The following is a 57,671-nucleotide window of genomic DNA, read 5'->3' on the forward strand; positions in this document are numbered from 1 at the left end:
AGCTCGACCTTGATGCCGGTCTGCTGCTCGAACAGCCGCGCGAGCTTGTTGGCCTGCTCGATCGGCGTCGAAGTGTACCAGACCACCTTGCCCTCGGCTTTCGCCTTGGCCATGTCGACGGCGTCCTGGGCGTGGGAGAGCGCCGGCAGCGCGACGGCGCCGGCGAGCAGGCCGAGCGCGAGAGTGACCCCGCGCCGGCCGATAAGCGTCCTCATGTGTTCCTCCTGACGATTGCTTGTTATTGTTTGGCGTTTCCGGTCGAAGATCCGCGATCTATTCGCCGCGGTAGAGTGGTTCCGGCTGCGTGAAGAACGCATGCAGGATGTGATAGACCAGCATGTAGTTCTTCTGCTGGAACGAGGCGTGCGAGATGCCCGGCATCACCGCGAACTGCTTGTCGGAATTCGGCAGCTTCTTGAAGAACTCGATAAGGTCGTCGAAGCCGGCGATGCCGTCATATTCGCCGCGCATGACGAGGGTCGGCACGGTGATCTTGGCCGGATCGATCAGCGGCAGCCGGGTGCACATGTCGATATAGGTGCCGTTCGGCATGGAATCGTCGAGCGAGGTGATGGCGTCGGCGAAGGCCTCGATCACCTTGTCCTCGGCAGTGCCGGGATGGTCGCGGTTGAAGATCGAGTAGACGAAGGCCTTGTCGATCGGCCGGCGGCCGCCGACGGGGAAGTCCGGCAGCTTCTTGCGGCGGTTGTCCAGCGTATGGCTGCCCTCGCCGGTCCACACGAAGGCGTCAAGCGCCAGGCGCTTCACCCGCTCCGGATGGTTCTGGGCGAAGGTGGCGGCGCGCAGCGCACCCGACGAGATACCGTAGACGAGGAAGTCCGTCGCGCCGGTCTCGTTCATGATGTAGTCGGTGGCGGCAGTGAGGTCCTCGGCTCCCTCGGCGATGGTGGCCTGCGTGCCCGGCCGCTTGTCGGAACGGCCATAGCCGCGCAGGTCGACGGTCCAGGTTTCGAAGCCCTTGTCGACGAAATAGTCCATCGCCGAGGAATAGGGTCGGCCGGGCACCTGCAGGTCGAAAGTCGGCTGCGAGGCCATCGACGAGCCGTGTACGAACAGCACGGTGCCAGGAATTGAAGCCCCTTTGGCCCCCGCTTCCGGTGCCTTGCGCCACAGGAACAGCTCGGCGTCGCCGTTCTTGGTCCAGTGCTCATCGCCGCGCGGGGTGGGCTTCAGGGCCGTATTGGTGGACATGGTCGATCTCCTTGGAGTCTTCTGTCGGATCAGTGGGTGGCGCCGGCACGCGGGAAGACGCTGCAATCGGCGGCGTCGATGGCGAGGCTGACGCGGTCGCCGACCGCGAAGCGCTCCAGCGGATGCGTCTGGGCGCGCAGCGTGGTGCCGCTGTCGAGTTGCAGCCAGTATTCGACGAGATTGCCGAGATAGGTCATGTCGGTGACGGTGGCGGTGAGTGCCCCCGGCGCCTCGCCGAGGCCGAGCCGCACATTCTCCGGCCGCACCGAGAGATCGACCGGCTGGCCGGGCGAGAAGGTGACGTGCACCGGGGCCGGCACCTCGACGCCGTCGACCGCCACCGCGAGGCGGCCCGCGGACTCCCCCGGGACCTTGGCGCCCGTGCCCGCCACGACAACGCCGGGCAGGAAATTCACGATGCCCATGAAGTCGGCGACGATCTTGTTGGCGGGGCGGCGATAGACGTCGTCCGGCGAGCCATATTGCTGGAGCTCGCCGCCATGCATCACCGCGATCTGGTCGGAGAGCGCCAGCGCCTCGGCCTGATCGTGCGTCACATAGACGAAGGTGATGCCGGTGCGGCGCTGCAGCTGCTTGAGTTCGGTGCGCATCTTCTCGCGCAGCTTGGCGTCGAGATTGGACAGGGGCTCGTCGAGCAGGAGGATGCCCGGCTCGACCACCAGCGAGCGGGCCAGCGCGACGCGCTGCTGCTGGCCGCCGGACAGTTCGTTGGGCAGGCGGTTCTCGAGGCCGGCGAGGTTCACCATGGCCAGCGCGTCGAGCACCTTACGCCGCGCCTGATCGGCCGGGATCTTGCGCAGCTTGAGGCCGAAGACGACGTTCTCGAACACCGTCTTGTGCGGCCACACCGCATAGTTCTGGAACACCATGCCCATGCCGCGCTGGTCCGGCGGCGCCACGCCCTCCGCCGAGGACACCACCCGGTCGCCGACGCGGATGGTGCCGCCATCCGGGGTGATGTAGCCGGCGATGAGGCGCAGCGTCGTCGTCTTGCCGCAGCCGGACGGGCCCAGCAGGGTGACGAACTGGTTGTCCTTGATGTCGAGGTTGAGGCCGCTGACCGCGGCACCACCCTCCTTGCTGCCGTAGAACTTCGACAGGCCGTTGATCTGGATTCCAGCCATTTTTCCGTTTCCCTCACGCGCCGGTCTTGAGGCCGATACGGCTGCCGCCGAACCGGCGGGCGATGCCGATCGCTGCGGCGATGATGATCATGTTGACGATGGCGAGGGCGGCCACTGGCTCGGTGTAGCCGGTCTCGTAGAGGTTGTAGACCGCCACCGCGAGGGTGATGGATTCGGATGAGAACAGCAGGATCGAGGCCGAGAGCTCCTGGATCACCGGCACGAAGACCAAGAGCCAGCCGGCGAACAGGCCGGGCTTGATCAGCGGCAGGGTGATCTCCTTCATCCGCGTGCCCCAGGAGGCGCCGAGGATCTGCGCCGCCTCTTCCAGCGAGGGGTCGATCTGGCGCAGCGAGGAATTGGCGGCCCGCACGCCGAGCGGCACGTAGCGCCCGACATAGGCGAGCAGCAGGATGGCGAAGGTGCCGTAGAGCGCGATCGGCATCTTCAGCCAGAACTGCAAGAGTGCCACCGCCATGACGATGCCCGGCAGACCGAGCGGGATCAGCGCGGCGTAGTCGAGCAGCTTGCGGCCCGGCAGCTTGGTGCGCAGGTCGATCCACGAGATCATCGCGCCGAGGAACACGCAGAAGGTGGCGGCGATGGTGGCGAGCAGCAGGCTGTTGAGGATCGCCCGGCGGGTGACGTCGTAGTCGATGAGGATGAAGCGGTAATTCTCCAGCGTCAGGTTCTGCCAGAAGCCGAGACCCCAGCTCTTGGAGAACGACACCGCGATCAGCGTGCCATAGGGCAGCAGGATGGCGATCACGAAGGCGACGACGCTGAGCGCGAAGAGCGGCCAGCGCCAGCCGCCGAGATCCATCAGCTGCGGGCGTGCGCCCTTGCCGGCCAGCGTCACATAGGAGCGGCGGGCGAGAAAGGCGCGCTGCAGATAGAGCGCGATTACCGTGATGGCGATGAACAAGAGCGACAGTGCCGAGGCGACACCATATTGCGGCGGGTAGTCGAACAGCGCGTAGATGCGGGTCGGCAGGGTGACGATGCGCCCGGGCAGGCCGATGATCGCCTGCGAGCCGAACAGCGCGATGGCGTTGACGAAGGCGAGCAGCGTGCCTGACAGCACCGCCGGCGCCACCAGCGGCAGGGTGATGGTGATGGCCGTGCGCAGCTTCGAGGCGCCGAGGATCTGCGCCGCTTCCTCGTAAGACGCATCCACCGATTGCAGCGCCGAGGAGGCGAGCAGATAGACGAAGGGGAAGGTGTGCAGCACGGTGACGAAGACGAGGCCGCTCATGGTGAAGATGTTGAAGGCGACGTCGATGCCCAGCACCTCGCGCAGGAACACGTTCGCCATGCCGGCATTGGGGCTGAACAGGTTCACGAAGGCGATGGCGGTGAGGAAGGGCGGCGACAAATAGGACAGCGTCGCCGTCACCTGGATCAGCCCCTTGGCCGGCACATTGGTGCGGCTCACCGCCCAGGCCAGCGGTACGCCGATGACGATGCTGATCAACCCCGTCCAGGCACCGAGGATCAGCGAATTGCCGAGCGCCCTGAGATTGGCGGTACTGCTCAGCGCGGTGGTGAAGTAGCGGCCGGTGATCCCGCCATCCCATATGCTCGCCGTCGCCAGCGACAGCACGGGCAAGACCACGAGGATGACGAGTGCCGCTATGGCGCCGCCGATGACGAGACCCTCGAGGCCGAGCCAACGCGGCAAGGCGGTCGCGCGCGAGGGCTGCGCGAGAGTAAGCAGAGCCATTTTTCCTCCCGGGGCCGGCGCCTGTTTTCGGCGCTTCGGCTTGATCTGCGCGGGCCTATCCCCGCGCAGTCTGGATGCGGATCCTCATAGGTGTGTCGTCAGGCAAGGCATCGGGCGGCACATCGGCCAGGACATCAGGCGAAGGGGTTGCTCAGCGTGCCGATGCCGCTGATCGACATGGTGACGTTGTCGCCGGCCTTGAGGAATTTCGGCGGGTTGAAGCCGAGCCCGACGCCCGCCGGCGTGCCGGTGGCAATGAGGTCGCCGGCTTCCAGCGTGGTTCCGGCCGAGATGGTCTCGATCAGGCCGGGAATGTCGAAGATCAGGTCGCGGGTGTTGGCGTCCTGCCGCAATTCGCCATTCACCCAGGTCTTCACCTGAAGGTTCTCGGCGTCGAGCTCGTCGGCGGTGCTGATCCACGGCCCCATCGGGCAGAAGGTGTCCAGCGCCTTGCCGAGGAACCACTGCTTGTGATTCTTCTGCCGGTCGCGGGCGGTGACGTCGTTGATGATGGTGTAGCCGAAGATGTGCTTGAAGGCGTCGGCGCGCGAGATGTCGCGCCCGCCCTTGCCGATGACGATGGTGAGCTCGACCTCGTAATCGACCTTACTGGTGACGTTGGGATGGGTGTCGACGGCGTCGCCCGGCCCGATGACGCAGGTGCCGGGCTTGGTGAATACGGCGGGATATTCGTCGATCTCCGCCCCCTTCACCGCGCCGGCCTCGTAGCCGGAATTGGCGAACTCCTTGGCGTGGTCGCGGTAGTTCTTGCCGACGCAGAAGATGTTGCGGCGCGGACGCGGAATCGGCGCCAGCAGCTTCACCTCGGTGAGGTCGGCGCCGTTGCCGTTCATACGGATGGCGGGAGCGATCTCGGCGTAGCGGGCGATGAGGTCCACCATGTCGGCGGCGTCGACGTGATAGATGCGTTGCTCCTCGGCGTCGACGAGCCCGACACTTTCCTTCCCCTGATGGACATAGGTGGCGAATTTCATGCTCGGCCCTTTATTGGTTGACCAATTTGACCATATGAGGCCATATTGGTTCGCCAAATGTCAACCAGAGATCTTTGTTCCTGCCACGGCTTCTCGTAAATCCCTCATCACGTTCTTGTTCCGGCTCCGACCTATTGGTATACCAAATGCAAGAGATGCCACGGAGATCCCATGGATAGCGTTCTGGTCGACCGCAAGCCGACGACATTGGTTCAGGGCTTTCTGGAGCAGGCCATAGGCTCGGGCACCTATGGGCCGGGCGCCAAGCTGCCGACCGAACGGGCGATCGCCGAGAAGCTCGGCGTGCCGCGCTCGGCCGTGCGCGACGTGCTCTCCGTGCTGGAAGCGCAGAAGAAGGTGGTGCGGATCATCGGCTCCGGCACCTATGTCGCCGAGACACAGCCGGTGTCCGAACCTGCCACGCGGGCCAGCGATGCCAGCCCGACCGAGATCATGGCGGCGCGGCAGATCGTCGAGCCGCGCCTCGCCCAATTGGTCGTCATGCACGCCACCGCCGCCGATTTCGAGCGCATGGAGATGTGCAACCGCCGGGCCGAGGCGGCCGACGATTTCGAGGACTTCGAGCGATGGGATACCGAACTGCATCAAGCCATCGCCGAGGCGACGCATAACCGGCTCATGGTGGCGATCTACGCCACCATCACCGCCGCCCGCGACCTCGCCGAATGGGGCGAGCTGAAGCGCCGCTCCATCACCGCCGAGCGCCGCGACCTCTACCGGCAGGAGCACCGCGAGATCGTCGCCGCCTTGCGCGCGCGAGACGGGCGCGAGGCGGAGGCTGCCATCGCCCGCCATCTCGCACGGGTGAAGGCAAACCTGCTCGGGGAATGAGCCGCCGGCGATAGCATGTCGGCTGACCGCCGCTTTCAGGCGACGCCGCCGACCTCGCGCAGCGCCGCGATACGGCCCGCCGCCTAGCCGCCGCCCTGCTCTCAGATTTGCGTCATGCCACCGTCTACGAAGAGCTCGGCGCCGTTGATGAAGCTGGCAGCGCCGGAGGCGAGGAACAGGACGGCGTCGGCGACGTCCTCGGGCCGGCCGACGCGGCCTGCGGGAATGGAGGCTAGCATGCCGTTCTTCACCCCCTCCGCCTGAGCCCCACCACCGAACAGATCATTGAGGCCGGCGGTGTCGATCACGCCGGGGCTGACGACGTTCACCCGGATGCGCCGGTCCTTCAAATCGAGGATCCAGTTGCGGGCGAAGTTGCGCACCGCCGCCTTGGTGGCGCTGTAGACGCTGAAGGCGGGGTTGCCCGTCGAGCCGGTCACCGAGCCGGTGAGCACCACCGAGCCGCCGTCGCGCAGCAGCGGCAGCGCCTTCTGCACGGTGAACAGCACGCCCTTCACATTGGTGGCGAAAGTCTCGTCGAAATGCGCCTCGTCGATGGCGCCGAGCGGCGCGAAGCTGCCGCCGCCGGCATTGGCGAACACCACGTCGATCTGGGCATGGCGCGGCTGGACGGCATCATAGAGACGGTCGATGTCGGCAAGCTTCGACATGTCCGCCCGGACACCTGTCACATCACCGCCGATCGCCTTCACCGCAGCATCGAGCGCCTCCTGTCGCCGGCCGGTCACGAACACCGATGCCCCCTCGGACGCGAACGCCTTCGCGGTGGCGAGCCCGATACCACTGGTGCCGCCGGTGACCACCACGACCTTCTTGCTGAACCTGTCCATCGTCTGTCTCCTTCTCTGCGACCATCATGTGTCGCGCTTCATGTCGAGAGATATCGGACAGGAACGATGATGCGTGTAGACGGTGAATATGGCACCTTCCGTTCCACCACTGGAACGATGATCGACGCGCCATGCCGGATCTCAACGACTACGCCTTCTTCGCCGAGGTGGTGAAACACGGCGGTTTCGCTGCCGCCGGGCGTGCCCTGCGCCTGCCGAAGTCCCGGCTGAGCCGCCGTATCGCCGGGCTTGAGGCGCAGCTCGGCGTCCGGCTGATCGAACGATCGTCGCGACGTTTCCGTGTCACCGAGGTGGGTGAGGCCTTCTATGCCCGCTGTCGCGCCATGCTGGAGGAGGCCGAGCAGGCTGAGGCGCTGGTGGCGCAGGCGCAGAGCGAGCCGCGCGGACGGGTGCGCTTCGCCTGCCCGGCCGGCATGGTGGAGGTGCTGTCGCCGGGCCTGCCGGCGTTTCTTTCGCGTCATCCGAAGGTGCATCTGCAGGTGATCATTGCCGACCAGCCGGTCGACCTCATCGCCGACCACATCGATGTCGCGCTGCGGGTGCGGGTGGACATCACCACCGACGCCGCGCTCACCCTGCGCAGCTTGGGCCGCTCGCGGCGTATCCTGGCCGCCAGCCCGGCATGGGCGACTATGCTGGGGGATGCCGGCATCGCGGGACTTGCCCGCCTGCCGACCCTAGGCTCCAGCGATGAGACCGGCGAGATCACCTGGGATCTGGCCGGGCCGGAGGGCGCGACCTTCAGCCTCCGGCACGAGCCGCGTCTCACCTGCCGCGATTTCGCGGCGCTGCGCACCGCCGCCGCGGCGGGCCTCGGGGTCGCCCTGCTGCCCGACCACATCTGCCGCGACGACCTCGCAGCCGGCCGCCTCGTTCAGATACTACCCGGCTGGGGCGGCCAGATCGGCATCGTCCATGTCGTCTTCACCACGCGCCGGGGCCTGCCGCCCGCAGTGCGGGCGTTCATCGACCATCTCGCCGCAACGTTCCGATCTCTGAAGCTGGAGCTTTGATCATCTCGCCGCGCTGTCGAGGCCTGCCCCACCCCTGCCAAGCCGCCGCGCGGCAAGGCGCGCCAAGCACCCGAGGCCGACCACGCGACGAGTCAGGAGGCCGCCAGGCTGCCCACGCGAACCGCAGCTGTCGCGCCTCCAGACAAGATGCGGTGGATCCAACAATACCCGCCCCACCCTGCCGCCTACTGTTCGGTCGTGCCATCAGCGGAACAAAATTCGAGCGCGGTGGTTCGTCCTCCAACGCCTTGTTCGCACGAGACCCACTGATGTCCTACGCCACGCGCCTTTCGAAGTTCAGGATTTCTGCCGCGCTGCTGATCGCGACGTTCATGTGCGCGCCAGACAGCCAGGCATCGGCCGATGACGGTGTGGTCGATTCGAGGAAGCTCACGGCGATGCGGGAAAAATGGCAGATGCCTCCGGAGGCGCTGGCTGATCGCCTGGGCGTTCCGTTCCAAGTCTATATGGAGATGGAACAGGGCACCCAGGCTCTCGAGAGCCAACACTTGCTGACCCTCGAGGCGATCGGGATCGACCAGTGTCTGTCGAAGCAAGACCCGAGCCTGCTCGTTCCCGAAGTGCGGCTGTCCTTGGGTGAGACGGCCGAAGGGTAGGATTGGGCAACGAAGGGCGACACCTGAAAGCGGGCATCCTGCGGTCGCCCCCGACATCTTGCCGCTTGGTCGGCACGCTGCCCTAAGATCGCGACATCGCCTTCGCCAAAGGCCCCGAACTCCGGCGAATTGAGCCGGACGGCCGTCGCGTCGAGCCACGCTTCAGTGATCTGTCCGGAATCGGCCAGGACACGCCGTATCGGCGCCGACGCTTATGCCTCTGGCACCTCGATTGTGGGGCCAAGCACCAGCTCCGAGGCTGTATATCGTTCGACTCTTCCCGGCAGGTAGAACACGTCGGCGATGAGGTCGTGCTCCGCGACGGTCCATTCTTGCTCGCCCTGCCGCCGAACCCACTGGAAGCGCGTGATCTCCTCGTCCTCGACCTTCGGGCGTCGCTCGACCAGTTCGGTCGGCACGCCACCGGCCAGGACCATCGCCGTGAGCTGCGCCGCCACATTATCGGGGATCGGCTTTCCACCAGTCGCCCAACGACGGGCCGTGCGGACGTCCACACCGAGCAGCTTAGCCAGCGCCGCAGGCGAAAGGTCCAGTCTTGCGAGGGCGGACTGGAGTTCGGTGGGGGTCATGGTAGCTCCAGTCATGGGTGAAATGGATCAAGATACGGATGCCGACCTTGCCCGCATAGGTCGGCCAGGCCGGCGGTCTAAGAGAACGGATGCCTCCGCAAGCAGCAGTGGCCGGACAGCACTCATTTCTCTGATTCTCGCTTCGGCGGCGACACCGTGGCGACAATCGGGGGATCGCGGTAGCGCCATTGTCGGCCGTCGGGACAAGGGACGATCGTAGGTTCCCAACCCGCCCCAGCAAGTTTGGGGAAATGCGAGGAAAAGTGATGGAAAATCAATGGGGAATTGAGAGAGTGGTGAGCCCGTCGGGATTCGAACCCGAGACCCCATGATTAAAAGTCACGTGCTCTACCGGCTGAGCTACGGGCTCCCACGGGAGGGGGCTTAAGGGTTTCGGCGTCGGATGGCAAGAAGCTGCGGCACCTTACCCTTTGTCGTCGACATACTCCTGACAGGAGCCGCCCTTCCGATTGCATTTCTGCAAGGCCACCCTGTCAATCATCGTGCTTCCGGTGCACCGCCCGAGCCGCTAGCTTCCTGCCAACACCTCAGCCGGGCCGCCGGCCACGCCAGGATGCAAGGAGCATACGCAGATGGCAAAGGTTCTCGTTCTCTACTACTCGACCTATGGCCACATCGAGACGATGGCCGAAGCCGTCGCCGAAGGCGCCCGCGAGGCCGGCGCCGATGTCGTGGTGAAGCGCGTGCCCGAGACCGTGCCGGAAGAGATCGCCAGGGCGAACCACTTCAAGCTCGACCAGAAGGCGCCCATCGCCACCGTCGACGAGCTGAAGGACTACGACGCGATCATCTTCGGCTCCGGCACCCGCTTCGGCACCGTCGCATCGCAGCTGCGCGCCTTCATCGACCAGACCGGTGGCCTGTGGTTCACCGGCGGCCTCGTCGGCAAGGTCGGCTCGGTGTTCACCTCTTCGGCGACCCAGCACGGTGGCCAGGAATCCACCATCCTCGGCTTTGTGCCGACCCTGCTGCATCACGGCATGGTCGTCGTCGGCCTGCCCTATGCCTTCCAGGGCCAGATGGGCCTGGACGAGATCAAGGGCGGCTCGCCCTATGGCGCCTCCACCATCACCGACGGCGACGGCTCGCGCCAGCCCTCCAAGGTGGAACTCGACGCAGCCCGTTACCAGGGCAAGCACGTCGCCACCATCGCCGGCAAGCTGCACGGCTGAGCGGGCGACATCTCGAAACAAGGACGGCCGGACCCGCGGGTCCGGCCGTTTTCGTTCCAGCGTCGTCATCCCGACCGGAGGCGAGGCCCGACAGCCGGGATCGCATCGCCGGCGCGTCCGGAATGACGCGCCGAGCGGCGCAAGCCTTCAGCCACGCGCGGGGATGTCGCCTCTTGCCCAGCCTTCCTTCACCTCGGCCTTGAACGCCTCGAAGCGCCCCTCGGCAATGGCGGCGCGGATGCCCTGCATCAGACTCTGGTAATAGGCGAGGTTCACCCAGGTGAGCAGCATCGAGCCCAGCATCTCGTCGCAGCGGATCAGGTGGTGGAGATAGGCGCGCGAATAATCCCGCGCCGCCGGGCAGTTACTCGTCTCGTCCAGCGGGCGCGGGTCGTCGGCGTGGCGGGCGTTCTTCAGGTTGATCTTGCCGAAGCGGGTGAAGGCCTGTGCATGGCGGCCGGCACGGGTCGGCATCACGCAGTCGAACATGTCGACGCCGCGCCCCACCGCCTCGATGATGTCGTCCGGCGTGCCGACCCCCATCAGATAGCGCGGCTTGTCCTGCGGCAGGATGGCGTTCACCACCTCGATCATGCCCAGCATCACATGCTGCGGCTCGCCGACCGCGAGGCCGCCGATCGAATAGCCGGGGAAGCCGATGTCGACGAGGCCGCGCGCTGATTCCTCGCGCAGCGCCGGCACGTCGCCGCCCTGCACGATGCCGAACAGCGCCCGGCCGGGCGGCTGGGCCTCGAAGGCGCGCTTCGAGCGCTCCGCCCAGCGCAGCGACAGCCGCAGCGCCCGCGCCACGTCTTCCGGCGGCGATGGCAGCTTCACGCATTCATCGAGCTGCATCTGGATGTCCGAGCCGAGCAGGCCCTGGATCTCCACCGAGCGCTCCGGCGACATTTCGTGATAGGCGCCGTCGATATGCGAGCGGAAGGTGACGCCCTTCTCGGTCAGCTTGCGCAGGCCCGCCAGCGACATCACCTGGAAGCCGCCGGAATCGGTCAGGATCGGGTGCGGCCAGCGCATGAACTTGTGCAGCCCGCCCAGTTCGGCGATCCGCTCGGCCGAGGGGCGCAGCATCAGATGATAGGTGTTGCCGAGCAGAATGTCGGCACCGAGCTCCCGCACCTGTTCAGGATACATCGCCTTCACCGTGGCGGCGGTGCCGACCGGCATGAAGGCGGGCGTGCGCACCACTCCGCGCGGCGTGATCACCTCGCCGAGACGGGCGCCGCCGTCACGGCCGAGCGGGCGATAGGAGAAGGCTTCGGTCATCGGGATCTTTCGGGAAACAGCAGGCAGGCGTCGCCATAGGAATAGAAGCGGTAGCCGGTGTCGATGGCGTGGGCATAGGCGCGCTTCTGCGCCTCATGGCCGACAAGCGCCGCCACCAGCATCACCAGCGTTGAGCGCGGCAGGTGGAAGTTGGTCATCATCGCGTCGATGAAGCGGAAGCGGTAGCCGGGCGTGATGAAGATGTCGGTCTCGCCCTGCCAGGCCGCCAACCGGCCCGAGGCGGAGGCGCTCTCGATCAGCCGCGTCGCGGTGGAGCCGACGGTGATGACGCGCCCGCCCCGCCGCTTCACCGCGTTGAGCGCTTCGGCGGTCTCCTGCGAAACCTCGCCCCATTCGGCATGCATGCGGTGGCCGGTGGTGTCCTCGGCCTTGACCGGCAGGAAGGTGCCGGCGCCGACATGCAGCGTCACGCGGTGAACCTCGACACCTCGCGCCGTCAGGCGGTCGACCAACGTCGAGGTGAAATGCAGGCCGGCGGTCGGCGCCGCGACCGATCCCTCGGCATTGGCGAACATGGTCTGGTAATCGGCTCGGTCCTGCGCGTCCTCGGCCCGGCGCGCGGCGATGTAGGGCGGCAGCGGCATGTGGCCGACGCGCGCCACCGCCTCGTCGAGCGCCGCTCCGGCGGCCTCGAAGCGCAGCGCGATCTCGCCGCCCTCCCCTTTCGCGGCGATCTCGGCCTCCAGCGTCGCCGCGCCGTCCTCGGAGCGGAACGTCACGACATCGCCGACAGCGAGGCGCTTTCCCGGCCGTGCCAGCGCCAGCCAGCTGTCGGGAGCCAGCCGCTTGTGCAGCATCGCCTCGACCCGCACGTCGGAACCACCCGCCCGGCTGCGAATGCCGTTGAGGCGTGCGGGCAGCACGCGGGTATCGTTGACGACGAGCGCGTCGCCGGGCGCCAGCAGATCGGGGAGATCGCCGACATGCCGGTCCTCGAGTTCCTGGGCTTCACCCGGCCGCACCACCAGCAGCCGCGCCGCCTCGCGCGGTTCCACCGGGCGCAGCGCGATCAGGTCAGGCGGGAGATCAAAATCGAAGAGGTCGACGCGCATAATCTGTTCGATGGCAAGGTCATCGGGCGGCGGGCCCATCCGGGCGAGCCGGGACGACCCGATATAATGGAAGCGGCGTCCCGTCAGCCGGATGTCCTCATCCGAATGCCGGGACGCCGTTCAGCATAAGCGTTGCCGGACGGTTCACCACCGCCCGGCGAAGCTTCGGACGATCACGCCGCGAGCTTAGCGGAGACGATCTTGTCCGGGTTGATCACCGGCTCGCCGCGCTTGATCTTGTCGACATTCTCCATGCCCTCGATCACCTCGCCCCAAATGGTGTACTGGCCATCGAGGAAGGAAGCGTCGGCGAAGCAGATGAAGAACTGGCTGTCGCCGGAGTTCGGGTCCATGGCGCGGGCCATGGAGACGGTGCCGCGCTGGTGGCGGCCCTTGTTGAACTCCGCCTTCAGCTTCTGGCCGGAACCGCCGCGGCCGGTGCCGGTCGGGTCGCCGGTCTGCGCCATGAAGCCGTCGATGACGCGGTGGAACACCACGCCGTCATAGAAGCCCTGCTTGGCCAGCTCGCTGATGCGGGCGACATGGCCGGGAGCGAGGTCCGGGCGCAGGCGGATCTTCACCGGGCCCTGGGTGGTCTCCAACAGCAGGATGGATTCGGGGGTGTCGCTCATAGTCGTTACTCCTTGAGAAAAATCTGACGGATGACGGTGCGTGTCGCGCACATCACTTCACGTCGGCGGCAACCTTCATCGACACGATCTTGTCGGGGTTCTGCACCGGCTCGCCGCGCTTGAGCTTGTCGACGTTCTCCATGCCGGACACCACCTGGCCGATGACCGTGTACTGGCCGTTGAGGAAGGAGGCGTCGCCGAAGGTGATGAAGAACTGCGAATTGGCGCTGTTCGGGCTCTGGGCGCGGGCCATGCCGACCGTGCCGCGCGTAAAGGGCACGTTGGAGAATTCTGCCGGCAGGTCGGGATAGCGCGAGCCGCCGGTGCCATTGCCGTACTGACCGTCGCCGGTCTGGGCCATGAAGCGGTCGATCACCCGGTGGAACGGCACGTTGTCGTAAAAGCCCTCGCGCGCCAGCTGCTTGATGCGCTCGGCATGCTTGGGCGCGATATCCGGGCGCAGCACGAACACCACCGGACCCTTGGTGGTCTGCATGATGATGGCGTTCTGCGGATCGACGTTCGGCGGCAGCTTGGGAGCCTGCGCCGTCTGGGCGACGGCGGGCAGCGCGAACACGGCGGTGACGGCGAAGGCGGCGATCAGACTGCGGATCATCAGAAAACTCCGGTGCGGCTGCGGATTTGGCCGTGCGCGATCAAATAGGGCGGCGCAGCTTGGTGGCCAGACGGCCGACCACGGCGGCCGGCACGAAGGACGACACGTCGCCTCCCATTCCGGCGATCTGCCGGACAAGGGTGGCGGTGATGGGGCGGGACACGGCGGAGGCCGGCAAAAATACCGTCTGCACCTCCGGCCGCAGCACGGCGTTCATGCCCGCCATCTGCATCTCGTAGTCGAGATCGGTACCGTCGCGCAGGCCGCGGATGAGCAGCCGCGCGCCATGGCGATGCGCCGCTTCCACGACGAGGTCGGCGAAGGTGATGCATTCGAACGCCGCGCCCTCGTGGCGGGCGATCGGCTCGAAGATCTCGGTGAGCATCTCCAGCCTTTCCTCCGCCGCGAACAGCGGGGCTTTGCCGGGATGCACGCCGATACCGATCACCAGCCGATCGACCATGCGGGAGGCGGCGCGTGCCACCTCGACATGGCCATTGGTCGGCGGGTCGAAGGAACCGGGGTAGAAGGCGGTGCGCAGGGCGCTCATGCGGAGCCTCTCGTTGCGCGGCAAGGGTTAGCGGGCTCACGCCGCGGACGCAAGGGGCACGGGTGCCTCCGACGCCTCGCCACGGCATCGGTCATCGCTCGCCACGGCCGATCCACTTGGCGACATGCGGCGCCCGATAGCCCTGCAGACGCGCCAGCAGAGCCTTGGGATTGTCGGCGACGAGCAGCATGTCGCGATGCGCCTCGCGCATGAAGCCCTCCCCGACCACATGATCGACGAAGCCAAGCAGCCGGTCGAAATAGCCGGCGACATTGAGCAGGGCGCACGGTTTCTCATGGCTGCCGAGCTGCGCCCACGTCCACACCTCGAACAGCTCCTCCAGCGTGCCGATACCGCCCGGCAGCGCGACGAAGGCGTCGGCGAGTTCGGCCATCAGCGCCTTGCGTTCGTGCATGGAGCCGACGATGCGCAGGTCCGCCAAGCCCTTATGCGCGACCTCGCGCTCCAGGATGCCGCGCGGGATGACGCCCGTCACCTCGCCGCCAGCGGCAAGTGCGGCATCCGCCAGCACGCCCATCAAGCCGACGGACGCACCGCCATAGACGAGGCCGATGCCCTCTCGCGCCAGCGATGTTCCCAGTGCGACGGCGGCCTCGGTGTAGTCCGGCCGGTGCCCGGCATTGGAGCCGAGAAAAACGCAAATGCGACGCATGGTATGCCCTTCGACTGACACGCCCCTCGAAATGGCAACGGCGCCGTCTCCAGCGCCGTCGCGTCATCGGATGATCATACGGCAGGAGTCCGGCGGCTCAGTCGGCCGCCTCCTCCCCGATCTCGTCCTCGCCTTCTTCCTCGCTCACGCGCTCGACCGACACCACCTTCTCGTCGTCGGCGGTGTTGAACACGATCACGCCCTGGCTGCCGCGCCCGACGACGCGGATGCCGTTCACCGGACAGCGGATCAGCTGGCCGCCATCGCTGACCAGCATGATCTGATCGGCATCCTCCACCGGGAAGGAGGCGACCAACGGCCCGTTGCGGTCGTTAACCGCCATCGCGACGATGCCCTTGCCGCCGCGGCGCGTGGCACGGTACTCGAAGGACGAGGTCCGCTTGCCATAGCCGTTCTCCGACAGGGTAAGGAGGAACTGCTCGGCGGCGCCCATCTCGGCATAACGAGTCTGGCCGAGCTCGCTGCCGCCGGCATCGACCTCCTCGGCATCCGCGTCGACGACCTCCGCCTCGATGTCCGCCGCTTCATCCACTTCGTTAAGGCTACGTCGCACGGCGTTGGCACGCTTGATATATTCAGCGCGCTCCTCCGCCGTCGCGTCCACATGCCGGATGATCGCCATCGAGATCAGGCGATCGCTCTCGTCGAGCTGGATGCCGCGCACGCCCATGGAATCACGCCCCTTAAAGACGCGCACCTCGGTGGTGGGGAAGCGGATGCACTGCCCCTTGGCGGTGGTCAGCAGCACGTCGTCGCTCTCGGAGCAGAGCTGGACGCCGGCGATCGCCTCACCTTCCTCCAGCTTCATGGCGATCTTGCCGTTGCGGTTCACATTGGTGAAGTCGGACAGCTCGTTGCGCCGCACCGTACCGCCGGTGGTGGCGAACATGATCTGCAGGCGGCCCCACGCCTCCTCCTCCGGCAGCGCCATGATGGAGGTGATGCGCTCGTCGGAATCCAGCGGCAGGATGTTGACCAGCGCCTTGCCGCGTCCCTGCGGGGTGGCGATCGGCAACCGCCAGACCTTCAGCTTGTAGACCTGCCCCTTGGAGGAGAAGAACAGCACCGGGGCATGGGTTGAGGCGACGAACAGGCGGGTGACGAAATCCTCGTCGCGCGTCTGCATGCCAGAACGGCCTTTGCCGCCGCGCCGCTGCGCCCGATAGGTCGAGAGCGGCACCCGCTTCACATAGCCGGCATGCGAGACGGTGACGACCATGTCCTCGCGGGCGATCAGGTCCTCGTCCTCGAAATCGCCCTCGCCTTCGGTGATCTCGGTCCGGCGCGGGGTGCCGAACTGCGTCCTCACCTCGAGCAGCTCGTCCTTGACGATCTGGCGGATGCGGACGCGGCTCGCCAGGATCTCGAGATATTCGCGGATCTCGACGGCGATCTTGTCGAGCTCGTCGGCGATCTCGTCGCGGCCCAGCGCGGTGAGGCGCTGCAGGCGCAGTTCGAGAATGGCGCGTGCCTGCTCCTCGGACAGCTGATAGGTGCCGTCCTCGTTCAACCGATGGCGCGGGTCATCGATCAGCGCGATCAGCGGCGCCACATCCAGCGCCGGCCAGTGCCGCGTCATCAGCAGCTCGCGCGCGGTGGCCGGATCCGGCGAGGTGCGGATGGTGCGGATGACCTCGTCGATATTGGCCACCGCAATGGCGAGACCGACCAGCACATGCGCGCGGTCACGTGCCTTGCGCAGCAGGAACTTGGTCCGGCGGCTCACCACCTCCTCGCGGAAGGCGACGAAGGCGGTCAGAAGGTCGAGCAGCGTCATCACCGCCGGACGACCGCCATTCAACGCCACCATGTTAGCGCCGAAGGAGGTCTGCAGCGCCGTCATGCGGAACAGGTTGTTCAGCACCACGTCGCCCTGGGCGTCGCGCTTGATCTCGATGACGATGCGCAGACCCTCGCGCGAGGATTCGTCGCGGATCTCGGAGATGCCTTCCAGCCGCTTGTCGCGCACCAGCTCGGCCATGCGCTCGATCATCGTCGCCTTGTTCACCTGATAGGGAATCTCGGTGACGATGATGGCTTCGCGATCCTTGCGGATCGTCTCCACCGTGGCACGGGCCCGCATGACGATCGAGCCGCGCCCGGTCATATAGGCCTGGCGAATGCCGCTGCGCCCGAGGATCAGCGCGCCGGTGGGAAAGTCCGGGCCCGGCAGGATGTCGAGCAGCCGCTCGACATCGATATCCGGCTCGTCAATCAGCGCGATGGTGGCATCGATCACCTCGCCGAGATTGTGCGGCGGGATATTGGTGGCCATGCCGACCGCGATACCGCCCGCACCATTGACCAGCAAATTGGGGAAGCGCGCCGGAAGGACCGTCGGCTCCTGTTCGCGGCCGTCGTAATTGTCCTGGAAGTCGACAGTGTCCTTCTCGAGATCGTCGAGCAGCGACAGTGCCGGCCGCGCGAGACGTACCTCGGTGTAGCGTTCGGCCGCCGGTGGGTCGCCGTCGACCGAGCCGAAATTGCCCTGGCCGTCGATCAGCGGCAGGCGCATGGAGAAGTCCTGCGCCAGGCGCACCAGCGCATCGTAGATCGCCTGGTTGCCGTGCGGATGGTACTTGCCCATCGTGTCGCCGGTGACGCGGGCGGACTTGTTGTAGGGGCGCTCGGGAACGTAGTTGTTCTCGCGCATCGAGAACAGGATGCGGCGATGCACCGGCTTCAGGCCGTCGCGCACGTCGGGCAGCGCGCGGGAGACGATCACGCTCATCGCATAGTCGAGATAGCTGCGCGAGAGCTCCTCGGTGATCGAAACGGGCCGGATATCCGAAGGACCTTCGTCCTCGGGCCTCAGCGTATCGGAATCGGACAAGGAAGCGACTTTCCGTAGATTGCTTATCGAACTGTTTTATCTAGCCGATTCCGCCCGTCAACGCCAGCGCGCCGGCTCCGCAACCTCCGTAAATTCTGTATAAATTACAATAACTTGCAGCGCCATTTTTGAAGCAGGCGGAAAAGGTGGCGGAACCGTGGCCAACTGGCGCGAAAATACCTTCACGCCTGCCCGCGCCTCATAGCAAGATACACTTGCACCGCCGGCATCCCGAGCGGGATGGAAGGGCACGGCACGGATGCTCGACTACGTCATATCGGCTGCGGTCACGATGTTGGTGGTCATCGATCCGATCGGCCTGGCACCGCTGTTTCTCGCGGTCACCACCGGCCTTGCGGCGGAGGAACGACGCCACGTCGCCTGGCGCGCCTCGGCGATCGCCCTCGCCATCCTCGCCCTGTTCGGCCTCGTCGGCGCGCCACTGCTGGCCGCGCTCGGCATCACCCTGCCCGCCTTTCGCATCGCCGGCGGGCTGCTGCTGTTCACCATTTCATTCGAAATGGTGTTTGGCCGGCGCAGCGAACGCAAGTCCGACGCCACCGATGCAGCGATGCGCGAGCATCTGCTGCACAATCTCGCGGTGTTTCCGCTCGCCATTCCGCTGATGGCCGGCCCCGGCGCCATCACCGCCATGATGCTGCTCGCCGGCGAAGCGCGGGGTGACGGCGCCCGCCTCGTCGCCCTGTTCGCTATCACCTTGCTGGTGATCGCCGCCTGCCTCGTCGTTTACCTCGCCGCCGACCGGGTGAACCGTTGGCTCGGCATCACCGGCAACGCCATATTGACGCGCCTGCTCGGCGTCGTTCTGGCCGCCCTCGCCGTACAATTCGTCATCGATGGCGTGAAGACGGCGTTCGGGCTGTAGCCCCCTACGAGATTATTCGGGCCGCACCATCACTCGGAGGTCAACACTCCCACGGCATCGGCCACGCGCGCGACGCCGGAAGAAGGAACCGCCGACCCCGGTCGGCTTTTGGCCGAACCTCACTCGGCTATGACGGACCCGAAAACCAGATACCGCCCTCGCACCACGACTGCGACAGGCCGTGCGCTCCGACGGACACGCCAGTGACCGCCGCCGCTACCGCCAACCGCGTCAGCCGCTCGCCGTGGCCACCTCCTGCACACGAATGATCGTGCCCAAGCGGGGAACTGAGAGCTCCCATCAACCCGACGAGACTGAATTGCCCGCGCGCCCACACGAGGACCGCGGTGAGGCGGAGCCGGAAGCACCGTCACGCGCCGCTGCGGGAGCACGCGCTCGCCGCACCGGAGCCGGCACCCAGATATTCAGAACGGAATTTCGTCGTCGATGTCGCTGTTGCCGCCACCGAACGCGCCGCCGCGCGAAGCCGCCCCGCCGGAGACCGCCGCCGGCTTGCGCTCGCCGCCGAACGAGCCCCGGGCCGAGGAGCCGCCGAAAGAAGAACCGCCGGAGCCGAAATCGCTGCTGCCCGAGCCGTAATCGTCGCCACCACCGGCACCTTCGCCACCGCTGCGGCTGTCGAGAATGGTCAGCTCGCCACGGAATTGCCGCAGCACCACCTCGGTGAAATAGCGCTCCGCCCCGGACTGGTCGGTCGCCTTCCGCGTCTCCAGCTGGCCCTCGATGTAAACCTTCGTGCCCTTGCGCAGATACTGTTCGGCGATGCGCAGCAGGTTTTCGTTGAAGATCACCACGCTGTGCCATTCCGTGCGCTCGCGGCGCTCGCCCGAGGCCTTGTCGCGCCACGTCTCGGACGTGGCGATGCGCAGATTGCACACCCGCCCGCCATTCTGGAACGTCCGCACTTCCGGATCCCGGCCGAGATTGCCGACCAGGATCACCTTGTTGACGCTGCCAGCCATTCCGTCCTCCAAAAAATCCGTCTGTCGCATACCGCAAAGGGCCGGTGACTATAGACCATCGCGCCGGACATCGCCGGACAAACGCCGCCCTCGTCCACATCTTTGGCTAACGATCGCTCGATGCCCACGCGCCCACTCGAATAATGTTCTTGTTATGTTCGTATCATCGTGCATAGTGCGACGCAAGCCCGATGACGTTTTGCCCGAGCGACACTATGTTTGACGCCATGCAGCAAGTGCGAGCGCCCTCCCCGAGGCGGCCATGCCGCCCACCCGGGGGACCGGGCGCTTTCGTGCTGTCCCTCCGGGACCGGGATTGAGAGACAGGAATGAAGGACCTTCCGCCGCCGTCGCGCCGCGACGCCCGTTCGATCACCATTCGCGGCGCGCGCGAGCACAATCTGAAGAACGTCGACCTCGAGATCCCCCGCGACAGTCTCGTTGTGTTCACGGGCCTGTCCGGCTCCGGCAAGTCGTCTCTGGCCTTCGATACCATCTACGCCGAAGGCCAGCGGCGCTATGTCGAAAGCCTTTCAGCCTATGCCCGCCAGTTCCTGGAGATGATGCAGAAGCCGGACGTCGACCAGATCGACGGCCTCTCGCCGGCCATTTCCATCGAACAGAAGACCACCTCGAAAAATCCGCGCTCGACGGTGGGCACCGTTACCGAGATCTACGACTACATGCGCCTGCTCTGGGCGCGCGTCGGCATCCCCTATTCGCCCGCCACCGGCCTGCCGATCGAGAGCCAAACCGTCAGCCAGATGGTCGACCGCGTGCTGGCGCTGCCCGAGAAGACCCGCCTCTATTTGCTCGCTCCCGTAGTGCGCGGGCGCAAGGGCGAATACCGCAAGGAACTGGCGGATTTCCAGAAGAAGGGCTTCCAGCGCGTCAAGATCGACGGTGCCTTCCACGAGATCGCCGAGGCACCGGCGCTCGACAAGAAATTCAAGCACGACATCGACGTGGTGGTGGACCGGCTGGTGGTGCGCCCGGACATGGCGAGCCGCCTCGCCGACAGTTTCGAGACCGCGCTCGGCCTCGCCGACGGCATCGCGGTGGTCGAGTTCGCCGACGAGGCTGAGGCGGACGGCAGCCAGAAGCGCATTATCTTCTCGGAGAAGTTCGCCTGTCCGGTCTCCGGCTTCACCATTCCCGAGATCGAGCCGCGGCTGTTCTCCTTCAACAATCCGTTCGGCGCCTGCCCGACCTGCGACGGGCTCGGGCATGAGAGCAAGATTGACCCCAACCTGATCGTGCCCGACGGTACGCGCACGCTGAAGCAGGGAGCCATTGCTCCCTGGGCAAAGTCGAGCTCGCCCTATTATGGCCAGACGCTGGACGCCCTCGCCCGCCATTACGGCTTCAAGCTGACCACCTCATGGACGGAGCTGCCCGAGAAGGTACGCAAGGTCATCCTGCACGGCTCCGAGGGAGAGGTGATCCGCTTCGTCTATGACGATGGCGTGCGCGCCTACGAGACCTCCAAGACATTCGAGGGCATCGTCACCAATCTCGAGCGCCGCTGGCGCGAGACCGAGAGCGAATGGGCGCGCGAGGAGATCAGCAAGTACTTCTCCGACGTTCCCTGCGCCGCCTGCAACGGCTACCGCCTGAAGCCGGAAGCTCTGGCAGTGAAGATCGCCGGACAGCATATCGGTCAGGCTGCCGTCCTGTCGGTGCGGACCGCGCTCGACTGGTTCTCCACCTTGCCGGGCGCGCTCACCGACAAGCAGAACGAGATCGCGGTGCGCATCCTCAAGGAGATCCGCGAGCGCCTGGCCTTCCTGCTCGATGTCGGCCTCGACTATCTCACCCTTGCCCGCTCGTCCGGCACCTTGTCGGGCGGCGAAAGCCAGCGCATCCGGCTTGCCTCGCAGATCGGCTCCGGCCTCACCGGCGTGCTCTATGTGCTGGACGAACCGTCCATCGGACTGCACCAGCGCGACAATGAGCGCCTGCTCGGCACGCTGAAGCGGCTACGCGACCTCGGCAACACCGTGGTGGTGGTGGAGCATGACGAGGACGCCATCCTCGCCGCCGACTATGTGGTCGATGTCGGCCCCGGCGCCGGTGTGCATGGCGGGCAGATCGTCGCCCAGGGCACCCCGCCGGACATTCTCGCCAACCCGAATTCGCTGACCGGCAAATACCTTACCGGCGAACTCAGCGTGCCCGTGCCCAAGCGGCGCAAGCCGGACCCGAAGCGTATGCTGCGGGTGGTGGGCGCGCGCGGAAACAATCTGAAGGACGTCACCGCCGAGCTACCTCTCGGCCTGTTCACTGCGGTAACCGGCGTCTCCGGCGGCGGCAAGTCGACCCTGCTCATCGACACCGTCTACAAGGCCGTGGCGCGCCGGCTCAACGGCGCCTCCGAGCCTCCGGCGCCACATGACCGCCTTGAAGGGCTGGAGCAGCTCGACAAGGTGATCGACATCGACCAGTCGCCGATCGGCCGCACCCCGCGTTCCAATCCGGCGACCTATACCGGTGCCTTCACGCCGATCCGCGAATGGTTTGCCGGCCTGCCGGAGGCGAAGGCGCGCGGCTACGGCCCCGGGCGCTTCTCCTTCAACGTCAAGGGCGGGCGCTGCGAAGCGTGCCAGGGCGACGGCGTCATCAAGATCGAAATGCATTTCCTGCCAGACGTTTACGTCACCTGCGACGTCTGCAAGGGCAAGCGCTACAACCGCGAGACGCTGGAGGTCACCTTCAAGAACAAGTCGATCGCCGACGTCCTCGACATGACCGTCGAGGAGGGAGCGGAGTTCTTCAAGGCGGTGCCGGCGGTGCGCGAGAAGCTGGAGACTCTCTCGCGCGTCGGGCTCGACTACATCAAGGTCGGCCAGCAGGCCAACACGCTGTCGGGCGGCGAAGCGCAGCGAGTGAAGCTTTCCAAGGAGCTCTCGCGCCGCGCCACCGGGCGCACGCTCTACATCCTCGACGAGCCGACCACGGGCCTGCATTTCCACGACGTCGCCAAGCTCTTGGAAGTGCTGCACGAATTGGTCGAGCAGGGCAATACGGTGGTGGTGATCGAGCACAATCTCGAAGTCATCAAGACCGCCGACTGGGTGATCGATCTCGGCCCTGAAGGCGGTGACGGCGGCGGCGAGATCGTCGCCGAGGGGCCGCCGGAGGCGATCGCCAAGGCGCCGCGCAGCCACACCGGTCGCTTCCTCGCCGAGGTGCTGGCGCGCCGTCCGCTGAAGAAGCGCCCGGACGCCGCCGAATGACCTCGGCCGCGTCGGACCGCAGACCAGTGCGGTGTACGATGCGGCCGGTCGGCAGGGGCGGATGTGCAGTGCGGACAATATCTGTGGCGAGACGCCGGCGCGGCGCCGGCGACGGTTGCGCCGATCTTGCCGATCGAGCCGATAGGCGCGAGCCATGGGCGGATCGGCGGATCCCGAACGATCTCGCATGCAGCAGGCCGGAGCGAGGCATCCCGGACGACGGAATTCTGGATGACAGTGTTCCGGACGATCGCGCCCCAGACGGTAATATGCTGGACGGCAGCATCCCGGACGATGGCGTCCCGGACGGCAGCATGCCGGACAGAAGTATGCCGAACGGCGGCGTTCCGGGTGGCAGCGTCGCGGTCGCAACGCCCGGCCCTCTTCGACGTCCGCGCGTGGCGCTGCGAGGCTGGGGAACGGCACGGACCGCCGGTCTCCATACGGGCAGCTGCCGGGCCGGCCCGATCCCAACCCCTGCGCTTCGATCGACCGATATCGTCGCTAACGTGACGGGACGCCAGCATGGGTTTCCTTAAAACTGGCTTGGAGAAGGTGGCGGCGGTGTGCGTCGGCGCCGCGGCCCTGGCTTTCGGGACCCCTCCCGCCGGCGCGATGGAGGTTGGCATCGGCACGGCCGCGTTGATCGGCTTCGTACTCGACCGCCGGGAAAAGTTCGGACCGGAGTGCCGACGGGTACGCGAGCGGCTGCAACGCGATCTCCTCGCCTCCTATGGCGAATTGATCGCCGGCAGCGACGGCGACGCCACGGTGCGGACCGAGCTGCGTGCCGCCGACGCGGCTCTGGACGAGGCGCTGGAGCACTGCGTGATCGACCGCGCGGCGCTGGCGGCCGCCGCCGTCAGCCGCGAAGGATTTGCCGACCGCGCCGCCATCGTGATCATGGCCCGTCTTGGCGAGGCGCACCCTGAGCTTTTCGGCCCGGAAAGGCGCGACACTCTATCTTACCGGTTCGCCGGCGACGTGGTGCGGGCGGGTATCGCCACCGCCGCCGAGGATGCCGACTATTACCGCCGGCTCGAACCTCTGCTTATGCTCGAGTTCGGCCGGGCGCTCGGGGCTGTGCGCGAGGACGTCGCGGAAACGCGCCGGACGGTCGAGCAGATCCGCGACGACTATCGCCGCGAACTCGCGCTGGCGAAGGACAAGCTGCACGCCACGGAAGCCGATCTCGTCTCGTTGCTGACCTTTATCCTTCAGCGGCGGGTCTCGCGCGAGACCGTTCCGGACGCGCTCGAACAGTCCTATACGCGCCTCACCGAGTTGCGCGAGAGCTTCGGTGACCTCGGTTCGCTCGCCAATGAGACGCCGGAGATCGCTCCGCTGCTGGAGCGTGCCAATGCCGCGCTCACCGCCGGGGAGAGCTTCTCGCTCGACGACGCCGACCGCGCGCTCGCCGAGGTGGACCGGCGCTACCAGGACGTCATCGCCGCGCGCGAGGAGACGCTCAAGCGCCACAAGGCAAACCGGGCACAGATTCTCGGCAAGCGCGCCGAACTGGCGACGATCAAATATGCCCACGCTGAAGCTGTCAGCCTGCTAAGGGAGCGGGCCGCGCTGCTGGCAGAATCCATCGGACCGGACCATCCCGAGACTCTTGCGGGCATCGCCCAACTCGCCCTCGGCCTCGACGCCCAGGGGCGCCATGGAGAGGCCGAGCCGCTCCACCGCCAGGTGACGGATGCCGTCGAACAGCTTCTCGGGAGCGAACACGAAGCAACTCTTGAGTACCGGAGTGATCTCGCGCTCAATCTCGATGCGCGAGGGCTTCACGCGGAGGCCGAGTCGCTTCATCGCAGCTCGCTGGAGATTCGCCGGCGCACGCTTGGAGACATGCATCCCCACACGGGCTGGAGCTGCAACAATCTCGCCCTCAACCTGCATGCCCAAGGCCGCTATCGGGAAGCCGAGCCGCTCCATCGTCAGGCGTTCGACATCGCGCGCAGCGCGCCGGATGCGGAATACTCGTCGAGCATGGCGAGCAGCAACAATCTCGCCACCAACCTGAAGGCACAAGCTAGATATGCCGAGGCCGAGCAGCTTTATTGCCAGGCACTCACCTTGTGCGAGGCGAACCTCGGTGAGGAGCACCCGGACACCGCTACGATTTACGACAATCTCGCCACCAACAAGGTCCATCAGGGTCTTTACGTCGAGGCGGAATCCTTGTTCGCGAAGGCTCTGGACATCCGGCAAAGGTTTCTCGGCGACGACCACCCTTACACAGCCCAGAGCTTCAACAATGTCGGCCACAATCTGTACAGCCAGGGTCGACATGAAGAGGCCGAGCGGTTCCAGCGCAAGGCGCTCAACATCCGGCAGCGGATCCTAGGGGAGGATCACCCCTCTACCGCAGCGAGCTACGACAATCTCGCCTCGCTGCTCGATAGCCTACATCGCTATGCCGAGGCTGAGCCCCTGCATCGCCAGGCGCTCGCCATCCAGCGCCACAGGCTTGGCCCTGACCATCCCGATACCGCCATAAGCGTCGGCAGCCTCGGGACCAATCTGGTGCACCAACGTCACCTCGGCGAAGCCGAGGCGCTGCTGCGCGACGCGCTCGGCCTCTACGAGCAGGCGTTCGGGCCGGACCATCCCGATACCGCGTTCCCCTGCATCAATCTCGCTTATTGCCTGACGGTGCAGGGGCGCCATAGCGAGGCCGAGCCGTTGTATCGGCGGGCGCTAGATATCCGTGATCGACGGCTCGGCACGAACCACCCGGACACCGCGAAAAGCCGCGCCTACGTCGCCGCTAACTTGCGCGCGCAGGGCAAGGGGTCCTAAGGGCGGAGCGGCCCCGCGACCGACGCGCGAGCCGGGGCAAGCCGCCCTATCCTTGCGCCCGCACCCGCCGCAGGTGCAGCGTGACGCCGATCAGCACGATGGTGGCGCCGAACTGGTGCGCCAGCGCGATGTCGATCGGCACCTGATGGATCAGCGTCAATATGCCGAGCAGCGCCTGCGCCGCCACCAGCCCCACCAGCAGCGCCGCGCGGCCGCCGGCCGGGCTCGCGCGCAGCGCCAGCCAGTTCACCACCGCCAGCGCCAGCACCGTATAGGCGGTCATGCGGTGGTTGAACTGCACGGTGAGCACGTTCTCGAACAGGTTGCGCCACGCCGGCTGCTGCACCAGCAGGTTCTCGACCGGCGGAATGAAATGCCCGTCCATCAGCGGCCAGGTGGTGTAGGTGAGCCCGGCATCCAGCCCGGCGACCAGACCGCCGAGGAAGATCTGCAGCAGCACGACGGCGAACAGCGCCCAGGCGAGCGGTACCGCCAGCGGCACGCCCGCGCGCGCGCCCGGCGTGGGCTGGTCCGTGCGGGCCGGCCGCAGGCCGTCGGCCACCGCCATCGTGGCGGCGAGGATGAGGCAGGCGAGCGTCAGATGCGTCGCCAGCCGGTACTGGCTGACATCGACGCGGCCGACGAGGCCGGACGCCACCATCCACCAGCCGACCGCCCCTTGCAGCCCACCGAGCAGGAACAGCCCGCCGAGCTTCCAGCGCAGCGGGCCGGTGACCAGGCCCCGCCACAGGAAATACAGAAAGGGCAGCAGGAAGACGAAACCGATCAGCCGGCCGAGCAGCCGATGCCCCCATTCCCACCAGAAGATGGTGCGGAACTCGGCGAGGCTCATGCCTCGATTGATCTGCTGATATTGCGGGATCTGCTGGTACTTCTCGAACTCGGCCTGCCACGCCGCCTCGGAGAGCGGCGGCAGAGTGCCGGCGACCGGCTTCCACTCGGTGATCGACAGGCCGGATTCGGTGAGCCGCGTGGCGCCGCCCACCACCACCATCAGCACGATCAGCGCCGCCACCGCATAGAGCCACAGCCGCACCGGGCGCAGCCGGTCCGTGGCCGGCGCGGCGGAAAGATCGACGGTGCCGGAGAGGGCCATATGCAGCTCCTGCGGTTCGGCGGCCGGCCCTCCTTGCGGAAGGCTCCGGCCGATCCGATGTTCGACGTCGGGCCTCGACCCGCGGCGGGGATCGATACCGGGTCCCGGCGCCGGGTTTCAACCTAGCGTCGGAGCGGATATAGCTCACCGCGCGCCCGCACAACCGGGCGAATTGTCCCTGAGATCACTTATCGGGCACCCCCGCCGATGGATGACCGCGCCTCCCGACCCGCAGAGCGCCCGAGCGAACCCCCTTCGCTGCCGCCGCGTTTGCGCAAGTTCATCGGCACCTGCCTGATCCTGATGCTGGTGATCGTCTGGTCGCTCGGCGCCATGGCGCTGGCGCAGGGCCGGGTGACGACGCTGCCGGGTTTCTGGCAGTTCATCGCCTATGTCGTGCTCGGCATTGGCTGGGTGGTGCCGGCGGCGGTGCTGATCCGCTGGATGCAGAAGGGCGACCGCAAGCCGGAAACGCTCTGAGCGCCGATCGGCGAGCGACCCGGCACGACCTTATCGCCGCGACCTCATGCCGCGTGCGGCAGCCGCCCCGGCGCCGGCTCGGCGAAGGTGACCATGGCGATGTCGCCGAAGCCGCGCGCGGCCAGCGCGTCGAACGCCTGAACCGCATCGGTGGTGCGGGCGCCGGGATGGGTGACCAGGATCAGCGTCGGCCCGAGCCCGGCGATGCGGCCGGCCTCCTCCAGCTTGCCGAGCGGCGGCGCCGCCACCACCACATGGTCGTAAGTCTGCTCCAGCGCCCGCAGGATCAGCCCGAGGCGCTCGGACGCGACGAGGCCATCCGCCTCGCGGGCGCCCCGCCCCGGCGGAATGACATGGCAGCGCGAGGCGGTCTCGCGATGGATGGCATCGGAAAAGCTGGCGACGCCGAACAGCAGATCGGTGAGCCCCGGCGCGCGCGGATCGGCGGTGAGCTCGGCCAGCGGCTCGGCGGTGATGTCGAGGCAGACGATGACGACACGCTTCTCGCAGGCGGCAAGCGAACGGCCGAGCGCCAGCGCGCATTGCGCCGTGCCCTCATCCGCCGACGGGCCGGTGACGACCACCAGCCGCGCCGCCACGCCGCGCAGCCGCACCAGCCGCGACAGATCGGCGAGTTCGCCGTCGCGGCCGAGCCGCAGCCGGGCCCGCGAGGGGGTCTCCTCGGTCTCGTCCTCGCTGCGCGAGCCGATCCACGGCAGATGCTGCACCGGCGCCTGCGGCACCTCGGCCGTCGCCGGATCGAGCGCGACCCGCGCCAGTTCCGGCCGCTGCCGGCGCCACATCGCCTGCAACAGGAAGGTGAGCGCGAAGCCGAACAGCCCGGCGCCCAGCCCCCATTCCAGCGGCGACAGGCCGAGCGCCTGGCGCGGCGGCAAGGCGCGCGACAGGCTCACCGGCGCGGCGGCATCGCCGAATCCGCGGCGCAGCTCGACATAGGATTCGCCGAAGGCATTGGCGACGTCGGCGGCGAGCCCGCCATCGGCGGCCGTGAAGCCGATGGCGGCGCGGCCGTCGGCCGAGGTGGTGAGCCGGAGCCCCGCCTCGATGGCGCGCAGCGCGTCCTCGTCATCGGCCGGGACGGCGGCGAGCGCCGGCGAGAACGGCATCAGCGCGGCAAGGCCGCGACCGGCGGTGAGCCGTACGCCGAGGCCGCTGCGCTGAAGGACCTGACGGGCGAATTCGCGGGAGGTGATGAGCTGGAACTGGCTGCGGCGCGCTGCACTGGCACGGGCGTCGGGCGTCCAGCCCTCGACCCGCAGCCGCGCCTCGGCGAAATAGCACGGCTCGACGACCTGGTGCACCAGGCCGGCGGCGAGCAGGCCGACGACGAGCGGCGCGGCGAGATGGCGGCGGGCGAAGCGCCGGTAACGGCTGAGGGCACAACGCAGCGCCGACGCCGGCGTCTCCGCCAGTGCCGCCTCTCCGCGCGCGCCGGACGCCGGGGCGTCCAGGGCCTTCTCGCCGTCATCCATCATCCGGCCATTAGACCGGAAGCGTGGTTTCCATGGCGTTAAGGCAGGGAGACCTCAAGGCAAGGGGACCTCAAGGCAGGGGGGATGCGATCAGGCGGCGGGCTCGAACACCAGCATGGCGCCGAGCGCCGCCTTGGGACCGACGACGATGACGCCCTCGATCTCCTCGGCAGTCATGCGGCTGGAGCCGAGCCGCTTGCGGGTGCGGTCGATATCCGTCACCGCGAAACGCACCGCCGCGAGGTGCAGCCCCGGCCCGGCGGGCGCGGCGACGCCGAAGCGGTCGTTGAACAGCTTGGGGTTCAGCACCTCGACGCGGCCACGGGGGGTCTCGGCGATGTACCAGCCCTCCACCGCGCGGCGGAAGGCGGCGCCGGTGAACGTCGCGAGGAAGTCGAGATGCGCCGCGGGATCCTCGGCGGCCAGCACCACGCCAGCGACGCCGGTGGTGCCGTTCATGTGCCGCTGCAGGTCCGGCACCCAGAAATTCTCCGGCTGGCGCTGGGTGCAGGTGAAGAAGCCGGTCTGCGGCGAGGCCGGATCGCGGGCAAAGGCCAGCGAGAACGCCACCTCGACATCGCTGCCATCCGGCCGCTTGGCGGTGCGCTCGAAATCGAAGACGTCGAGCCCACCGAAGCCGGCGGCGTCGAACTCCGCCTTCTCGGCGGCGGGGTCGCGGCCCTCCAGCACCAGCATGGACAGGCCCGGGCCGCGCTCGGCGAGGAAATCACGGTTGAAGGCGCCGAAGGACAGGCTGGTCTCACCATGCGGCGGGATGTGGTCCGGCTCGGCGATCTCCAGCACTTCCAGGAAGAAGCCGGGGGTCTGCACGATGCGGTTCTGCGTGCCCCAGGGATGGCGGTTGCGCGCCCCTACCGTGAAACCCAGCATGTCGTAGAGCTCTCCCGCAGCTTCGAGATCGCGGACGACATGCACGACGTGATCGAGGCCACGGGCCATGGGCTTCTCCTCCGAACCCTTCCCGGCCGATCGGGCGAAACCGCCCGGCCGACAGAAAGCATCCTATCTTCAACAGGATGGAGCCCGTTCTTCCACGAAAGGCTTAAATCCTTCGCGGAAAGGCTCCAGCGGATGAGGCCCCGCCTTCAGACGAGGCGACTTTGCACCATCGCCGCTCCGATGAAGGAGGCGAAGAGCGGGTGCGGCTGGAACGGGCGCGACTTCAGTTCCGGATGGTACTGCACGCCGATGAACCAGGGATGGTCCGGGTATTCGATGATTTCCGGCAGCAGCCCGTCCGGCGAGGTGCCGGAGAACAGCATGCCGCAGGCTTCCAGCCGTTCGCGATAGCGCAGGTTCACTTCGTAGCGATGACGGTGGCGTTCGGAAATCTCGGTGGCGCCGTAGACCTGCGCCACCCGGCTGCCCTCCGCCAGCGCGGCGGGATAGGCGCCGAGCCGCATGGTGCCGCCGAGATCGGTGTCGAGGCCGCGCTTCTCCAGCTCGTTGCCGCGCAGCCACTCGGTGAGCAGGCCGACCACCGGCTCCGGCGTCGGACCGAACTCGGTGGAGTTGGCCTCGGTGATGCCGGCGAGATTGCGGGTCGCCTCGATCACCGCCATCTGCATGCCGAAGCAGATGCCGAGATAGGGCACCTTGCGCTCGCGAGCGAACTGCGCCGCGCGGATCTTGCCCTCGGCGCCGCGCTGGCCGAAGCCGCCGGGCACCAGGATGCCGTGGACATGCTCCAGGAACGGCGCCGGATCCTCGCGCTCGAAGATCTCGCTCTCGATCCAGTCGAGATTCACCCGCACATTATTGGCGATGCCGCCATGCGCCAGCGCCTCGATGAGCGACTTATAGGCGTCCTTCAGCCCGGTATACTTGCCGACGATCGCGATGGTGACCGCGCCTTCCGGGTTGCGGATGCCGCTCTCGATCTTGTGCCAGCGGGTGAGCTCCGGCTCGGGCGCCGGCTCGATGCCGAAGGCGGCCAGCACCTCGGTGTCCAGCCCGGCCTCGTGATAGGTCGAGGGCACCGCATAGATGTTGTCGGCGTCGCGCGCCTCGATCACCGCGCTCTCGCGGACATTGCAGAACAGGCCGAGCTTGCGGCGCTCCTCGCGCGGGATCTCGCGGTCGGTGCGGCAGAGCAGGATGTCCGGAGCGATGCCGAGCGCGCGCAGCTCCTTCACCGAGTGCTGGGTCGGCTTGGTCTTCAGCTCGCCGGCCGAGGGGATGTAGGGCAGCAGCGTCAGGTGCACATAGATGCAGTGCTTGCGCGGCAGCTCCTGCCCGACCTGGCGGATGCTCTCCAGGAACGGCATCGCCTCGATGTCGCCGACCGTGCCACCGATCTCCACCAGCACGAAGTCGTAGCCCTCGTTGCCGGAAAGGATGAATTCCTTGATCGCGTTGGTGACGTGCGGGATCACCTGCACCGTGGCGCCGAGATAGTCGCCACGCCGCTCCTTGGTCAGGATCTCCTGATAGATCCGACCGGTGGTGATGTTGTCCTGCTTGTTCGCCGAGCGGCCGGTGAAGCGCTCGTAATGGCCGAGATCGAGATCGGTCTCGGCGCCGTCGTCGGTGACGAAGACTTCGCCATGCTGATACGGACTCATCGTGCCCGGATCGACGTTGAGATAGGGATCGAGCTTGCGAAGCCGGGTCTTGTAGCCGCGGGCTTGCAGCAACGCGCCGAGGGCGGCGGAAGCCAGACCCTTGCCGAGCGAGGACACAACGCCGCCTGTGATGAAGATATAGCGCGCCATGGAGTTCGGTTTCTAACTGCGAAAACGCGATTCGGCGAGGGCCGTCTTAGCCGGACGACCCCCGCTGTGGAGAAAAGAGCGAAACGGGACGGCGGAAGAGGCCCGCCGCCGGGCGATCACTGCGACTGCGGAACCTGCGGCGCGGCCGGGGCCGCGGGAGCCGCCGGAGCGGCGCCCGGCGCCGGCTGGGCGCCCTGGAGCTGCTCCAGCACGTTGCCGCCCGGCGCCGCCGGTGCGCCCGAAGGCAGCGTCGTCGGCGTGGTGAAGATCGAGGACGGACCGCGACCCCAGCCGGCCAGGACGGTCAGGCTGAGGCTGGTGATGAAGAACAACGCCGCCAGGATCGCCGTCGCCCGGGTCAGCACGTTGGCGGTGCCGCGGGCGCTGAAGAAGCCGCCCCCGCCGCCGCCGCCGCCGCCAATTCCGAGCCCGCCGCCCTCGGAGCGCTGGATCAGCACCACGCCGATAAGAGCCAGCACCACCATGAGGTGGATGATGATGAGTACGGTCTGCATCTGACGCCTTCAAAATCGAATACGGCGGCGGACGAAACATCGCCGCCGGCTTGTGTCGGTCGGGTTCCTACACGATCACGCCCGGCATTTCCAGCGCGCCACGGAAGGCGGCGGAAACCGGGAGGCGCCCTACATATAGGCGCCGGCGATCGCCATGAAATCCCCCGCCTTCAGACTAGCGCCGCCGACCAGCGCGCCGTCGACATCGGCGACCGCCAGGATCTCGGTGGCATTGGCCGGCTTCACCGAACCGCCATAGAGGATGCGGATGCCGTTGCCCACCACCTCGCCGAAGCGCGCGACCAGCGCCGCCCGGATGGCGCCGTGCATCTCCGCGATGTCGGCGATGCTCGGGGTGAGGCCGGTGCCGATCGCCCAGACCGGCTCATAGGCGACGACGAGACTAGCCGCGCTCGCCCCGTCGGGAATCGAGCCGGCGAGCTGCACGCGCACCAGATCGAGCGCGACGCCCTCCTCCCGCTGCTGGCGGTGCTCGCCGACACAGACCACGGCGGTGAGCCCGGCGCGCCAGGCGGCGAGCGTCTTGGCGCGCACCGCGGCATCGGTCTCGCCATGATCGGTGCGGCGCTCGGAATGACCGAGAATCACCGCGCTGCCGCCGGCGTCGAGGATCATCTCGGCGGCGATGTCGCCGGTGTGGGCGCCGTGGGTGTTGGCGTGGCAGTCCTGGCCGCCGACCGCGACCCCGGACGTGCCGGCGGCGGCGGCGAGCGCGGCGATCAGCGTCGCCGGCGGGCAGATCATCAGCTCGGTACGGGCGCGCAGATTCGCGTCATAGGCAGCGACCATCCGGTCGAACTCCTGCACGGAGGCCTTCAGCCCGTGCATTTTCCAGTTGCCGGCGATCAGCGGACGGCGCGTCGTCATGAAAAGTCTCGCTCCCTCAAATACCCGCATTTCCAAGCTTGATGACCCGGCGTAACAGACCGGGCCGGGCGGCGCAAATGGCCGCATGTGCGGCGTTGCGACACCATCGCGGCATCCCTATGATGCGCGCCTTTCGCGACCCGGGCCGAAACGCCCGGGTTTTTGCCGGCCTACGCCCGACGAGAACAACGATGCTGCAGACCCTGCGTAAGAGCGCCTCCGGAATCATCGCCAAGGTCCTGATGGGACTCCTCATCGTCAGCTTCGGCATCTGGGGCATCGCGGACGTGTTCCGCGGCTTCGGCGGCCAGACGCTGGCCTCCATCGGCTCGACCGAGATCAGCGTGCCGGAGTTCCAGCAGCTCTACCAGCAGCGCCTGCAGCAGATCTCCCAGCAGCTCAAGCAGGGCCTCACCCCCGACCAGGCGCGTGCCTTCGGCATTCCCGACCAGGTGCTGAACGAGCGCCTCGGCGAGGCGGCGCTCGACGAGGCGACCCGTCGGATGGGCCTCGCGATCTCCAACCAGCAGGTGGTCGACCGGGTGCAGAGCAACCCGGCCTTCTTCGGCCCCTCCGGCGCGTTCGACCACAACTACTTCCTGCAACTGCTGCGCTCCAACGGCTTCACCGAGCCGCGCTTCGTCGAAGCGGAGCGCCGGCTCGCCCAGCGCCAGCAGCTCATCCAGTCGCTGGCCGGCGGCATGGAAGTGCCGCAGGTGCTGAAGGACGCGGTGAAGCGCTATGAGAGCGAAACCCGCTCGGTGAGCTACGCCATCGTCGGCCCCACCAATGTCGGCCCCTTCGCCGCGCCGACCGACGAGCAGCTGAAGGGCTTCTTCGACGCCCGCAAGGTGGCGTTCCGCGCGCCGGAATTCCGCAAGATCAACCTGCTCGCCCTCACCCCCGAGGCGCTGGCCGGCAAGGAAGAGGTCTCCGACGCCGAGGTGAAGGCGTTCTACGACGCCAACCAGGCCCGCTTCGGCACGCCGGAGAGCCGGGTGGTCGACCAGATCGTGTTCCCCAACGCCGACGAGGCCAAGGCCGCCGCCGACAGGATCGCCGCCGGCACTTCCTTCGCCGACATCGCCGCCGAGCGGAAGCTGGAGGCCAAGGACACCACGCTCGGCACGGTGACCCGCGCCGACATCTTCGACGCCGCCATCGCGGACGCCGCCTTCGTGCTCGCCGCCGAGGGCACCAGCGGCGTGGTGAACGGGCGCTTCGGTCCGGTGATCGTGCATGTCGGCGCCATCACCCCGGCGGCGGTGAAGCCGCTCGACGAGGTGGTCGCCGAAATCCGCAAGGAGCTCCAGCTCGACACCGCCCGCCGGGCGATCCTCGCCGCCTATGACAAGATCGAGGACGACCGCAACGCCGGCGCCACCCTCGCCGAGGCCGCCTCCAAGGCCGGGCTGACGCTGCAGAGCCTCGACACCGACGCCCAGGGCACCGGGCCGGACGGCACCGCGATCCCCACCATCCCCGCGCGTACCGACGTGCTGCGCCTCGCCTTCGCCACCGAAGCAGGGGCGCAGAACGACCCGATCACCCTGCCGCAGAACGGCGGCTACGTCTGGTACGAGGTCACCGACGTCACCGCCCCGCGCGAGCGGACCTTCGAGGAGGCGCGCGCCCAGGTGCTCGCCCGCTGGAAGGAGGACGAGACGGCGCAGGCGCTCGACGCCAAGCTCGCCGAGCTGAAGAAGAAGATCGCCGACGGCGCCGCCTTCGACCTTACCGTCTCCGATGCCGGGCTGGAGCTGCGCACCGCCAACGGCCTGCGCCGCGGCCGTGCCAATGAGGGCGTGCCGCAGGAGGCGATCATCGCCATCTTCGACACCCGCGACGGCGCGGTCGGCAGCTCGGTGCTCCCCGGCGACGACCGCCTGCTGTTCAAGGTGACCGGCGTCGCCATCCCCGCCGAGGCGCCGCAGAACGACAAGATCATCGCCGATATCGGCCAGAGCCTGCAGAACGACCTGATGACCGAATATCTGGTGCAGTTGCAGAGCGACCTCGGCGCCAAGATCAACCGCGCCGCCCTCGACCAGATCGTCGGCGTGCCCGCCGATGCGGTGAACTGAGGACGCGTGATGAACCTCCATCCCGATGCGGATGCCTTCGCCGACGCCTATGCGCGCGGCGAGGCGCAGGTGATCGGCGAGACGCTGGTCGCCGATCTCGAAACCCCGGTCTCCGCCTATCTGAAGATCGCCGCCGAGCGGGCGAATTCCTTCCTGCTCGAATCCGTCGAGGGCGGCGCCACCCGTGGCCGCTACTCGATGATCGGCATGGAGCCCGACCTGATCTGGCGCTGCCGCGACGGCCGCGCCGAGATCAACCGCCGCGCCGCGCTCGAACCCGACACGTTCGAGCCGTGCGCGCAGCCGCCGCTGGCCTCGCTGCGGGCGCTGGTCGAGGAATCGCGCATCGCCCTGCCCGATGGCGCGCCGCCGATGGCGGCCGGCATCTTCGGCTATCTCGGCTACGACATGGTGCGGCAGATGGAGCGCCTGCCGGCGGCCAAGCCCGACCTGCTCGGCGTGCCGGATTCGATCTTCATCCGCCCGACGGTGATGGTGGTGTTCGACGCGGTGCGCGACGAGGTGACGGTGGTCACCCCGGTGCGCCCCGCCGCCGGCGTCCCGGCCACCGCCGCGCTGGAAGCGGCGCGGGCGCGCATCGAACGGGTGGTGGCGGCGCTGGAAGGCACCCTGCCCGCCCAACCCACGGAAGACGCGCTGCACCAGCTGGTGGTGCCCACCTCCAACACCCAGCCGGACGCCTATCTGGCGATGGTCGAGCGGGCCAAGGAATATATCCGCGCCGGCGACATCTTCCAGGTGGTGCTCTCGCAGCGCTTCGACGCGCCGTTCACTCTGCCGCCCTTCGCGCTCTACCGGGCGCTGCGGCGGATCAACCCGGCGCCGTTCCTGGTCTATTTCAACTTCGGCGGCTTCTCGCTGGTGTGCTCCTCGCCGGAAATCCTCGTCCGGCTGCGCGACAACACCGTCACCATCCGCCCGATCGCCGGCACCCGCCGACGCGGCGCCACCCCGCAGGAAGACAAGGCGCTGGAGGTCGAGCTGCTCGCCGACCCGAAGGAGCGCGCCGAGCATCTCATGCTGCTCGACCTCGGCCGCAACGACGTCGGCCGCGTCGCCGCCATCGGCACGGTGGAGGTGACGGAGAGCTTCCTCATCGAGCGCTACAGCCAGGTGATGCACATCGTCTCCAATGTCGAGGGCGACCTCGACCCCAGGCACGACGCGCTGGACGCGCTGGCCGCCGGCTTCCCGGCGGGCACCGTCTCGGGAGCGCCGAAGGTGCGGGCGATGGAGATCATCGACGAGCTGGAGCGCGACAAGCGCGGCATCTATGCCGGCGCCATCGGCTATTTCGGCGCCGATGGCGAGATGGACACCTGCATCGTGCTGCGCACCGCGGTGGTGAAGGACGGCAAGATGCATGTGCAGGCCGGTGCCGGCATCGTCTACGACTCGGACCCGGAGAGCGAGCAGCAGGAATGCGCCAACAAGGCGCGCGCGCTGTTCCGGGCCGGCGAGGAAGCGGTGCGTTTCGCCGCCCGGGCCGGCAGGGGCCAGTGAGCCGGGCGACCATTTGACCGGAGGGCCGCATAGCGGCCGGAGAGAGCCGGGCAGCCGGCGGCGGTGGAAGGCCGCCGGCGTTCAAGATTGCCCGAGGACATCGGCCTCGGGCTCCCCGGCACCGCCCGGCTTGCCCCGGGCGACGCGCGGCCGAAAGAACAGCCGCAAGGGAAAATGGCGAGCCGGCTCTCGAAAGCGGCGCTCGCGGTTACGATTTTGAGGACGTACAGACCAGCTTGCCGTCATGGGCATAGACCTTCAGCTGCGCGCTCCAGCCGGCTGCGCCGACATAGGCCGTCGCCAGCCGGCCGTTCTCCAGATCCCCGACCTCGAACTCGCCGCCCTGCCTTGAGGTCGACACGTTGTCGGAGGTTCCCGAGCGGACAACCAGCACATACTGGCCCTTCGCCACATCATGGGAATCCAGCACGGCCTCGAGCCTGACCATCCCGTTGCGCTCGACGACCTCGATGTGACACGGCGGCATGGCCGCGGCGGACACGATCATTTCAACATCCTCCCGAGAAATGGAGCGGCCGACGGACACTCATCGATGACCGCCGGCCGCCCGATGGTTCTGAACGTGTCGTTCAATACTGCACGATCACCGACGAATTGCCCTTGCCCACCTGGGTGGTGGTGGCATCGTTGTACTTGCCGAACTGCAGGGTGCCGGACACATTGTTCTTGCCGACCTGCACCGTCAGGGCCTCATTCTTCTTGCCGAACTGGCCGATGCCCGAGACGTTGCCCTTGCCGGCCTGCAGCGAGACCGCCTCGTTCTTCTTGCCGACCTGGCCGATGCCGGAATAGTTGCCCTTGCCGACCTGACCGATGCCGGCCTCGTTGCCCTTGCCGGTCTGCGAGACATCAGCCTCGTTGCCCGCCGCATTGGCCAGCGGGATCGTGACCAGGATCATGGCGGAAGCGAGCAGTACAGATGCGAGTTTCATGGCTAATCTCCTTGGGTTTTGATTTATTTCCCCGTCGCCGTCGACGGCGTGAGGAAATTAACCGTAGCTCTACGGAGATACTTGACCGAAATCCGACCAGATTTCTGGCGATTTGCTGCATGAACTGAGCATAAATCCATGCCGCCCTGACTCCATTCCCTCGAACCTTGGTCCATTCGTACTATTTCGGTGGCGGACGCATCTGCGAAACATGGCTGGATGCGCGCTTCCGCTGACCTGATCCACCATCCCGGCCCTTTCTGCCGAAGGCGGCGAGCCCCGGAATGCCCCCCTCGTGGTGGGCGGCCATCTGGCGCCTACGCGCGCGCTTACGCCCGAGGCGCGCGGGGGCGCCGCCCTCGACGACGCGCCAGCCTTAAGCCGACGAAGGAAGACGGCGCCTCCGCCCGAGCGAGGCAGGGCGAAGCAAGGGGAGATGGGAACAACGCGGGAGAAGCCGGCCGGCGCTGTGGTCCTGCGCGACGCCGATCGAGCCCGCTCGCCACGGCGTCGAACGGAGGCCGCTAGAGACGCCACGCGCACGGGCCTGCGCAGCCCCGCACGCGCTTGGATGGATGGGCTTGCACGGGTCTTGCTCAGGCCTGGTCGCCGTCATCGGAAGGTCTGATGGAAGGCCCGCTGAGATACGCCGGCGAGCCGGGGACACGACAGGCGGCGGCCGGCTGCCCCTGTCCGGAGCCGCCGGCCGCGACCGTGCCTGGCGGCGGGCAACCTCCACGCCCTCAGGCGCGCCGATCACGCGACCACCGAGTGTTCCCCGTCCCTGTCCCGGCATGTGCCGCACGCCTTACGCGCGACCAGGAGGCGTCTTCAGCGCCGGGGTAGGACGGGGAGGCAGCGAGGAGGAGTGAGACAGGCCGCCGGACGTTCCGCGGAGCGCCGCCGGCTTGGTGGAAGGTCAGTTCTGCACCACGACGAGCGAATTCTTCTGGCCCGACTGCCGGGCGAAGACCCGGTTGTCCTGACCGCCCTGGAAGATCTGTGCCAGATTGACGATGCCCGACTGGATCAGCGTCGTCGTGTTCCTCATGCCGACCTGAAGCACCCGGGCAATGTTGACCCGCCCGGTCTGGGCGATGACGGTCGCGTTCTGGATGCCGTATTGCTTGACCTTGGCCCGGCTGTTCCACCCCGACTGCAGAACGCCGGTGGTGTTCCATCCGCCATACTGGGCGACCTTGGTGCGGTTGTAGCGCCCGGACTGGTCGACGAACGAGTAGTTGTCCCGCCCCATCTGACCGATGGCGCTGAAATTGTCCCGCCCGCTCTGGCTGACGCCGGCGACGTTGTCTGCGCCAGCCTGCGAGACCGATGCCCTGTTGCTGTCCGCCTCAGCCTGGGTAATGGCGGCGAGAACGAAAGCGGCGGCGCAGAGTGCGACTTTGAGCTTCATGACGGACCTGCTTGATTGGAGTGATGACCGAGCAGATGGTCAATAAACCTGCCGCGCACGATGTAGTGCACCTCAATTCCACCAGAATTTTGGGAGATCCATTTATTTTCCCGGCGAAAACATCGGCGCAACTAATCCGGAATCCCGCGGGAATAGTCCGATCATACTATATCGATAGCTTTCAGATGAAGCCTGAGAGCAGCGACAGCAGGTTCTGCATCTGCATCTGCCGATGCAGCCCGAGCCGGTTCATCGCCGAAGCCAGCTGGTTGTGGACGGTGTTCTTGGAAACCTGCCGCGCCTGCGCGATTTCCGTGCTCGACTCGCCATTGGCGAGCGCGCAGGCGAGGCTGGCCTCGGTGGCGCTGAGGCCGAGCACCGCGCGCACCGCATCGGGCTTGAGAGAGTCGTTGCGGCCGAGTTCGCGGATGCTCAGCAGGGCGACGCGCTCCGGCAGGGCGATCGCCGGCTTGAACGGGATCGAGCTGTGGCCGTTGCGGGTCGAGGTGGCGAGGCTGACCAGCCAGCCATGCGAATTGGTGCCGTTGCGCACCCAGAAGACCTTCTGATCCAGCCGACCGGAAATGATGGGGTCGAGGAATTCGTGGATCTGGCTGTAGAGAGCCGCGTTGCGGATGTCGAATTCGCCATCCGAGATGCAAATGTCGGGATTGTCGGTGGTCAGAGCGATGAAGGCCCGGTTGGCCAGCACGATCCTGAGGTCGGAACGGACCAGCGCGCGCGGCGTCGGTGCGTTGGCGAAGATGAACTCCATCCGCTCCGCCAACTCGCGCTGCCTGACCAGCTCCCGATGCGTCTTGAAGGCGATCTGCAGATAGGGAAGCAGCGCCATGATCTCCTCTCGCTGCCGGGTGCAGGCCCGAGAGGAATTGTGCGGATGCACCAGCAGCAGCGCGAAGCGACGCGGCCCTTCCCTGGCGATCAGGATGCCCGACAGCACCCCGTGATCGCCGAAGGCCCCACAGAGCCCGCCGACCTCGGGACGCAACGCGACGTCGCGCAGCTCCACCTCGAAGGTCGCGCCCTGTCCCAGCGACTGGGTGGTGGCATCGAAAAAGGCGATCAGCTCCGGACTGAGCAGCGTGGCTTTCGAGGCGCCCCGCGCGACGATGGCGACCCTCTCGCCATCGCCATTGCCGTTGCCATGACCGTAAGCATGACCGTTGCCATGGCCGCCATTGCCATTTCCATGGCCGTTGCCGTTGCCCAGGCCGAGGAAGAAGCCGACATGGGCGCCGGATCTCACCAATATGCTGGCAAGAACCTCATCCCACAGCTCCGGAGAAATCGCTGCTTCCTGAATGGTCGTGATGATCGATGTTCGCCACGAGTCCGCGTCTACGTCGCACATCATGGTCGGCCGCCCCCGACTCTACTGGACTGGATTACACAGGAACCGCCCAGAATCCGCACAATTTTGAACTGAATCGGAATATTTTCAAGGGGACACCAAGTCCCCTCCCGCCAGGCGCGCCACCGCCTCGCACGTCTGCGTCCTGTTCATCCCCCATCCGCGCGACGCCAATCCGCGCCGAGACGACGTCAATCGTCTCGCAACGTCGCGAGCACCGGGGAGAAGGGCGGAGCCATGATCGTCCTCAGGATACCGTCAGAAGTCTAACACCCCAGGACAGGGGTATCAGTGGTTGCATCCCCGCGCACAAATCATCCCGGCGCCATGCTTCCGAGACAGAGCGCGTGACAGACAATTTGTGGAACTTGGCCGGATAATCGTCCGATTTCCGAACAAACTATATGAGGGCGAATGCGTATTGCCGAAGCGAAATGCCCTTACGTAATGCCGCCTCCCACCACCCCCCGAGCGTCGGCGCGACGCGTCGGCATAACGCATTACCTCAGCGAGCGATCCATCGGGCACCATGGTACGTACTTTGGCAGGCCCCTCGCCTCTTGGTTGCCCTCTTGGTAGCCCGTTGGCTTGACCCGGTGCCGGAGCACATCCTAAGTGTTCACTTGGAAAAATTCTGGAACCGTCGCCCGGCCGATCTGCGCGACAGACCCTCCCGGCGGGGCCAGCGACAGCAACGGAAAACGGCGCCCTCGACGGGGTCGTATCGGGGTGACGCGGTGACAAGGCATAGGGTGCGTGGCGAGCGATGGCGTGGCGGGTTTTGACCTCGCTGCCGGGTGCGGCTTGACCCCGCGCCTTCCCGCATCCTAGAGCTTTCCGCAAAGGCGGAAGCTTGCCGCTCGAACGGACCCGCGATGATCCTTCTCGTCGACAATTACGACAGCTTCACCTGGAACCTCGTCCACTATCTCGGCGGGCTCGGGGTAGAGGTGGACGTGCGCCGCAACGACACCCTCACCACCGACGAGGCGCTGGCCTTGAGGCCGGAAGCCATCGTCATCTCCCCCGGCCCGGCGACGCCCAACGAGGCCGGCATCTGCCTCGACCTGATCGCCCGCGCCGCCGGTGACGGCGTGCCGGTGTTCGGCGTCTGCCTCGGCCACCAGGCGATCGGCCAGGTGTTCGGCGGCGAGGTGGTGCGCGCGCCGCTGCCGCTGCACGGCAAGATGAGCGACATCCACCACCGCGGCGAGAGCGTGTTCCGAGGCATCAACGGCCCGTTCCGGGCGACGCGCTATCACTCGCTGATCGTCAAGCGCGACACCCTGCCCGCCCCGCTCGCCATCACGGCGGAGACCGAGGACGGGCTGATCATGGGCCTGTCCCACAAGGAGCTGCCGGTGCACGGGGTGCAGTTCCACCCCGAGAGCATCGCCTCCGAGCACGGCCGGACCATCCTCAAGAATTTCCTCGACCTCGCCCGCGCCTGGAACGCCGGCCCGCGCCGTTCGCGCGCGGCCTGAGGCGGGAGCGGAGACGAAAGCGGAGCAGAGAGCGGGGACCATGGAGAATTTGAAGGCCGTCATCGGCAAGATCGCCACCGGCGCCACGCTGACGCGCGCCGAGGCGGCGGGCGCCTTCGACATCATGATGTCCGGCGAGGCGACGCCCTCGCAGATCGGCGCGGTGCTGATGGGCCTGCGCGTGCGCGGCGAGGATGTCGAGGAGATCGCCGGCGCGGTGACCACCATGCGCGCCAAGATGCTGCGGGTTTCCGCCCCGCCCGGCGCGGTCGACGTGGTCGGCACCGGCGGCGATGCCTCCGGCTCCTACAACATCTCCACCTGCGCCTCCTTCATCGTCTCCGGCGCCGGCGTGCCGGTGGCCAAGCACGGCAACCGGGCGCTGTCCTCCAAATCCGGCGCCGCCGACGTGCTGACGGCGCTCGGCGTGAAGATCGACCTCTCGCCGGCCGGCATCTCCCGCTGCATCAACGAAGCCGGCATCGGCTTCATGTTCGCCCCGGCGCATCATCCGGCGATGAAGCATGTCGGCCCGACGCGGGTGGAAATCGGCACCCGCACCATCTTCAACCTGATCGGCCCGCTGTCGAACCCCGCCGGGGTGACGCGGCAGATGGTCGGCGTGTTCGCGCGCGGCTGGATCGAACCGCTGGCCGAGGTGCTGCGGACGCTGGGCTCCGAGCGCGCCTTCGTGGTGCACGGCTCCGACGGGCTCGACGAGATCACCACCACCGGGCCGACCTATGTCGCCGAGCTGCGCGACGGCAAGCTGTCCAGCTTCGAGATCGAGCCGGAGCGCTTCGGCATCGCCCGCGCGACGCCGGAGGCGCTGAAGGGCGGCGACGGCGCGGTGAACGCGCTCGCCTTGCGCGCCGTGCTCAACGGCGCCAAGAACGCCTATGCCGATATCTCACTCCTGAACGCCGCCGCCGCTTTGGTGGTGGCCGGCAAGGCCGACGCGATCGGCGAAGGGCTGGAGCTCGCCCGCTGGAGCCTGAATGGCGGCCATGCGGAAGCCGCGCTGGCGCGGCTGGTCGCGGTCTCCAACGACATCGAGGAGTAAGACGCGTGGCGGACATTCTCGAGAAGATCGGCGCCTATAAGCGCGAGGAGATCGCCGCGGCCAAGCTGAAGGTACCGCCGGCCGAGATCGCCGCCCGCGCCGCTGCCGCCCCTGCCCCGCGCGGCTTCCTGAAGGCCATCGAGGCCAAGATTGCCGCCGGCAGGACCGCGCTGATCGCCGAGATCAAGAAGGCCAGCCCGTCCAAGGGGCTGATCCGGCCGGACTTCGATCCGCCGGCGCTGGCCAGGGCCTATGAGGCAGGCGGCGCCGCCTGCCTCTCGGTGCTCACCGACACTCCCTCCTTCCAGGGCGCGCCGGAATTCCTCACCGCCGCCCGCGCCGCCTGCACCCTGCCGGCGCTGCGCAAGGATTTCCTCTACGACACCTATCAGGTCGAGGAGGCCCGCGCCTGGGGCGCCGACTGCATCCTCGTCATCATGGCCTCGGTGGACGACGCGCTGGCGCGCGACCTCGTCGACGCCGCGCACGGCCTCGGCATGGACGCGCTGGTCGAGGTGCACGACGATGCCGAACTCGACCGGGCCCTGAAGCTGCCGGCGCGGCTCGTCGGCATCAACAACCGCAATTTGCGCAATTTCGAGGTCACGCTGGCGACCTCCGAGCGTCTGGCGCCGCGCATCCCCGCCGACCGGGTGATCGTCGGCGAGAGCGGCATCTTCACCCCCGACGACATCGCCCGGCTGGCGCAGGTGAACATCCGCACCATCCTGGTCGGCGAGAGCCTGATGCGGCAGCAGGACGTCACAGCGGCAACGCGGACGCTGCTCGCCGGTCCCGCGCTCAGCCGCGCGGGCTGACCCGATGGGCGCTCCCGAGGAGCCGAAGCTGGAGCCGAAGCTCTCGCATATCGACGCCAGCGGCGCCGCCAACATGGTCGACGTCGCCGACAAGGCGGTGACCGACCGCATCGCGCTGGCCGAGGGCCGCGTGGTGATGCTGCCGGAGACGCTGGCGCTGATCGAAAGCGGCAACGCCAAGAAGGGCGACGTGATCGGCACCGCCCGGCTCGCCGGCATCATGGCCGCCAAGCGCACCCACGAACTGATCCCGCTCTGCCACGCCCTGCTGCTCTCCAAGGTGTCGGTGGAGATCGAGGTCGATGATGCGCTGCCGGGGCTGAGGGTGCGCGCGAGCGTGCGCACCGCCGGCCAGACCGGCGTCGAGATGGAGGCGCTCACTGCGGTCTCGGTCGCCTGCCTCACCATCTACGACATGGCGAAGGCGGTGGATCGCGGCATGCGCATCGAGGGCATCCGCGTGCTGGAGAAGGCCGGCGGCCGTTCCGGCCACTGGACGGCGGACTGAGAGATCGCAGCGACCATGGCCAAGACCGCATTGATGCCGCTTGAGGAGGCGCTGGACCGCCTGCTGTCGCAAGCCGAGGTTCTGCCGGCCGAGACCGTGGCGCTCGACGCCGCGCTCGGGCGCGTGCTCGCCGCCCCGGTGGTGGCGCGCCGCACCACGCCGGGCCGCGACGTCTCGGCGATGGACGGCTACGCGGTGCGCGCCGCCGACGCGACGCAGGGCGCAATGCTGGAGGTGGCCGGCGAATCCGCCGCCGGGCGCCCCTATTCCGGCACGCTCGCTCCCGGACAGGCGGTGCGGCTGTTCACCGGCGCGGTGGTGCCGGACGGTGCCGACGCGGTGGTGATCCAGGAGGATACCGCGCGCGAGGGTTCCGCCGTCCGCATCAACGAGGCCGCCATCGCCGGCCGGCACATCCGCAAGGCCGGCGGCGACTTCCGTGACGGCGAGACGGTGCTGGAGGCCGGCCACCGCCTGCGGGCGCGCGACCTCGCGCTAGTCGCCGCCTGCGACCTCGCCGCGGTGAGCGTGTATCGCCGGCCGCGCGTGGGCCTGCTCTCCACCGGCGACGAGCTGGTGCGCCCGGGATTGGGCGCCGAGGCGCATCAGGTGATCCTGTCCAACATCTACGCGGTCGGCGGCGTCGCCCGGCTGGCCGGCGCCGAGGTGGTCGACCTCGGCATCTTGCCGGACCGGATGGACGACACCCGCGCGGGCATCCGCGCCGCGCGCGACGCCGGGCTCGACGTGCTGGTCACCTCGGGCGGCGCCTCGGTCGGCGACCACGACCTCGTCGCCCCGGCGCTGACCGCCGAGGGCGCGACGCTGGCGGTGCACAAGATCGCGCTACGGCCGGGCAAGCCGCTGATGTTCGGCCGGTTTCCGGCGCCTGGCTCGGCGCATGTGCTCGGCCTGCCCGGCAATCCGGTCTCGGCCTATGTCTGCGCCCTCATCTTCCTGCGCCCGCTGCTGCGCCGCCTGCAGGGCGAGGCTGGCGTCAGCGGGCTGGAACTGGTGCCGGCCGAGCTCGCGGTCGACGTGAAGGCCAACGACCACCGCATGGACTTTATGCGGGCCGAGATCACCGGCCATCGCGCCGGGATACCGCAGGTCCGGCCGATGCCGGTGCAGGATTCCTCCATGCTGAGCCTGCTCTCGCGCGCCGACGCGCTACTGGTGCGCGGCCCGAACGCCCCGGCCGCCAGGGCCGGCGAGACTTGCGAGATTCTGCCGCTGGAGGATTGACCCGGCACGCCCGAGGCTGTGTGCTGTCCCATAGCAAGATGCAAGGGATTCCAGCACGATGGACATCGACATCCCCGAGGTGAAGGCCGAGGTCGAGGCGGCGTTCGCCCGCTACGAACAGGCGCTGGTCAGCAATGACGTGGCGGCGCTCGATGACCTGTTCTGGGACGATGCCCGCACCATCCGCTATGGCGGCGGCGAGAACCTCTACGGCATCGGCGCCATCCGCGCCTTCCGCGCCGCCCGCTCGCCCGTCGGGCTGGAGCGCACGTTGGACGGCACGGTGATCACCACCTATGGCCGCGACTTGGCCATCGCCGCGACGCTGTTCCGCCGGGACGCGGCGCCCGGCAAGGTCGGTCGGCAGATGCAGACCTGGATGCGCACCGCCGGGGGATGGAAAGTCGTCGCCGCCCATGTCAGCCTGATCGCCGAACCGGCGTGAACGCCGATTCCGGCCCGCGCTGGAAAATCGCCGCAACAAGCCGCTAGCTGAACCTGCCGCTAGCTGAACCTTCCGCCTGAAACCGAGCCTGCCGAGAGCCGATGACCCGTTTCCACATCCCCGCCGCCGCCCCCGCCCGGGGGGCACCCGTGCCGCGCGCCGGCCGGCGGGGCTGACATGTCGCTTCCCGAAAGTCCCATCGCCCTCGCCGTGCCGCCCACCGCCGCCGCCACTACGGCGCGTCCCGGCCGCCGGACCCGTGCCGAGGATATTCGCGAGCAGCTCGCCGACGAGATCACCCGTGGCCAGCAACCGCCCGGCACCCTGCTGGACGAGAGCGCGCTGGCCGCCCGCTTCGGCGTGTCGCGCACCCCGGTGCGCGAGGCGATCCGCGAGCTCGCCGCCTCCGGCCTGATCGACGCCCGTCCGCATCGCGGCGCCATCGTCGCGCGGCCGAGCTTCGAGCGGCTGCAGAACATGTTCGAGGTGATGGCCGAGCTGGAGGCGCTGTGCGCCGGCCTGTGCGCGCAGAACATCAACCCGGCCGAGCGGCGCCGGCTGGAGACGCTGCACGCCGACATGGGCGAGATGATGCGGCTCGGCGACTTCGCCGCCTATCGCGAGGCGAACGAGCAGTTCCACGCCTCGATCTATGCCGGCGGGCATAACGACTATCTGGTCGAGCTGACGCTGGCGACCCGGCAGCGGCTCTCACCGTTCCGCCGGGCGCAGTTCCGCGCGCTGGGCCGCCTCGCTCTCTCGCATCTGGAGCACGACCGGGTGGTCACCGCCATCCTGCGCGGCGACCGCGACGGGGCGGCGATGGCGATGCGCGATCACATCGCCATCGTTCACAACGCGTATGAGAAATATGCGCAACTGATCTGATATCGCTGAACTTTTCGACCCCAGCGCCAACGGCGCCGGGCGCCGCGCCTCACTCCGCCGCCGGAATCCCCGCGATCTGACGCTGGCGCTGCTCGTCGGCGAGGAAACCGCGCCAGCCGCCGAAGCCGGTAATGTCGCGCGCATCCCGCGCGGCCACCGCCTCCAGCGCGAAGCCCTTCACCCGGCTGCCATCCTCCAGCTGGATGGTGGCGATGCCGAGCGGCGCGGGAATGGCGTCGACGAAGCGGGCGAAGGCCTCGGCCGGCAACGCCCAGATCTCGCATTCGATGGCCCCGCCGCCGCTGCCGGGCTCGACCCGCAGCAGGCCCGGGCGGCGCACCCGGCCCTCGGGAAGCGCGTAGAGCCGGTAGTCGGCGCTGGTGCGCGCCGGGCGCAGGAACACGCCGCCGGCCGCCAGCAATTCGCCATTGAGCGGCAGGCCGGACAAATGCGCCCCGAACAGCGCGAGGGCGTGATAGCCCGCGCCCGCCTGCGGCACGGCCTGGGGCAGCGCCGGCAGCGGCAGGCCGGTGGCGCCCATCGGCAGGTCGCTGGCGGCATGGAAGGCGGCGGCGATGGCGGCGAGCTGCGCGTCGCGCCCTGCCCCGGCCAGCAGCGTGATGCCCACCGGCGCCCCGTCCGGCCGCATCCCCGACGGCGCGGCGATGCCGCACATGTCGAGCAGGTTCACGAAATTGGTGTAGATGCCGAGATTGGAATTGAGCCGCACCGGTTCGGCCAGCATCTCCTCCACCGTGTAGACGGTCGGCATGGTCGGCACCATCAGCGCGTCGCAGCCCTCGAGGCTGGCGCGGGCGCGCGCCGCCAGCTCGACGCGGCGGTAATGCGCGCGGAACGCCTCGACGGCGGTGCGTCGCCGCCCCTCCTCGATGATGGAGCGCACCACCTCGTTGAAACTGTCCGGCTTCGATTCGAGGAAGGGGCCGACGGCGGCGTAGCGCTCGGCCACCCAGGGGCCCTCATAGAGCAGCTTCGCCGTCTCGTAGAACGGCTCCATGGCGATCTCGACGATGCGGGCGCCGAGCGAGGCCAGCCGCGCGACCGCCTGGGTGAAGGCCGCCTCCGCCTGGCGGTCGCCGAGGAACAACCGGTCCTCCGGCCGCGGCACGGCGATGCGCGGCGCCGTCGGGAAGGCGCCGGGCGCGCCGAGCGGCAGCGGGCGCGAAAACGGATCGGCCTCGTCCGGCCCGGCCATCGCCCGCAACGCGGTGAAGGCGTCCTCGACGGTGAGGCCGAACACCGAGATGCAGTCGAGCGTGCGGCAGGCCGGCACCAGCCCGGCGGTGGAGACGAGGCCGAGGCTCGGCTTGATGCCGACGATGTTGTTGAGCCCGGCGGGGATGCGGCCGGAGCCGGCGGTATCGGTGCCGAGCGCGAAGGCCACCAGCCCCGCCGCCACCGCGACGCCCGAACCGGAGCTCGAACCGCCGGGAATCAGGTCGGCGCGCACCGCGTTGCGCGGCGTGCCATAAGGCGAGCGGGTGCCGTTCAGCCCGGTGGCGAACTGGTCGAGATTGGTCTTGCCGATGACGATGGCGCCGGCGCGCTTCAGCCGGGCGACGGCGGTGGCGTCGCGCGCGGCCACATAGGCGAAGTCCGGGCAGGCGCAGCTGGTCGGCAGGCCGGCAACGTCGATATTGTCCTTCACCGCGAAGGGCACGCCATAGAGCGGCAGCTGCGCCGGATCCCGCCCCTCCAGCGCCGCCAGCTGCTCGGCGAGCGCCTCCGGCCCGACCAGCGCGGTGAACACCGAGGGATCGGCATGCCGCTCGATCCTCTCCAGGCAGGCGGCGACGGTGCGCGCGGGGGTCGAGCGGCCGGAGCGGTGTGCGTGGAGGATTTCGGCGATCGTGGCGGACAATGCGGGTCTCCCGGCTGAGCGGATCTCAAAACTGCATATAACATGAGCAATCAATATGACATTGCATACACTAGTCGGAGCCCGCCGCCGCGTCGACCGCTTAGCGCTTTATTTACCGATTGTGGAACACAAAAAGAACGGATAGTGTTTGTTCGTGATTTGTTTCATTTTGCCTGACCGCTGGGGACGGACCTGCGCTGATGCTCACCCGCAAGCAACACGAACTGCTCCGCTTCATCCATGAACGGCTGAAGGAGAGCGGCGTGCCGCCTTCCTTCGAGGAGATGAAGGAAGCGCTCGACCTCCGGTCCAAGTCCGGCATCCACCGGCTGATCACCGCTCTGGAGGAGCGCGGCTTCATCCGCCGGCTACCGAACCGCGCGCGGGCGCTGGAAGTGATCCGCCTGCCGGAAACGGTGCAGGCGGTTCCCAAGACAGCGGCGGCGACACCGGCTCCGGCGCGCAGCTTCGCGCCCAGCGTGATCGAGGGCAGCCTCGGCCGTGCCAAGCCGACCGCCTCGCCCGCCGCTGAAGAGGAATTGGCCCGGCCGATCCCGATCCCGGTGATGGGCCGGATCGCCGCCGGCTCGCCGATCTCCGCCATCCAGTCGGCGAGCCAGACCATCGCCATGCCGGCGGACATGCTGGGCAGCGGCGAGCATTTCGCGCTGGAAGTGCGCGGCGATTCGATGATCGAGGCCGGCATTCTCGACGGCGACCTGGCGCTGATTCGCCGTGGCGACACCGCCGAGAACGGTTCGATCGTGGTGGCGCTGATCGATGATGAGGAGGCGACGCTGAAGCGCCTGCGCCGCAAGGGCGCCTCCATCGCGCTGGAGGCCGCCAACCCGGCCTACGAGACCCGCATCTTCGGGCCGGACCGGGTGCGCATCCAGGGCCGGCTGGTCGGCCTGTTCCGCCGCTACTGAGATTTCGGCAGGCGCACCGACCGACTGCCAAACCCCGACGAGCGGGCCGACACTCATCGGGAGAATCCGATGGCGGTGGGCCGAAGGCGGAAGCAGTCGGAAGGAACCGGGCCTTTGGTGCCGCCAGGATGGACCGCGGCGAAGCCGGCGGAAGCTGGATCGGCGGGGGTGGGATCGGCGGGGTTTTAACCGGCGGAGAGCCGATCGGCCGCCGGCGTCAGACGGGCGATGAGCGACGTCGCCCACCCTGGAATCGTCGGCTGCGTGATGGCGCGTGCTTCGTTGTGGCCGCGCGGTCATCGCTACCACCCCGGCAACCAGGGGCGTGTGCCGTCCGCAGGGCGGGCATCGATGCGCTGCCAGACTCCCTCCGGATCGAGCCGCAAGGCGATGCCGGCCCCCTCGCCGGCGCGGCCGAGCTGGATCACCTCGGCGGCGCAATCTGCCGGCGCCGTGAAGCGGCTCAGCACCAGCGCCGCCCGCCGGCAATCGTCGACCAGCGCGGCAGGATCGAGCGGATAGGCCACGAGCCGACCGTCGCGCGCCGGCAGGACGCAGCCAAGCGCATCGCATCGGGCGACACCCACCGGCAAGGCCTGCGCGGGGCTTACGGTCGTCGGGCCGGCGACGGACGGGAGCGGGAGAGCGGAGGCCGCACCGGGAACCGTGCCACTGGCGGCTCCGCTCCCGGCAGCGGGCAAGAGTGGGAGACCGGAGGCCGCCCCTGCAACTGTGCCACTGGCGGCTCGGTTCCCGGCAGTGGACGAGAGTGGGAGAGTGGAAGAAGCCCCGCCGGCAACCGTGCCACTGGCAGCCTCGCTCCTGGCAGCAGGCAAGAGCCGTAGACCGGAGGCGGCGCCGGCAACCGTGCCGCTGGCGGCTCCGCTCCTAGCCGCGGATGTGAGCGGCAGACCGGAGGAGGCACCGGGAACCGTGCCCCCGGCAGCCCCGCTCCCGGCAGCGGATGAGAGTGGGAGACCGGAAGCCGTCCCAGCAACCGTGCCACTGGCAGGCTCGCTCCTAGCGGCGGACGAGAGCGGTAGACCGGAGGTCGCCCCTGCAACCGTGCCGCTGGCGGCCTCGCGCCTGGCGGTCGCTCTGCTGTCAGTTTCGCCCCCGGCAGTCTCGCTCCCCGCGTTCCCGCCCCCGGCAGCCTCACTCCTGACCGCCTCACTTTTGGCGGGCGTATTCTTGGCGGGTAAGCTTCCGAACATTGTATTCTTGGTGGGCGCGTCGCCGGGCGACGTGCCGGCGGGGGCCATCGCGATCGTAGCTGACTCCGTCGTGATACCTATCGACGCGGGCTTCGCGATGGAAGCCGTCTGCCGGACATTCGTCGGCGCGAAGGCTTCTGTCGACGATGCCGCGCCCGTTGCCCTTGCTGCGGACATCTCAGCTCCTGTCACCCCTCCTCCCGCAGCCTTGGCTCCCGTCACCCCCACTCCCGTTCCCCCAGTTCCCGCCGTCTTGGCTCCCGTCCCCCCGACTCCGCTCGCCTTGGCTTCCGCGCCCGCTCTCGTTCCCGCTCCCTTGCCGCGCATGCCTTCCGCCGAAAACCATTGCTCCGCGGCGAAGCGCTCGGCGAGGCCTTTGCGTCGGTCGCCCATCAGGACGAGCTGGCCATCCGGCCCACGCACAGCCACCGTCCGCGCCTGCGCGTCGATCAGCACGTCGGGCGGGCGGGCAGCGAGGATCGGCCCGCCGGCGGCAAACGCCAGCACGGCCGCCACCAGCGCCAGCCGGGTGCGCAACAGACAGGCGGCGAGGAAGGCGAAGGTGATCAGCACCAGGCTGGCCAGCGGCATCGCCCGCACGCCGCCATCGGCGCCGGGCAGCGACGCCACCCAGCGCGCGACGGCGTTCATCGCGTCGATGCCCCAGCCCATCACCCGGAAGGCCGGGCCCTCCCAGCCGAACGGCATGGCCAGCGTGCCGACGAGACCGGCCGGCATGATGACGAAGCTCACCAGCGGCGTGGCGGCGAGATTGGCGATGAGGCTCAGCGGCGCGAGGCGCTGGAAATGGTAGGCGGCATAGGGCGCGGTGGCGAGCCCGGCGGCCAGCGAGGTCAGCGCCAGCGCCGCCAACCAGCGCGTCGGGCCGGAGGCATACCACGGCACCCGGCCGGTTCCGGCGGCAAGGAGCCGACGACCGCCCCGCTCATAGACGACGACCAGCGCCAGCGTCGCGGCAAAGGACATCTGCGCGCCGGGATCGAGGAGCGCCCAGGGAGCCAGCGTCAGCACGATCAGCGCCGCCAGCGCCAGCGTGTGCAAAGTGAGCGCCGGGCGGCCGAGCATCACGCCGCACAGCACCAGCAGCGTCATCACATAGGAGCGCTGCGTCGCCACCTCGGCGCCGGAGAGCAGCAGGTAGTAGGTGGCCGCAAGCAGCGCCGGCACCGCCGCCCAGGCCTTGATCGGCCGGGTGAGTGCCAGCCCCGGCCACAAAGCGAGCAGCGCGCGGGCGAGGAAGAACACCGTCGTCGCCACCAGCGCCATGTGCAGGCCGGAGATCGACAGGATGTGCGACAGGCCGGAGACCCGCATCGCCTCTTCCAGCGGCTCGGGCACCTGGCCGCGAATGCCGGTCACCAGCGCCACGGCGACACCGCCGGCCTCGCCCGGCAGTACCGCACGGATGCGCGCCGCCATCGCCTGCCGGCTCGCCTCCAGCCAGGCGGAAAAGGCGAGCCCGAGGCCCATGGGTTCCGGCGCCGGCGTCTCCCGCCACTTGCCGACCGCATAGCCGGTGGCGCCGATACCCTCGAACCACGCCGCCCGGCCGAAATCGAAGCCGCCGGGATAGGCCGGCCCCGGCGGCGGCGCGAGATCGGCGCGCAGGCTGACATGCGTCCCGACCGGCGGCGGGCTCGCCGTGGCGAGCGCGATGCGCACGCGCTGCGGAACGACCTTGGGCGGACGGTCGAAGCCGCTCACCTTCAGCACGATGCGGCTGCCGCGCGGGCGCAGCTCCGCCTGCTCGACCGTGCCACTCACCGTGACGCCGGCGAGAGGCGCCGCCAGCACCGGATGCGCCATGCGCTGCACCTGCAGGCTGGCGAGGCCGAAGCCGGCCGCCACGCTCGCCGCCAGCGCCAGCGCGTGAAAGGCGAAGGGCCGCGCCCGCAGCGCCAAGGCGAGGCCGAGCAGCACCAGGAAGGCCGCTGGCCCGGCATAGGGCGACGGCTCGGCGGCGGCGCCGAGATAGAGGGCGATGCCGAGCGCGAAGCCGACCGGCAGAAACAGCGCGCCGCGCCGGTCCTCGACCTCGCGTGCCAGCAGGGCACCGAGCACGCCTGCGAGCCGCACCGGCAGCGGAGGCCGGGTGCCGCCGGCAAGGGTGACCGCCGCGGCAGGCGCATGGACGGGCATGGGCACGGCGACCGCCTGCACCCCTGCCCGCGCCCTCGCGCGCCCGACACGATCGCCCGCCATGTCCCCCACGTCCCCCGCGCGATACGGTGCCGCCGACCCCTTGTCGCCGGCCTCTTGCCGCACGGCGTCTTTTCCCCGCTCGCGCTCCTATGGTACACGCACGCATCCCGACCGCTACCGCCCGCGACGCTGCGCCGGGCGACGACACGGAAACCCGATGTCCGACACCGTCATTACCCGCTTCGCCCCCTCCCCGACCGGCTTCCTCCATATCGGCGGCGCCCGCACCGCGCTGTTCAACTGGCTGTACGCCCATGCCAAGGGCGGCAAGATGCTGCTGCGCATCGAGGACACCGATCGCCAGCGCTCCACCCCGGAAGCGATCGACGCGATCATCGACGGCCTGTCCTGGCTTGGCATCGACTGGTCGGGTGACGTCATCTACCAGTTCGCCCGCGCCGGGCGGCATCGCGAGGCCGTGGAGCAGATGCTCGCCGCCGGCCATGCCTATCCCTGCTACGCCACCTCCGCCGAGCTGGAGGAGATGCGCGAGACCGCCCGCAAGGAAGGCCGCGCCCCGCGCTATGACGGCCGCTGGCGCGACCGCGATCCCGGCGAGGCCCCCACCGGCGCCAAGCCGGCCATCCGGCTGAAGGCGCCGACCGAAGGCGAGACGGTGATCGACGACCTCGTGCAGGGCCGCGTCGTGTTCCAGAACAAGGAACTCGACGACCTCGTGCTGCTGCGCTCGGACGGCACGCCGACCTACATGCTCTCGGTGGTGGTTGATGACCACGACATGGGCGTCACCCACATCATCCGCGGCGACGACCATCTCACCAATGCCGCCCGCCAGACGCAGATCTACCGTGCGCTCGGCTGGGACGTGCCGATCATGTCGCATATCCCGCTGATCCACGGGCCGGACGGCGCCAAGCTCTCCAAGCGCCACGGCGCGCTCGGCGTCGACGCCTATCGGGCGATGGGCTACCTGCCCGCGGCGCTGCGCAACTATCTCGTCCGCCTCGGCTGGAGCCATGGCGACCAGGAGATCTTCTCTACCGAGGAGATGATCGCGCTTTTCGATCTCGACCGCGTCGGCCGCTCGCCGGCCCGCTTCGACTTCGCTAAGCTGGAGAACATCAACGGCCACTACATGCGGGCGACCCCGGACGCCGAGCTGATGGTCGCCATCGACCAGTTGCTGCCCCACCTGCCGAACGGCGCCGAGATCGCCGCCGCGCTCACCCCGGAAAAGCGCGCCCAGTTCCTCGCCGCCATGCCCGGCCTGAAGGAGCGCGCCAAGACGCTGATCGAGCTGATCGACAGTGCCGGCTACATCGTCAAGCAGCGCCCGCTCGACATGGAAGAGAAGGCCAAGGCGCTGCTCACCGACGATGCCCGCGCCCTGCTCGCCGCCGCCCATGCGGCGCTGGCGGCGACCGGCGAGTGGACCGCCGCCAGCACCGAGGCCGCGGTGCGCACCGTCGCCGAGGCCAAGGGCGTGAAGCTCGGCGCCCTCGCCCAGCCGCTGCGCGCCGCCATGACCGGCCGTACCACCTCCCCCGGCATCTTCGACGTGCTGGCGGTATTGGGGCGCGACGAGTCGCTGGCGCGCATCGCCGATCAGGCACCTGCCGCACGGGCGGCCTGAGGGTCGTACGACGAAGTGTTGATGCAGGTGCGAAATCCACGAAACGCCCTGCCGTTACTGGATTTCAATGTTATTGGGCTACCGTGCCCGCTGCGCTTGCGAGCACGGTTCTAAACCGTTACGACTTTACGCGTCCAGCCACTGGGGAGCATAGAAGGCCCCTCGGAAACGGCTGTCGCACAACAAGGCGAGAACCTCCGCCGACGCGCTCCGCTTCGTTCGGTCCATAGACTCTCAGGGAGACCCCGCATGGACGCCATCAACGGCACTTCCGCGAACACGGCCACACTCAGTATCGGCGACAAGAGCTGGGAACTCCCGATTCTGAACGGCACGATCGGGCCGCAGGTCGTCGATATCGGCAAGCTCTACGGCCAGACCGGGATGTTCACCTACGATCCCGGCTTCACCTCGACCGCGAGCTGCGAGAGCCAGATCACCTATATCGATGGCGACGAGGGCGTCCTTCTCTATCGCGGCTACCCGATCGAGCAGCTGGCCGAAGACGGCGACTTCCTCGAGACCTGCTACCTGCTGCTTTATGGCGAGCTGCCCACCGCCGCCCAGAAGGCGGACTTCGACTACCGCGTCACGCGCCACACCATGGTGCATGAGCAGATGAGCCGCTTCTTCCACGGCTTCCGCCGCGACGCCCATCCGATGGCGGTGCTGGTCGCCTCGGTCGGCGCGCTCTCGGCCTTCTATCACGACAGCACCGACATCGCCGACCCGCAGCAGCGCATGATCGCCTCGGTGCGGATGATCGCGAAGATCCCGACGCTGGCGGCCATGGCCTACAAATACCATATCGGCCAGCCCTTCGTTTACCCGAAGAACGACCTCGACTACGCCTCGAACTTCCTGCGCATGTGCTTCTCGGTGCCCTGCGAGGAGTACAAGGTGAACCCGGTGCTCTCGCGCGCCATCGACCGCATCTTCACCCTGCACGCCGACCACGAGCAGAACGCCTCGACCTCCACCGTGCGCCTCGCCGGCTCCTCCGGCGCCAACCCCTTCGCCTGTATCGCCGCCGGCATCGCCTGCCTGTGGGGACCGGCGCATGGCGGCGCCAACGAGGCGGCGCTCAAGATGCTCGGCGAAATCGGCTCCGTGGAGCGCATCCCGGAATTCATCAAGCGCGCCAAGGACAAGAACGACCCGTTCCGCCTGATGGGCTTCGGCCACCGCGTCTACAAGAACTACGACCCGCGCGCCAAGATCATGCAGAAGACCTGCCATGAGGTGCTCGGCGAGCTCGGCATCAAGGACGATCCGCTGCTCGACATCGCCGTGGAGCTGGAGCGCATCGCGCTGCAGGACGAGTATTTCGTCGAGCGCAAGCTCTACCCGAACATCGACTTCTATTCGGGCATCACCCTGCGCGCCCTCGGCTTCCCGACCTCGATGTTCACCGTGCTGTTCGCCCTCGCCCGCACCGTGGGCTGGATCGGCCAGTGGAAGGAAATGATCGAGGATCCCGGCCAGCGCATCGGCCGCCCGCGCCAGCTCTACACCGGCGCCTCCCGCCGCGACTACGTGCCGATCGCCCGCCGCAAGTGAGCCGGGTGGCGGCGAATGGCGGCTCGCGTGCCGCCATCCTTGCCGTCCCGCAGTCGGCTGCGTGAAATGACGATGCCCGCCTCCGACCCCGGATGGCGGGCATTTCGTTTCAGGAAACCTCTTTCCGGGCCCATGTCGCGAGACGCGACGCGCTCCGGACTTGCCGGCCGCGTCGCAATGCCGGGAAGCGCGCGGCCAGCCGGGCAAGCTGTGTCGAGCGTGCGTGACGGCCAGCTCGGCGCCGTTCAGCCACCGGTGGCCGCTGGCAGGACGTCAGGATGGCGCGACCACGCCACCTCCAGCACCGCGCGGGCAGCGCGCCGGCTCGGCGTCTCGCCATCGACACCCATCAGTTCGCCGAGCCGCTCGAAGGCGGCGAGCTGGGCCTCGCGCTCCGGCCCGCCCTCGATCAGCCGGGCGAGCACCGCCGCCATCGCCGGCGGGTCGATATACCATTGCAGGTATTCCGGGATCGCCTTCTCGCCGAGGATGAGATTGGGCAGGATCGCCGAGGTGATGTTGAGCACGTGATAGGCGAAGCGCGCCTCCAGCCAGTGGACGCGATAGGTGGCGATGGAGGGGATGCCGGCGAGCGCCAGCTCCAGCGTCACCGTGCCGGACGCGGCGAAGGCGGCGCGGGCGCGGCGGAAGGCGGCGTGCTTCTCCGCCTCGTCGACGACGATGCGCGGCGTCACGGTCCAGCTGGCCACCATTGCCTCCACCTCGGCCCGCCGGCGCGGCAGGGTCGGCAGCACCAGTTCGAGGTCCGGCACCTGCGCCACCAGCCGCGCCAGCACGTCGCCGAACAGCGGCCCCAGCCGCTGCAGCTCCGAGCGTCGGCTGCCCGGCAGCACCAGCAGCAGCGGCGGCTTGCCGGCACGCCGGAGCGCCTCCTCGGCATTCGGGCGGATCTCGTCGAGCATGCCGAGCAGCGGATGGCCGACATAGGTGGTGGGCGGCCCGTCGAGCCGCGCCATCACCTCCGGCTCGAAGGGCAGCACCGCCAGCACCCGGTCGACATCCGGCTTCATCGCCCTCGCCCGCCCGGGTCGCCACACCCACACGGTGGGCGCGACATATTTGACGATCGGCAGGTCCGGCAGCCGCGCCCGCACCTTGCGGGCGACGCGGTGGGTGAAATCCGGCGCGTCGATCAGCACCAGCACGTCGGGGCGCGCGCGCACCACGGCGTCGGCGGCCTCGCGCATGCGCTTGAGGATGCGCGGCAGGCCGGCCACCACCTGCCCGACACCGATGGCAGTGATGTCGTCCATCGGGAATTGTGAGGCAAGGCCGGCCGCCTCCATGCGCGGTCCGCCGATCCCGGTGAAGGCGACGGCGCCGCCGGTGAGCGCGCCCAGCTCGCGCATCAGTCCGGCGCCCAGCACGTCGCCCGAATCCTCCCCGGCGATGAGGAAGACCGAGAGCGGTCGCGC

At 68.2% G+C, this 57,671-nt stretch carries 48 protein-coding genes and 1 tRNA gene (2 of these 49 cut by a window edge); 20 read left to right on the forward strand and 29 right to left on the reverse strand.

Annotated elements, in window-relative coordinates:
- From LGR54_RS23035 to LGR54_RS23055, 5 genes are all read right to left on the reverse strand, one after another.
- Positions 1-215, reverse strand: partial view of an ABC transporter substrate-binding protein gene (locus LGR54_RS23035; RefSeq protein ID WP_230364302.1) — the beginning only. Its footprint begins 817 nt before the window's first position; the window shows 215 of its 1,032 coding nt (coding positions 1-215); it begins with the start codon at positions 213-215; the stop codon falls past the left edge of the window.
- A 58-nt stretch (positions 216-273) separates the two neighbouring features.
- Entirely contained in the window at positions 274-1,212 is a 939-nt protein-coding gene (locus LGR54_RS23040; protein WP_230364303.1) for an alpha/beta hydrolase, read from the reverse strand.
- Positions 1,213-1,241: 29 nt separating this feature from the next.
- Positions 1,242-2,357 (reverse strand): ABC transporter ATP-binding protein, encoded by a 1,116-nt coding sequence (locus tag LGR54_RS23045; RefSeq protein ID WP_230364304.1) that lies wholly within the window; start codon positions 2,355-2,357, stop codon positions 1,242-1,244.
- A 13-nt stretch (positions 2,358-2,370) separates the two neighbouring features.
- Entirely contained in the window at positions 2,371-4,080 is a 1,710-nt protein-coding gene (locus LGR54_RS23050) for an iron ABC transporter permease (protein WP_230364305.1), read from the reverse strand.
- 134 nt (positions 4,081-4,214) lie between these two features.
- Positions 4,215-5,075, reverse strand: coding sequence for a fumarylacetoacetate hydrolase family protein (locus LGR54_RS23055; protein ID WP_230364306.1), 861 nt, complete (start codon positions 5,073-5,075; stop codon positions 4,215-4,217).
- A gap of 171 nt (positions 5,076-5,246) precedes the next feature.
- On the opposite strand from LGR54_RS23055, the gene LGR54_RS23060 reads away from it, so the two are divergent.
- Entirely contained in the window at positions 5,247-5,927 is a 681-nt protein-coding gene (locus LGR54_RS23060; protein WP_230364307.1) for a FadR/GntR family transcriptional regulator, read from the forward strand.
- A gap of 101 nt (positions 5,928-6,028) precedes the next feature.
- On the opposite strand, the gene LGR54_RS23065 is transcribed toward LGR54_RS23060, so the two are convergent.
- The gene (locus LGR54_RS23065; protein WP_230364308.1) at positions 6,029-6,778 is read right to left on the reverse strand and encodes an SDR family NAD(P)-dependent oxidoreductase; all 750 of its coding nucleotides are present in this window, start codon (positions 6,776-6,778) and stop codon (positions 6,029-6,031) included.
- A 131-nt stretch (positions 6,779-6,909) separates the two neighbouring features.
- Between LGR54_RS23065 and LGR54_RS23070 the strand changes: the two genes are divergently transcribed.
- Both LGR54_RS23070 and LGR54_RS23075 read left to right on the forward strand, forming a co-directional pair.
- A complete protein-coding gene (locus LGR54_RS23070; RefSeq protein ID WP_230364309.1) occupies positions 6,910-7,812 on the forward strand; it encodes a LysR substrate-binding domain-containing protein in 903 nt (300 codons plus the stop codon).
- 269 nt (positions 7,813-8,081) lie between these two features.
- On the forward strand, positions 8,082-8,429 hold the full coding sequence (locus tag LGR54_RS23075) for a hypothetical protein (RefSeq protein WP_230364310.1): 348 nt from the start codon (positions 8,082-8,084) through the stop codon (positions 8,427-8,429).
- A gap of 212 nt (positions 8,430-8,641) precedes the next feature.
- Here the strand turns inward: LGR54_RS23075 and LGR54_RS23080 are convergent, their stop codons facing one another.
- A complete protein-coding gene (locus LGR54_RS23080) occupies positions 8,642-9,019 on the reverse strand; it encodes a DNA-binding transcriptional regulator (protein ID WP_230364311.1) in 378 nt (125 codons plus the stop codon).
- A gap of 294 nt (positions 9,020-9,313) precedes the next feature.
- Positions 9,314-9,389 (reverse strand) — tRNA-Lys (locus LGR54_RS23085).
- A 223-nt stretch (positions 9,390-9,612) separates the two neighbouring features.
- On the opposite strand from LGR54_RS23085, the gene wrbA reads away from it, so the two are divergent.
- Positions 9,613-10,212: an NAD(P)H:quinone oxidoreductase type IV gene (gene wrbA / locus LGR54_RS23090; RefSeq protein WP_230364312.1), complete on the forward strand. Its 600-nt coding sequence runs from the start codon at positions 9,613-9,615 to the stop codon at positions 10,210-10,212.
- Between the two features lie 147 nt (positions 10,213-10,359).
- On the opposite strand, the gene tgt is transcribed toward wrbA, so the two are convergent.
- From tgt to gyrA, 7 genes are all read right to left on the reverse strand, one after another.
- Positions 10,360-11,496: a tRNA guanosine(34) transglycosylase Tgt gene (gene tgt / locus LGR54_RS23095; RefSeq protein WP_230364313.1), complete on the reverse strand. Its 1,137-nt coding sequence runs from the start codon at positions 11,494-11,496 to the stop codon at positions 10,360-10,362.
- Positions 11,493-12,569, reverse strand: coding sequence for a tRNA preQ1(34) S-adenosylmethionine ribosyltransferase-isomerase QueA (gene queA / locus LGR54_RS23100; RefSeq protein WP_230364314.1), 1,077 nt, complete (start codon positions 12,567-12,569; stop codon positions 11,493-11,495). The genes tgt and queA overlap by 4 nt, the downstream gene beginning before the upstream one ends.
- A 173-nt stretch (positions 12,570-12,742) precedes the next feature.
- Complete coding sequence (locus LGR54_RS23105) at positions 12,743-13,201, reverse strand: peptidylprolyl isomerase (protein ID WP_230364315.1); 459 nt, start codon at positions 13,199-13,201, stop codon at positions 12,743-12,745.
- A 52-nt stretch (positions 13,202-13,253) separates the two neighbouring features.
- A complete protein-coding gene (locus tag LGR54_RS23110; RefSeq protein WP_214009881.1) occupies positions 13,254-13,817 on the reverse strand; it encodes a peptidylprolyl isomerase in 564 nt (187 codons plus the stop codon).
- Between the two features lie 40 nt (positions 13,818-13,857).
- Positions 13,858-14,367: a pantetheine-phosphate adenylyltransferase gene (gene coaD, locus LGR54_RS23115; RefSeq protein ID WP_230364316.1), complete on the reverse strand. Its 510-nt coding sequence runs from the start codon at positions 14,365-14,367 to the stop codon at positions 13,858-13,860.
- A gap of 91 nt (positions 14,368-14,458) precedes the next feature.
- Positions 14,459-15,040, reverse strand: a complete 582-nt coding sequence (locus LGR54_RS23120) for a TIGR00730 family Rossman fold protein (protein WP_230364317.1) — start codon at positions 15,038-15,040, stop codon at positions 14,459-14,461.
- A 97-nt stretch (positions 15,041-15,137) separates the two neighbouring features.
- Positions 15,138-17,894, reverse strand: a complete 2,757-nt coding sequence (gyrA, locus tag LGR54_RS23125) for a DNA gyrase subunit A (RefSeq protein WP_230364318.1) — start codon at positions 17,892-17,894, stop codon at positions 15,138-15,140.
- A 259-nt stretch (positions 17,895-18,153) separates the two neighbouring features.
- Between gyrA and LGR54_RS23130 the strand changes: the two genes are divergently transcribed.
- The gene (locus LGR54_RS23130; protein ID WP_230364319.1) at positions 18,154-18,780 is read left to right on the forward strand and encodes a MarC family protein; all 627 of its coding nucleotides are present in this window, start codon (positions 18,154-18,156) and stop codon (positions 18,778-18,780) included.
- A 425-nt stretch (positions 18,781-19,205) separates the two neighbouring features.
- On the opposite strand, the gene ssb is transcribed toward LGR54_RS23130, so the two are convergent.
- A complete protein-coding gene (gene ssb, locus LGR54_RS23135; protein WP_230364320.1) occupies positions 19,206-19,763 on the reverse strand; it encodes a single-stranded DNA-binding protein in 558 nt (185 codons plus the stop codon).
- A gap of 329 nt (positions 19,764-20,092) precedes the next feature.
- On the opposite strand from ssb, the gene uvrA reads away from it, so the two are divergent.
- Positions 20,093-22,999: an excinuclease ABC subunit UvrA gene (gene uvrA / locus LGR54_RS23140; RefSeq protein ID WP_230364321.1), complete on the forward strand. Its 2,907-nt coding sequence runs from the start codon at positions 20,093-20,095 to the stop codon at positions 22,997-22,999.
- Positions 23,000-23,524: 525 nt separating this feature from the next.
- Positions 23,525-25,807, forward strand: coding sequence for a tetratricopeptide repeat protein (locus LGR54_RS23145; protein ID WP_230364322.1), 2,283 nt, complete (start codon positions 23,525-23,527; stop codon positions 25,805-25,807).
- Positions 25,808-25,853: 46 nt separating this feature from the next.
- On the opposite strand, the gene LGR54_RS23150 is transcribed toward LGR54_RS23145, so the two are convergent.
- Positions 25,854-26,924 (reverse strand): COX15/CtaA family protein, encoded by a 1,071-nt coding sequence (locus tag LGR54_RS23150; RefSeq protein WP_230364323.1) that lies wholly within the window; start codon positions 26,922-26,924, stop codon positions 25,854-25,856.
- 207 nt (positions 26,925-27,131) lie between these two features.
- Here LGR54_RS23150 and LGR54_RS23155 point away from each other — a divergent pair, with 207 nt between their 5' ends.
- Positions 27,132-27,404 (forward strand): DUF2842 domain-containing protein, encoded by a 273-nt coding sequence (locus LGR54_RS23155; RefSeq protein ID WP_370638264.1) that lies wholly within the window; start codon positions 27,132-27,134, stop codon positions 27,402-27,404.
- A 44-nt stretch (positions 27,405-27,448) separates the two neighbouring features.
- Here LGR54_RS23155 and LGR54_RS23160 read toward each other — a convergent pair whose 3' ends face one another.
- The 5 genes from LGR54_RS23160 to tpiA all read right to left on the reverse strand — a co-directional run bounded on the left by LGR54_RS23160 (position 27,449) and on the right by tpiA (position 33,035).
- Positions 27,449-28,900 (reverse strand): lipopolysaccharide biosynthesis protein, encoded by a 1,452-nt coding sequence (locus LGR54_RS23160; protein ID WP_230364324.1) that lies wholly within the window; start codon positions 28,898-28,900, stop codon positions 27,449-27,451.
- An 87-nt stretch (positions 28,901-28,987) separates the two neighbouring features.
- Complete coding sequence (locus LGR54_RS23165; protein WP_230364325.1) at positions 28,988-29,857, reverse strand: VOC family protein; 870 nt, start codon at positions 29,855-29,857, stop codon at positions 28,988-28,990.
- 146 nt (positions 29,858-30,003) lie between these two features.
- A complete protein-coding gene (locus LGR54_RS23170) occupies positions 30,004-31,632 on the reverse strand; it encodes a CTP synthase (protein ID WP_230364326.1) in 1,629 nt (542 codons plus the stop codon).
- Positions 31,633-31,748: 116 nt separating this feature from the next.
- Complete coding sequence (gene secG, locus LGR54_RS23175; RefSeq protein WP_230364327.1) at positions 31,749-32,147, reverse strand: preprotein translocase subunit SecG; 399 nt, start codon at positions 32,145-32,147, stop codon at positions 31,749-31,751.
- Positions 32,148-32,276: 129 nt separating this feature from the next.
- A complete protein-coding gene (gene tpiA, locus LGR54_RS23180; RefSeq protein WP_230364328.1) occupies positions 32,277-33,035 on the reverse strand; it encodes a triose-phosphate isomerase in 759 nt (252 codons plus the stop codon).
- A 191-nt stretch (positions 33,036-33,226) separates the two neighbouring features.
- Between tpiA and LGR54_RS23185 the strand changes: the two genes are divergently transcribed.
- On the forward strand, positions 33,227-35,119 hold the full coding sequence (locus tag LGR54_RS23185; protein WP_230364329.1) for a SurA N-terminal domain-containing protein: 1,893 nt from the start codon (positions 33,227-33,229) through the stop codon (positions 35,117-35,119).
- Between the two features lie 9 nt (positions 35,120-35,128).
- The gene (gene trpE / locus LGR54_RS23190) at positions 35,129-36,643 is read left to right on the forward strand and encodes an anthranilate synthase component I (RefSeq protein WP_230364330.1); all 1,515 of its coding nucleotides are present in this window, start codon (positions 35,129-35,131) and stop codon (positions 36,641-36,643) included.
- A gap of 208 nt (positions 36,644-36,851) precedes the next feature.
- Here the strand turns inward: trpE and csgH are convergent, their stop codons facing one another.
- The 4 genes from csgH to LGR54_RS23210 form a co-directional block, all read right to left on the reverse strand.
- Complete coding sequence (csgH, locus tag LGR54_RS23195; protein WP_230364331.1) at positions 36,852-37,151, reverse strand: curli-like amyloid fiber formation chaperone CsgH; 300 nt, start codon at positions 37,149-37,151, stop codon at positions 36,852-36,854.
- Positions 37,152-37,233: 82 nt separating this feature from the next.
- Positions 37,234-37,596, reverse strand: a complete 363-nt coding sequence (locus LGR54_RS23200) for a hypothetical protein (RefSeq protein ID WP_230364332.1) — start codon at positions 37,594-37,596, stop codon at positions 37,234-37,236.
- A gap of 919 nt (positions 37,597-38,515) precedes the next feature.
- Positions 38,516-39,010: a hypothetical protein gene (locus LGR54_RS23205; protein WP_230364333.1), complete on the reverse strand. Its 495-nt coding sequence runs from the start codon at positions 39,008-39,010 to the stop codon at positions 38,516-38,518.
- A gap of 181 nt (positions 39,011-39,191) precedes the next feature.
- Positions 39,192-40,385, reverse strand: a complete 1,194-nt coding sequence (locus LGR54_RS23210) for a LuxR C-terminal-related transcriptional regulator (RefSeq protein WP_230364334.1) — start codon at positions 40,383-40,385, stop codon at positions 39,192-39,194.
- An 872-nt stretch (positions 40,386-41,257) separates the two neighbouring features.
- Here LGR54_RS23210 and LGR54_RS23215 point away from each other — a divergent pair.
- The 7 genes from LGR54_RS23215 (at position 41,258) to LGR54_RS23245 (ending at position 46,833) form a co-directional block, all read left to right on the forward strand.
- Positions 41,258-41,866, forward strand: coding sequence for an aminodeoxychorismate/anthranilate synthase component II (locus LGR54_RS23215; RefSeq protein ID WP_230364335.1), 609 nt, complete (start codon positions 41,258-41,260; stop codon positions 41,864-41,866).
- A 40-nt stretch (positions 41,867-41,906) separates the two neighbouring features.
- A complete protein-coding gene (gene trpD, locus LGR54_RS23220; RefSeq protein WP_230364336.1) occupies positions 41,907-42,929 on the forward strand; it encodes an anthranilate phosphoribosyltransferase in 1,023 nt (340 codons plus the stop codon).
- Positions 42,930-42,934: 5 nt separating this feature from the next.
- A complete protein-coding gene (trpC, locus tag LGR54_RS23225) occupies positions 42,935-43,747 on the forward strand; it encodes an indole-3-glycerol phosphate synthase TrpC (RefSeq protein ID WP_230364337.1) in 813 nt (270 codons plus the stop codon).
- A gap of 4 nt (positions 43,748-43,751) precedes the next feature.
- A complete protein-coding gene (gene moaC / locus LGR54_RS23230; RefSeq protein ID WP_230364338.1) occupies positions 43,752-44,255 on the forward strand; it encodes a cyclic pyranopterin monophosphate synthase MoaC in 504 nt (167 codons plus the stop codon).
- Positions 44,256-44,270: 15 nt separating this feature from the next.
- Positions 44,271-45,500, forward strand: a complete 1,230-nt coding sequence (gene glp / locus LGR54_RS23235) for a gephyrin-like molybdotransferase Glp (protein WP_230364339.1) — start codon at positions 44,271-44,273, stop codon at positions 45,498-45,500.
- Between the two features lie 58 nt (positions 45,501-45,558).
- Positions 45,559-45,945, forward strand: coding sequence for an oxalurate catabolism protein HpxZ (gene hpxZ / locus LGR54_RS23240; protein ID WP_230364340.1), 387 nt, complete (start codon positions 45,559-45,561; stop codon positions 45,943-45,945).
- Between the two features lie 177 nt (positions 45,946-46,122).
- Positions 46,123-46,833, forward strand: coding sequence for a GntR family transcriptional regulator (locus LGR54_RS23245; protein WP_230364341.1), 711 nt, complete (start codon positions 46,123-46,125; stop codon positions 46,831-46,833).
- Between the two features lie 49 nt (positions 46,834-46,882).
- Here LGR54_RS23245 and atzF read toward each other — a convergent pair whose 3' ends face one another.
- Positions 46,883-48,715, reverse strand: a complete 1,833-nt coding sequence (atzF, locus tag LGR54_RS23250; RefSeq protein WP_230364342.1) for an allophanate hydrolase — start codon at positions 48,713-48,715, stop codon at positions 46,883-46,885.
- A gap of 200 nt (positions 48,716-48,915) precedes the next feature.
- Here atzF and lexA point away from each other — a divergent pair, with 200 nt between their 5' ends.
- Positions 48,916-49,644, forward strand: a complete 729-nt coding sequence (lexA, locus tag LGR54_RS23255; RefSeq protein WP_230364343.1) for a transcriptional repressor LexA — start codon at positions 48,916-48,918, stop codon at positions 49,642-49,644.
- Between the two features lie 302 nt (positions 49,645-49,946).
- On the opposite strand, the gene LGR54_RS23260 is transcribed toward lexA, so the two are convergent.
- Positions 49,947-53,081, reverse strand: a complete 3,135-nt coding sequence (locus LGR54_RS23260) for a ComEC/Rec2 family competence protein (RefSeq protein WP_230364344.1) — start codon at positions 53,079-53,081, stop codon at positions 49,947-49,949.
- Positions 53,082-53,238: 157 nt separating this feature from the next.
- Here LGR54_RS23260 and gltX point away from each other — a divergent pair, with 157 nt between their 5' ends.
- Complete coding sequence (gltX, locus tag LGR54_RS23265) at positions 53,239-54,675, forward strand: glutamate--tRNA ligase (RefSeq protein WP_230364345.1); 1,437 nt, start codon at positions 53,239-53,241, stop codon at positions 54,673-54,675.
- Between the two features lie 249 nt (positions 54,676-54,924).
- The gene (gene gltA, locus LGR54_RS23270) at positions 54,925-56,235 is read left to right on the forward strand and encodes a citrate synthase (RefSeq protein WP_230364346.1); all 1,311 of its coding nucleotides are present in this window, start codon (positions 54,925-54,927) and stop codon (positions 56,233-56,235) included.
- A gap of 245 nt (positions 56,236-56,480) precedes the next feature.
- Here gltA and lpxB read toward each other — a convergent pair whose 3' ends face one another.
- Positions 56,481-57,671, reverse strand: partial view of a lipid-A-disaccharide synthase gene (gene lpxB, locus LGR54_RS23275; protein ID WP_230364347.1) — the 3' portion only. 15 nt of this gene lie beyond the right edge of the window; only the last 1,191 of its 1,206 coding nucleotides appear in the window; its start codon lies off the right edge, out of view; it ends in the stop codon at positions 56,481-56,483.

The sequence above is a fragment of the Ancylobacter sp. Lp-2 genome (assembly GCF_020523795.1).
In the GTDB taxonomy this organism is placed as follows: Bacteria; Pseudomonadota; Alphaproteobacteria; order Rhizobiales; family Xanthobacteraceae; genus Ancylobacter.

Bases quoted from the DNA above. Each gene is read 5' to 3' on its own strand.
- LGR54_RS23040 (WP_230364303.1), bottom strand. From the start codon at position 1,212: ATGTCCACCAATACGGCCCTGAAGCCCACCCCGCGCGGCGATGAGCAC.
- LGR54_RS23045 (WP_230364304.1), bottom strand. From the start codon at position 2,357: ATGGCTGGAATCCAGATCAACGGCCTGTCGAAGTTCTACGGCAGCAAG.
- LGR54_RS23050 (WP_230364305.1), bottom strand. From the start codon at position 4,080: ATGGCTCTGCTTACTCTCGCGCAGCCCTCGCGCGCGACCGCCTTGCCG.
- LGR54_RS23055 (WP_230364306.1), bottom strand. From the start codon at position 5,075: ATGAAATTCGCCACCTATGTCCATCAGGGGAAGGAAAGTGTCGGGCTC.
- LGR54_RS23060 (WP_230364307.1), top strand. From the start codon at position 5,247: ATGGATAGCGTTCTGGTCGACCGCAAGCCGACGACATTGGTTCAGGGC.
- LGR54_RS23065 (WP_230364308.1), bottom strand. From the start codon at position 6,778: ATGGACAGGTTCAGCAAGAAGGTCGTGGTGGTCACCGGCGGCACCAGT.
- LGR54_RS23070 (WP_230364309.1), top strand. From the start codon at position 6,910: ATGCCGGATCTCAACGACTACGCCTTCTTCGCCGAGGTGGTGAAACAC.
- LGR54_RS23075 (WP_230364310.1), top strand. From the start codon at position 8,082: ATGTCCTACGCCACGCGCCTTTCGAAGTTCAGGATTTCTGCCGCGCTG.
- LGR54_RS23080 (WP_230364311.1), bottom strand. From the start codon at position 9,019: ATGACCCCCACCGAACTCCAGTCCGCCCTCGCAAGACTGGACCTTTCG.
- wrbA (WP_230364312.1), top strand. From the start codon at position 9,613: ATGGCAAAGGTTCTCGTTCTCTACTACTCGACCTATGGCCACATCGAG.
- tgt (WP_230364313.1), bottom strand. From the start codon at position 11,496: ATGACCGAAGCCTTCTCCTATCGCCCGCTCGGCCGTGACGGCGGCGCC.
- queA (WP_230364314.1), bottom strand. From the start codon at position 12,569: ATGCGCGTCGACCTCTTCGATTTTGATCTCCCGCCTGACCTGATCGCG.
- LGR54_RS23105 (WP_230364315.1), bottom strand. From the start codon at position 13,201: ATGAGCGACACCCCCGAATCCATCCTGCTGTTGGAGACCACCCAGGGC.
- LGR54_RS23110 (WP_214009881.1), bottom strand. From the start codon at position 13,817: ATGATCCGCAGTCTGATCGCCGCCTTCGCCGTCACCGCCGTGTTCGCG.
- coaD (WP_230364316.1), bottom strand. From the start codon at position 14,367: ATGAGCGCCCTGCGCACCGCCTTCTACCCCGGTTCCTTCGACCCGCCG.
- LGR54_RS23120 (WP_230364317.1), bottom strand. From the start codon at position 15,040: ATGCGTCGCATTTGCGTTTTTCTCGGCTCCAATGCCGGGCACCGGCCG.
- LGR54_RS23130 (WP_230364319.1), top strand. From the start codon at position 18,154: ATGCTCGACTACGTCATATCGGCTGCGGTCACGATGTTGGTGGTCATC.
- ssb (WP_230364320.1), bottom strand. From the start codon at position 19,763: ATGGCTGGCAGCGTCAACAAGGTGATCCTGGTCGGCAATCTCGGCCGG.
- uvrA (WP_230364321.1), top strand. From the start codon at position 20,093: ATGAAGGACCTTCCGCCGCCGTCGCGCCGCGACGCCCGTTCGATCACC.
- LGR54_RS23145 (WP_230364322.1), top strand. From the start codon at position 23,525: ATGGGTTTCCTTAAAACTGGCTTGGAGAAGGTGGCGGCGGTGTGCGTC.
- LGR54_RS23150 (WP_230364323.1), bottom strand. From the start codon at position 26,924: ATGGCCCTCTCCGGCACCGTCGATCTTTCCGCCGCGCCGGCCACGGAC.
- LGR54_RS23155 (WP_370638264.1), top strand. From the start codon at position 27,132: ATGGATGACCGCGCCTCCCGACCCGCAGAGCGCCCGAGCGAACCCCCT.
- LGR54_RS23160 (WP_230364324.1), bottom strand. From the start codon at position 28,900: ATGATGGATGACGGCGAGAAGGCCCTGGACGCCCCGGCGTCCGGCGCG.
- LGR54_RS23165 (WP_230364325.1), bottom strand. From the start codon at position 29,857: ATGGCCCGTGGCCTCGATCACGTCGTGCATGTCGTCCGCGATCTCGAA.
- LGR54_RS23170 (WP_230364326.1), bottom strand. From the start codon at position 31,632: ATGGCGCGCTATATCTTCATCACAGGCGGCGTTGTGTCCTCGCTCGGC.
- secG (WP_230364327.1), bottom strand. From the start codon at position 32,147: ATGCAGACCGTACTCATCATCATCCACCTCATGGTGGTGCTGGCTCTT.
- tpiA (WP_230364328.1), bottom strand. From the start codon at position 33,035: ATGACGACGCGCCGTCCGCTGATCGCCGGCAACTGGAAAATGCACGGG.
- LGR54_RS23185 (WP_230364329.1), top strand. From the start codon at position 33,227: ATGCTGCAGACCCTGCGTAAGAGCGCCTCCGGAATCATCGCCAAGGTC.
- trpE (WP_230364330.1), top strand. From the start codon at position 35,129: ATGAACCTCCATCCCGATGCGGATGCCTTCGCCGACGCCTATGCGCGC.
- csgH (WP_230364331.1), bottom strand. From the start codon at position 37,151: ATGATCGTGTCCGCCGCGGCCATGCCGCCGTGTCACATCGAGGTCGTC.
- LGR54_RS23200 (WP_230364332.1), bottom strand. From the start codon at position 37,596: ATGAAACTCGCATCTGTACTGCTCGCTTCCGCCATGATCCTGGTCACG.
- LGR54_RS23205 (WP_230364333.1), bottom strand. From the start codon at position 39,010: ATGAAGCTCAAAGTCGCACTCTGCGCCGCCGCTTTCGTTCTCGCCGCC.
- LGR54_RS23210 (WP_230364334.1), bottom strand. From the start codon at position 40,385: ATGATGTGCGACGTAGACGCGGACTCGTGGCGAACATCGATCATCACG.
- LGR54_RS23215 (WP_230364335.1), top strand. From the start codon at position 41,258: ATGATCCTTCTCGTCGACAATTACGACAGCTTCACCTGGAACCTCGTC.
- trpD (WP_230364336.1), top strand. From the start codon at position 41,907: ATGGAGAATTTGAAGGCCGTCATCGGCAAGATCGCCACCGGCGCCACG.
- moaC (WP_230364338.1), top strand. From the start codon at position 43,752: ATGGGCGCTCCCGAGGAGCCGAAGCTGGAGCCGAAGCTCTCGCATATC.
- glp (WP_230364339.1), top strand. From the start codon at position 44,271: ATGGCCAAGACCGCATTGATGCCGCTTGAGGAGGCGCTGGACCGCCTG.
- hpxZ (WP_230364340.1), top strand. From the start codon at position 45,559: ATGGACATCGACATCCCCGAGGTGAAGGCCGAGGTCGAGGCGGCGTTC.
- LGR54_RS23245 (WP_230364341.1), top strand. From the start codon at position 46,123: ATGTCGCTTCCCGAAAGTCCCATCGCCCTCGCCGTGCCGCCCACCGCC.
- lexA (WP_230364343.1), top strand. From the start codon at position 48,916: ATGCTCACCCGCAAGCAACACGAACTGCTCCGCTTCATCCATGAACGG.
- LGR54_RS23260 (WP_230364344.1), bottom strand. From the start codon at position 53,081: ATGGCGGGCGATCGTGTCGGGCGCGCGAGGGCGCGGGCAGGGGTGCAG.
- gltX (WP_230364345.1), top strand. From the start codon at position 53,239: ATGTCCGACACCGTCATTACCCGCTTCGCCCCCTCCCCGACCGGCTTC.
- gltA (WP_230364346.1), top strand. From the start codon at position 54,925: ATGGACGCCATCAACGGCACTTCCGCGAACACGGCCACACTCAGTATC.